Raw genomic sequence first — 54,068 nt, 5'->3', positions numbered from 1 at the left:
CCAGTCGCTGCGGCCGGTGTCGCGTGCGATCTTGTGCTCGGCGTGGCGGCGCCAGGCGGCGATGTCGTCGGTGCTGCGCCAGTAGGACACCGTGATGCCCAGGCCGTCATCGCCACGGGCGCTCTCCACGCCCAGGTAGCCCGGCTGCTCGGCGGCGAGGGCCACCATGCGGTCGGCCGTGTCGCCGTAGCCCTGCTCGATGGCCGTGCGCCGGCTGGTGAAGATGACGGCGTAGTAGGGGGGCTGCGGCAGGGAACTCATGGCAGGGCGGCGGGCTGTTGAGGCGCGCATCCTGCCACGGGCTTCAGCTGGGCACTTTCAGCAGCACGCAGCGCACCCACTGGCCGGACTCCAGCGCCGCATGGTGGCCGGCCAGGAACTGCTCGGCCGTCGAGTTGCGCGCGGTGAAGCACATGCCGTGCAGGATGCCCATGCGCGGCACGGGGCGCGACCATTTGCGCTCGACGACGCCGTTGAACCACGACACCTGCTCGTCGTCACTGTCGACGTCGGCACGGCCCAGCAGCAGCACGACCTCGTACTTGTCCTCGGTCAGCGGCTCGGCGGCGCTGGTCAGCACCTGCAGGCCGCCGTCGCTCATGTTCAGCACCAGGCCGGCCGGCCCCTGGCTGAACTGCACGGGCTTGAAAACCCAGCCTGGCAGGGATTCGGCATCGTGCTGGGCGGCGAGAAAGTCGGTGCGGGCGTACTGCCTGAGGTCGGCGGGGTCGGACATGAAAGGGTTCCTCCGATGGATGGCCCGATCCTAAGCAGACTTTGGGGCGTGCAGAACAAAGGCAATCCCGCGCCCCCCCAACCCTTCTGCGATGCGGATCCGCCCGCCCAGCCGCCGCGCCGCCTGCTGGACGATGGCCAGCCCGAGGCCGCTGCAGTGGGTCATTCTTGGAAGACCAACCTTTGGCCTCCCAAACTCAGATCAGGCCGCGCAGCACCTCGATGGCCTGTTCGACACGCTCGACGGCGTGGATGGTCAGGCCCTCGATGGCCTTCTTCGGCGCATTGGCCTTGGGCACGATGGCGACGCTGAAACCCAGCTTGGCCGCCTCCTTCAGCCGCTCCTGGCCGCGCGGCGCGGGGCGCACCTCGCCGGCCAGGCCCACCTCGCCGAAAGCGATGAAGCCGCGTGGCAGCGCCTTGCCGCGCAGGCTGCTTTGTATGGCCAGCAGCACGGCCAGGTCGGCGGCCGGCTCGCTGATGCGCACGCCACCCACCGCGTTGACGAACACGTCCTGGTCGCCGGTGGCCACGCCGGCGTGGCGGTGCAGCACGGCCAGCAGCATGGCGAGCCGGTCGCGGTCCAGACCCACCGACAGCCGTCGCGGGCTGACGCCGCCGCTGTCCACCAGCGCCTGCAGTTCCACCAGCAGCGGCCGCGTGCCTTCCAGTGTCACCAGCACGCAACTGCCGGGTACCGGCTCGGCGTGCGTGGACAGGAAGATCGCGCTCGGGTTGGTGACGCCCTTGAGCCCCTTCTCCGTCATCGCGAACACCCCGATCTCGTTGACGGCGCCGAAGCGGTTCTTGATCGCGCGCACCAAGCGGAAGCTGCTGTGCGTGTCGCCTTCGAAATACAGCACCGTGTCGACGATGTGCTCCAGCACGCGCGGGCCGGCGAGGGCCCCTTCCTTGGTGACGTGGCCCACCAGCACGATGGCGCAGCCACGCGCCTTGGCCGTGCGCGTCAGCTGCGCCGCGCATTCGCGCACCTGCGCGACCGAGCCCGGTGCGGAGCTGAGCTGTTCGGAGTACAGCGTCTGGATGGAGTCGATGACGCAGAAGTCCGGCGCCTCGGTCTCGATGGTCGCGAGGATGCGCTCCAGACCGATCTCGGCCAGCACGCGCACCTTGGCGCCCGACAGGCCCAGCCGGCGCGAGCGCATGGCCACCTGGGCGCCGCTTTCCTCACCCGTCACATACAAGACCTTGACCGTTTGGGACAGCGACTCGACCGCCTGCAGCAGCAGCGTCGACTTGCCGATGCCCGGGTCGCCGCCGATCAGCACCACGCCACCGGCGACGATGCCGCCACCCAGCACGCGGTCCAGTTCCTCCTGGCCGGTGGGGGTGCGTTCGAAGTCGCTGGCCTCGATCTCGGACAGCGTCGCCACCGGCTGGCTCTTGGCCAGCGACTGGTAACGGTTCTTGGCGCCGCCAGCGGGCTCGGCGGCGCTCTCGGTCAGCGTGTTCCAGGCGCCGCAGTGCGGGCACTTGCCCAGCCACTTGGCGTTGGTGCCGCCGCATTCGGTGCAGGTATAGATGCTTTTGCTGGTTGCCATCAGCGCATTGTGGCGGCCGGTCTCACCCAGGCTGTCAGCAGCAGCGCCGCCAGCACGGCGCAGGCGGCCGAGAAGCCGAAGGCCAGCTGCACCGAGATGGCCTCCCACAGCCAGCCGAACAGCAGCGAGGCCGGCAGCAGCATCGCGCCCATCGTCAGGTTGAGCCAGCCGAAGGCCGTGCCACGCTGCTCGGGCGGTGCCAGGTCGGCCAGCAGCGCGCGCTCCACGCCTTCGGTCGCCGCCATGAAGATGCCGTAGAGCCCGAACAGCGCATACAGCCGCCAGCCCGGCGCGGCGAACTGGGCCATGCCGATGTAGAACACCGCGTAGGCCAGGTAGCCGGCCACGAGCAGGCGCACGCGGCCGACGCGGTCCGACAGCGAAGCCAGCGGCACCGCGAACAGCGCCGCCACGGCCGACACCGCGGCCCACAGCAGCGGCACCTGGGACTGCGCCACGCCGAGTTCCTGCGCGCGCAGGAACAGGAACATGTTGCTGGAGTTGCCGAGCGTGAACAGCGCGACGACCACCAGATAGCGCCGCAGCGGCACCGGCAGGCCGGCCAGCGTCCATTCGAAGCGCTGCGGCGGGTGGGCCGGTGGCGGCGCGTCGCGCAGCGCGCTGGTCAGCAGCAGGCAGGCCAGGCCGGGCACCAGGGCCCACAGGAAGACCTGCTGCAGCGGCATGCCGGCACTCAGCAGCGCCCAGGCCAGCAGCGGGCCGATGACGGCGCCGCTGTTGTCCATCGCCCGGTGCAGGCCGAAGGCCAGGCCGCGCTGCGTCGGCGCGATGCTGGCGGCCAGCAGCGCATCGCGCGGTGCGGCGCGCACGGCCTTGCCGACGCGGTCGGCCACGCGCAGCGCCAGCAGCAGCGGCCAGCCGGTGACGAAGGCGATGGCCGGCCGCGCCAGGCCCGCCAGGCCGTAGCCGGCGACGACCCAGGGCTTGCTGCGCCCGCTGCGGTCGGCCATCACGCCGGCCCACAGCTTGAGCAGGCTGGTCAGCGCCTCCGCCACGCCCTCGATGAGGCCCAGCACCTTGGGGCCGGCCATCAGCACGCTGCTCATGTACAGCGGCACGAGCGGGTAGACCAGCTCGCTGGCGCTGTCGTTGACGAGGCTGATCAGGCCGAGCAGCCAGACGCCGCGCGGCAGCGCGAAAAGGGCCTTCCACATCGGGCCAATGTAGCCGCGTGGGAAACTGGCGCGCTTGGACTGAGGACGGGGTGCATCATGGATTTTTCGGTTTGGCTGGCTTTCTTCGCGGCATCCTGGGCGATCAGCCTGTCACCCGGCGCAGGTGCGGTGGCGGCCATGAGTGCCGGCCTGAGCCACGGCTTCAAGCGCGGTTATTTCATGACCTTCGGCCTCATCCTGGGCATCCTGACCCAGGTGCTGCTGGTCGGCGCAGGCCTGGGCGCGCTGATCGCGGCGTCGTCGCTGGGCTTCGCGCTCGTCAAGTGGGCTGGCGTGGCCTATTTGATCTACCTCGGCGTGCAGCAGTGGCGCGCGCCGGCCAAGCCCATGGTCGCTGCCGATGACGGCGCCATCCAGGCCACGCGCCGCCAGCTGGTGCTGCGCGGCTGGGGCATCAATGCGGTCAATCCCAAGGGCACGGTGTTCCTGCTGGCTGTCGTGCCGCAGTTCCTGGACCTGCACGCGGCGCTGGCGCCGCAATACCTGGTCATCGGGGCCACGCTGGCCTTCACGGACCTGGTGGTCATGGCCGGCTACACGGTGCTGGCGGCGCGCGTGCTGGCGGCGCTGAAGAGCGAGAGCCACATCAAGACGCTGAACCGCATGTTCGGCACGCTGTTCGTCGCGGCCGGCCTGCTGCTGGCGAGCTTCAAGCGCGGCGCGACCTGATGGCGGGCACGACGAACGCGCGCGGCCTGCCCACCTGGTTCCTGTTCCTGGCCCCGGTGCTGATCTGGGCCAGCACCTGGCACGTCATCCTCTACCAGCTGGCCTCGACGGTGCCGGCATTGACGTCGGTGGGCTGGCGCTTCGCGCTGTCGGCGCTGCTGCTGGCCGCGCTCGCGCGCTGGCAGGGTACGTCGCTGAAGCTGCCGGGCTATTCGCACCTCTACATGCTGGGCACCGGCGTCATCCAGTACGCCGGCAACTACTGGGCCATCTACGTGGCCGAGCGCTTCGTGCCCAGCGGCCTGGTGGCAGTGCTGTTCTGCCTGATGGTGTTCATGAACGCCTTCGTCGCCTGGCTGCTGTGGCGCCAGCCGGTCAGCCGGCGCTTCCTCGTCGCATCCAGTGGCGCGGTGCTGGGTGTCGCGCTGATCTTCTGGCCTGAGCTCGCCTCCACCGGCGCGCGACCCAACGCGGCGCTGGGCCTGGGGCTGAGCTTCTTCGCGGTGGTGGTGGCCTGCATCGGCGGCTTCTTCACGATGGTGCTGACGCGCCGCGGCTTGGCCCTGGTGCCGGTGCTGGCCTGGAGCATGGGCTATGGCGCCGCCTTCCTGCTGCTGATGTCTGTGGCGATGGGCCACGGCCTGCCCTTCGATGGCGCCTGGACCTATGTCGGCAGCCTGGTCTACCTGGCCGCCTTCGGCTCGGTGATCGCCTTCACGCTGTACTACAAGCTGGCCGAGCGCCGCGGACCGGCGCAGGCGGCGCTGGTGGGCGTGCTGGTGCCGGTCATCGCGCTGATCGTGTCGGCGGCCCTGGAGGGCTGGCAGGCGACACCGCTGGCCATGGGCGGCATGGCGCTGTGCCTGGCCAGCCTGTTCGTCGCAACGCGGCCGCAGGCCTAGAGCGCCGCCGCGGCGGCCTGCGCCTGTTCGCGCGCGGCCTGCTTCAACGCAGCCAGTGCGACCGGGTCTGTCAGCGTCGGCGCGACGACGATCTCGCGCGCAACGGCAACGCCCAGGAAGCCCAGCCAGGCCCGCATCGCCGCTTTCTGCGAGTCCAGATGGCCTTGCGCCGAGCGCCCGTCGGCGCCGTAGTCGCCGGCGCTGCTGTAGACCAGCACGGCGCGCTTGCCCGCCAGCAGCGGCCGGTAGCCGGTGTCGCGTGCCCAGGCCCAGTTCTGGCCCGGCAACGTGACGACGTCGATGTAGTGCTTGAGCTTGTAGGGCAGGCCCAGGTTCCACATCGGCAGGTTGATGACGTAGTGGTCAGCCGCATTGAAGGCCTCGGCATGGGCCACCGCGCGCGCCCACTGCTGGCGCTGGGCGTCGCTGGCCTGCTGGCTGCGCAGCACGGCGAACTTGGCCGCAATCATCTCGGCGTCGAACTCGGGCAGGTCCAGCTGCCAGACGTCGGCCAGCGCGACGCCGGCGTCGGGGTGCAGCGCGCGGTAGCGGGCAACGAAGGCATCGGCGACCTCGCGCGAGTGCGAGACGGGGTTGGGCGAGGCCTGGATGTGCAGCAGCTTCGTCATGCTCAAGCCTCCAGCCAGCGCAGCCCGGCGATGCCAGCCACGATGAGGCCCATGCAGGCCAGGCGTGCCGGCGACGCGCTATCGCCATGCACCAGCACGCCCAGCAGCGCCACGCCCACGGCGCCGATGCCGGTCCAGACCGCGTAGGCCGTGCCGGTGGGCAGGGTCTTGATGGCCTGCGTCAGCAGCACGATGGACAGCAGCGCGGCACCCACGCCCAGCAGCCCCGGCAGCGGCCGGCTCCAGCCGTCCGAGGCCTTCAACGCGGCGGCCATGGCGATCTCGACCAATCCCGCGCTCACCAAAAGTAACCAGGCCATGTGGGCTCTCCAAGTTGCGATGCCATCACTGTGGAGGCGCAGGTACAGAATAAAAAGTACGCACCTTTTGGTAACCACGGAAATCGAGGCCATGACCGACACCGCATCCGGCAATGTGCTCAGCGCCAGCTGCCCCTCGCGCGCGGCGCTGGAGGTGGTGGGCAGCAAATGGGCGCTGCTGATCGTGCCGCTGCTGGCGCGCCAGCCGTTGCGCAACAACGAGCTGCTGCGCCAGGTGGGCGGCGTCTCGCAGAAGATGCTGACGCAGACGCTGCGCGAGCTGGAGCGCCACGGCTTGGTGCGGCGCATCGACCACCAGACCGTGCCGCCCCATGTCGAGTACCAGCTGACCGAGCTGGGCCAGTCGCTCAGCGAGGCCCTGGTCGTCGTGGACCGCTGGGCCGAGCACAACTTCGCGGCCGTCGCGTCGGCGCGCATGGCCTTCGACCGCAGGCGCTGAGCCTAGGGTTTCAGCTGGGCCTGCGCGCCGTCGATGAGCAGGCGCAGCGCGCCGTCGAACAAGGTCTCGGCATCGCTGCCCAGCGTCGCCACCCAGCCCGCCGCCAGCAGCGGGTGGTGCGCCGCGTCCGGCCCCCGCGCCGCGGCGGAGGGTGGTGGGTCGGCCTGCTGTGCTGACTGTTCCTCCAGCACCCAGCCGATGACGAAGCGCCCGACCGACATCATCAGCCGCGTGGCCTGGGCCGGCGTGAAGCCGGCGTCGCACAGCAGGCGCAGGCGGCCTTCGATCGAGTCGAAGTGCAAAGGGCTTGGCCGCGTGCCGGCATGCAGGCGAGCGCCGTCCCGGTAGGCCAGCAGGGCGCGGCGGAAGCTGTGGCCGTTGGCCATCAGCCAGTCCTGCCAGCGCGCGCCCGGCGCCGGCTCCACCTGCGCGTGGTTCTCCACGACGATGGCCTCGGACATCGCGTCCAGCAGCGCCGACTTGCTCTTGAAATGCCAGTACAGCGTCGGCGACTGCACGCCCAGCCGCTCGGCCAGCTTGCGCGTGCTCAGCGCGTCGATGCCGACTTCGTTGAGCAGCGCCAGCGCGGCGCGCAGCACGTCGTCGCGGTTGAGTCGGCCAGAGCGTTCGTTGGGATTCATATCTCTAGCAATGATAGAGAAGTTCGGGCAGAATGATCTCTATCGACGATAGAGAGACGACCGTGAATCGAGCTTTGACCGTCATCCTGATGACGCTGCTGCTGGACGCCGTGGGCATGAGCCTGGTGTTCCCCATCCTGCCGGGCCTGCTGCGCGAGCTGGCCGGCGCCGACGCCACCACCCACCACTACGGCGCGCTGCTGGCCGTGTACGCGGCGATGCAGTTCCTGTTCTCGCCGGTGCTGGGCGCCCTGAGCGACCGTTTCGGCCGCCGCCCGGTGCTGCTGGCCTCGCTGGCGGGTGCCGCGGCCGACTACGTGCTGATGGCGCTGGCACCCAACCTGGCCTGGCTGTACATCGGCCGGGTGCTGTCCGGCATCACCGGTGCCAGCATGGCCGTGGGCACGGCCTACATCACCGACGTGACGCCCGAGGCCGACCGCGCCAAGCGCTACGGCCAGATGGGCGCGGCCATGGGCCTGGGCTTCGTCGTCGGCCCGTTGATCGGCGGCGCGCTGGGCGAGTGGTCGCTGCGCGCGCCCTTCGTCGCCGCGGCGGTGATGAATGCGCTGAACCTGGCGCTGGCGTGGTTCGCCCTGCCGGAGTCCAACCTGAACCGCACGACGCGGCTGGAACGGGCCAAGTTCAACGCGTTCTCGTCGCTGCACCGCCTGCAGGGCCGCCCGCCGCTGCTGCCGCTGGTGGGCGTGTTCGCCGTCGTCGCGCTGGTGTCGCAAGTGCCGGCGGCGCTGTGGATCCTGTACGGCCAGGACCGCTACGGCTGGACGGCATGGGTGGCGGGGCTGTCGCTGGCCTGCTACGGCGGCCTGCATGCGATCTCGCAGGCCTTCGTCACCGGGCCCATGGTGGCCCGCCTCGGCGAGAAGCGTGCGCTGCTGGCCGGCATGGCCGCCGACGGCATGGGCTTTGTCGGCATGGGCGTGGCCGTGGCGGGCTGGATGCCGTTCGCGCTGCTGCCGCTGTTCGCCATCGGCGGCCTGGCGCTGCCGGCGCTGCAGGCGATGCTCGCGCGGCAGGTGGACGAGCAACACCAGGGCGAGCTGCAAGGGACGCTGGCCAGCCTCACCAGCCTGATCGGCATCGGCGGGCCGCTGGTCGTCACGGCTGCTTTCTCGGCCACGCAGTTCACGTGGCCGGGCAGCGTCTGGATCGCCGCCGCGGTGCTCTACCTGCTGGCGCTGCCGCTGCTGTTCAGCCGGCGGGCGCGCGAGGTCTAGCGCGCACCCGGCCCATTTCGCCCCGGCCAGGCGGAGTCCGTCGCATGGCCCTCGTGTCCGTGGTGCCGCCTGACTAGCATGCCGCCATGACGAGGATGACGATGCGTTTTGCGGCGCTGATCCTGACCGCGTGGCTGGCCCGCCTGCCGCTGGCGGGCGCGGCGGAGTTGGCGGTGGAGCAGGTGGGCCAGGCTCCGCAGCCCTTGCCGGCCCCCAGCAATGACAGCGCGCGCCGTGGCTTCACGTTCAGCCCGGACGGCCGCTACGCGCTGTGGTGGAGCGACCGCGGCGGCCCTGAGGGCGGCACCGCCGACCTCTATGTCGCCGAGCGCCTGGGCGACGCCCTCGGCCCGGCCATTCGCCTGCCGCCCCCGGTCAACGGGCCCGGGCGCGAGTCCGCGCCGTCCGTCAGTGCCGACGGCCAGTGGCTGTACTTCGCGTCCACGCGCGACGACGCCCAAGGGCTGGCGCAGGTCTATCGCGTCGCCTGGCCGCAGCTGCTGGCGCAACTGGGCGCCGCGGCCACCGTGCACAGCCAGGCCGCACTGGACCGCGCGGTGAGCGAGTTGTGGCGTGCCATCGGCCATGCGCCCGGCCAGGCCTCGGATGTCGAGGCGCTGGCGCGCCTGCTGCACCCCGAGGCGCGGGTGTTCGGCCAGCTGCTGCGGGCCAGCAGCGTGCAGGTGAGGGCTTCGTCCACGCCGCAGTTCCTGGCCGATCTGGCGCAGCCGGCCGAGCGCGGTCTGCACGAGTGCGAGGTCGAGCGGCAACAGCGGCGCTTCGGCGGCCATGCCCAGGTCTACAGCGTGGTGCAGACCCGGCATGACCCGGCCGACAGGCAGGCGGCCTACACGGGCGTGAACAGCATGCAGTGGCAGCTGGGGACGCAGGGCTGGCAGCTGCTCAGCCTGCACTACGCGCTGGAGACACCCGGCCTGCGCCTGCCAACGACTGAGGCTGCCTGTCTCGGTTGAGACCTCAGTCCAGCACGCGACCTCGGCCCGCCTTGACGCCGCTGCGCTTGGCCTTGCCTTCCAGCCGGCGCTGCTTGGAGCCGTAGGTCGGCTTGGTCGCGCGGCGCGCCTTGGGCACGTGGGCGGCGGCCTGCACGAGCTCGATCAGCCGCGCGACGGCATCCGCCCGGTTGCGCTCCAGGCTGCGCGAGTCCTGCGCCTTGATGACGACCACGCCGTCCGCCGTGATGCGCTGGTCCGCCCAGGCCAGCAGCCGCGCCTTGACCGCCTCGGGCAGGCTGGACGCGCGGATGTCGAAGCGCAGGTGAACCGCGTTGCTGACCTTGTTGACGTTCTGGCCGCCGGGGCCGCTGGCGCGGATCGCGTCGAAGTCGAGCTCGCCCGGCTGCGGCGACCAGCTGAAGTCAGGCATGGCGGATGGGCACGCGCGGCGCCACGGCGCACATCAGCTCGTAGCCTATGGTGCCGGCCGACTGGGCCACCTCGTCGATGGGCAGGCGCGCACCGTGCGGGCCTTCGCCCCACAGCGTCACCTCGCTGCCAAAGCCGCTGCCCGGCAGCGCGGTCAGGTCCACCGCCAGCATGTCCATGGACACGCGGCCCAGCGTGCGGCTCCTCGTGCCGTCCACCAGCACCGGCGTGCCGGTGGGCGCGTGGCGCGGGTAGCCGTCGGCATAGCCGCAGGCGACGATGCCCACGCGCGTGGCGGCTTCGGCCGTGTACGCGCTGCCGTAGCCGACGGTGTCGCCGGGGTTGAGCTGCTGCACGCCAATGATCTTGGAGCGCAGCGTCATCGCGGGGCGCAGATCCCAATGCGCGGCGTCGTGCTCGGGGAAGTCCGGCACGCCGCCGTAGACCATGATGCCGGCGCGCACCCAGTCGGCCGCCGTGCGGGCCGGGTGGCGCAGCGTCGCGGCGCTGTTGGCGATCGTGCGCTCGCCCGCCAGGCCATCGGCGGCGGCCTCGAAGGCGGCCAGTTGGTGGGCGATGCCGTCCACCCCCTGGCGCTGCGCGTCGGCGTCGGAGAAATGCGTCATCAACCCGATCTCATCCACCTGCGGCAGCGCCTCCAGCCGCGCATAGGCGGCGCGGAAGGCGGCGGCCGGGAAGCCCAGCCGGTTCATGCCCGAGTTCAGCTTCAGGAACACGCGGTGCGGCTCGTGCGTCTTGTGCATGGCCAGCCAGTCGATCTGCTGCTCGCAGTGCACGGCATGCCACAGCTTCAGGCGCGAGCACAGCTCCAGGTCGCGCGGCTCGAACACGCCTTCCAGCAGCAGGATGGGGCCGCGCCAGTCCAGCGCGCGCAGCCGTTCGGCCTCGGCCAGGTCCAGCAGCGCGAAGCCGTCGGCCGCGCGCAAACCCTCGAACGCCCGCTCGATGCCGTGGCCGTAGGCGTTCGCCTTGACGACCGCCCAGACGCGGGCGTTGGGCGCCTGCGCGCGGGCGCGGGCCAGGTTGTGCGCGAGCGCGTCGGGGTGGATGAGAGCTTCGATGGGACGGGGCATAACCCGCCATTTTGCGCGCGGCCGGGCCGCCTCGGCAGCCCGCAGATGGCGTGCTATAAACCCGCTCCGCCCGTCCTTTGTCGACCTCTCTTGCCCATGGCTTCCCTGTCAGGATCGCGCTCCGGTCGATGAAACGCGGCTTCTACACCATCATGTCGGCGCAGTTCTTCAGCTCGCTGGCTGATAACGCGCTGTTCGTCGCCGCGGTCGAGTTGCTGCGGTCGTCCGGCGCCGCCGAGTGGCAGCGCGCCGCGCTCGTGCCCATGTTCGCGCTGTTCTACGTCGTGCTCGCGCCCTTCGTCGGTGCCTTCGCCGATGCGGTGCCCAAGGGCAAGGTGATGTTCTTCTCGAACAGCATCAAGGTGGTGGGCTGCCTGATGATGCTGTTCGGCACGCATCCGCTGGCCGCCTATGCCATCGTGGGCCTGGGCGCCGCCGCGTACTCGCCGGCCAAGTACGGCATCCTGACCGAGCTGCTGCCACCGTCCCAGCTCGTCAAGGCGAACGGCTGGATCGAGGGCCTGACGATCTCGTCCATCATCCTCGGCGTGCTGCTGGGTGGCCAGCTCATCGGCGATCGCGTCTCCCACGCGCTGCTGCAGGTGGACATGCCCATGCTGGACACCGGCATCGACACCGGGCCCGAGGCGGCCATCGCCAGCCTCGTGGGCCTGTACGTCATCGCCGCGCTGTTCAACCTGCGCATCCCGCGCACCGAGGCGCCGCTGCAGCCGTTCGCGCACAGCTTCGTGGGCCTGGTGCGCGACTTCTCGTCCTGCAACAGCCGCCTGTGGCAGGACAAGCTGGGCCAGATCTCGCTGGCGACGACAACCCTTTTCTGGGGCGTCAGCGGCAACCTGCGCTACATCGTGCTGGCCTGGGCCGCCGCCGCGCTGGGCTATGGCACGCAGCAGGCGTCGTCGCTGGTGGGCGTGGTCGCCATCGGCACGGCGGTCGGCGCCGTGCTGGCGTCGCTGTACTGCCGCCTGGACCGCGCCACGTCGGTCATCCCGCTGGGCATTGCGATGGGGCTGCTGGTCATCTTCATGAACGTGATCGGCAACGTCTGGGTGGCCGCGCCCTTCCTGATCCTGCTGGGCGGCATCGGCGGCTACATGGTCGTGCCGATGAATGCGCTGCTGCAGCACCGCGGCCACAACCTGATGGGGGCCGGGCGCAGCATCGCCGTGCAGAACTTCAACGAGCAGGCCTGCATCCTGGGCCTGGGCGCCTTCTACACGGCCATGACGCGCTTCGGGCTGTCGGCCTTCGGTGCGATCACCATCTTCGGGGTCGTGGTGGCCGGCACGATGTGGTGGATACGGCGCTGGCACCAGCGCAACCTGGTCCAGCATAAGGAAGAGGTCGAACACCTGCTCGACCTGGCGCGCAGCGACGACCTGAAGCCGGTGGACCGCTAGCCCGCAGGCTATCTGCTACGCGCACCGCTCCAGCGTGCGCCGCGGGATGAGAGGCCAGCCAGCGGCCGGCCTCGACGTCACGAATTGCTGCTGCTTGAGCCGCGGCCCCTGCGGGTGGGCGCCGGCTGGATCAGGTGCTTGCCGTCCAGCACCATCTCGATGTGCTCGCTCCAGGCGCGCGCGATCTTGAAGCAGCCGCTGTGGTTGAGGTGGATCTCGTTGTGCCAGTCACCGCTGATGCCGGTCGAGCCGGGCGCGGCCAGTGCCAGCGGCACGGCGGTCGAGTCGAAGATGAACAGCGCGGGGAAGTTTTCCTTGTCGGCCGCGATGCTCTTCAGCAGCTGGGCCAGGTGGAACACCATCAGCCGGCTCACCGCCGCCCAGTCGGCGCTGGGCACGCCATAGGCCTTCAGCGCCGGGAACAGCCAGGGGCCGCTGGCGCCCAGCTCGTCGTTGCCCTCGGCGCCGGCCGGGCGCGGCATGGGCACGGCATAGCAGTGCATGAACACCGGCTTGGCCGCCGACGGGCCCTGGTCGCGCAGGCTCAGTAGGTGCTTGACGTTGGCGCGCAGGTAGGCGGCATACGTGGCCCAGCCGGGCTCGGAGAAGTAGCGCGCGACACCGGCCGACGGCGGGCCCCATTCGGTCTGGCGGCGCAGCAGGCGCAGGTCCAGCGGGATGGGTTCGCCATTGCCGTCGTGGGCCGGTGTGCGGGCCGCGGCGATCAGGTCATTGCCGCCCACGGACAGCAGGATGCCGTCCCAGGTCGGCGCTTCGGGGCCGGTCAGCAGGCGCACGAAATCGGGGCTGGACTGCAGGTCCACCATGTGCGACAGCGCGTTGCCGGTGCCAGCGCAGTTCACCGCCGCGACGGTGGCCTTGAACACCAGCTCCTGCAGCAGGTTGGCGTGGGCGTTGAGCTTGGCACGCGCGTTCGAGAACCATGAGTCGCCCTGGGCCAGCAGCTTCCAACGGAAAGTGCCCAGATCGGGCGGGGTGCGGCCGGACAGATCGGCCGGGGTAAAGCAAGCCAGGTGATCCATGAAAGTGGGAGTTCGCTACAGGTTGCTGACCGGTTGCCGCCCCTTGGAAGGGAAGCCCGGAAGTTCGCGCGATTGGAAGGCCAGCCGCGCGGCCGGCGCCATGCTACAAACCCTCGGCACGCCTGGCGGTAGCATGGGGATCGTCTTTCTAGGGAGGACTCATGAGCGAGAGCGTCTTCGACTTCCAGGCCGTCTCCATCCGCGGCGAGCCGGCGGCGCTGGCTTCCCAGCGTGGCAAGGTGATGCTGATCGTCAACACGGCCAGCGAATGCGGTTTCACGCCGCAATTCAAGGGCCTGGAGCAGCTCTGGCAGGACTACGGTCCGAAAGGCCTGGTCATCATCGGCTTCCCGAGCAACGAGTTCGGCGGGCAGGACCCGGGCAGCAACGACCAGATCGCCAGCTTCTGTGAGCTGAACTACGGCGTCAGCTTCCCGATGATGGAGAAGATCAAGGTCAACGGCAGCGACGCCCACCCGCTGTGGAAGTTCCTGAAGAGCGAAAAGCCGGGCTTCCTGGGCACCGAGGCGATCAAGTGGAACTTCACGAAGTTCCTGATCGGCCGCGACGGCCAGGTCATCAAGCGCTATGCGCCAAATGACCCGCCGGAGAAGCTGCGCAGCGACATCGAGGCGGCGCTGGCGGGTTGAGGCCCCTCGGGCCGGCTTGGGCGGCCTTCAGTGCGCCGCCTGGCTGGCGGCCGTGCCGCGCAGGCTGCCCAGGCTGCGCAGGTAGTCGCGCATCGTTGGTGATTGCTGCGACGCCTTCTGGCGGATGTCGCGCACATGCGCCATCGCCTTCAGGCTGATCTCGGGCGAGATGTGGGCCGACAGGCCGATGCCCTGGCTGGGCAGCCGCTGCAGGCCGGCCAGCAGATAGGCCCAGTTCGGCGCGCCGAACAGCGACAGCCGCCGGTCGAAGTCGGTCGGCGTCGGCACCTTGCTGTCCCACAGCGCGAGCAGCTCGGCCAGGCGCGGCGGCAGCGCCGCGCCCTCGGTGCAGGCGCGCCAGAACGGCGTGTCGCGGCGCTGTGACAGCGCGTAGTGGGCGACGATGAAGTCGCGCAGCTCCTCGTGGTGGTCGCCGAAGACGCGGTTCACGCGGTTGCGGCAGGCATCGCCGTTGCCGGCCGGCGCGACATGGTCGACGAAGAGCTTGAGCAGCCACTCGACGAGGTAGATGCCGGTGGATTCCAGCGGCTCGATGTAACCGCCGGCCGACCCGAGGGCCAGGCAGTTCTGCTCCCAGACCCGCGCCGCGTGGCCCACGCGCAGGCTTTGCACGCGCGGCTCGGCCAGCGGCCGGTGGCCGGCGTTGAGCTGCTGCAGCGTGTGCACGGCCTCGTCATCGCTGCAAAAACGCGACGCATAGACATGGCCTGTGCCGCGGCGGTTGCGCAAGTCCATCTCCCAGGTCCAGCCGGCGCGCTGGGCGGTGGCCGTCGTGTAGCTGCGCAGCGCCTCGTGTTCGCGCGCGTGCGCGACCGGCAGGCTGACGGTGCGGTCGCAGGGCAGCCATTCGGCGTGGGACACCCAGGGCACGGCCAGCGCCTGCTGCAGCAGCAGCGACTGCGGGCCCGTGCAGTCGATGAAGAAGCTCGCCGCGAGGCGGCGGCCATCGGCCAGCTCGACCGATTCGATGCCGCCGGCACCGCGATGCACGTGCACGACCTCGCCCTGCACATGCTGCACGCCGCGCTCGATGGCCGTCTGCTGCAGCAGCATGGCCAGCTTGCCGGCGTCCAGCTGGTAGCCGTAGCTGACCGGCGCCTGGTAGTCGGGCGAGTCCATCAGCTTGGGGCACAGGTGGCCGTCGAACAGCGTCGTCTGCACCGTGCAGGCCTGGGCCATCGGCGGCTGCGTCAGGCCGCGCTGCTGCAGGTTCAGCCAGTGCGCCGTCGTCGCGAAGCCGTGGAAGGGCAGCGGCACGTCGAAAGGGTGGTCGAAGGAGTCCTGCGCGGCGGTACCGCCGTGGCGCCAGCCATTGAAGCGGATGCCGTTGGTCAGCGTCGCATCGGCGGCGGCGAACAGCGCGCTCTCGGGCACGCCCAGCGCCTGCATGGTGCCGCGCAGCGTCGGCACGGTGGCTTCGTCGGCGCCGACGCTGCCGATCTGCGGCCGCTCGACCAGCGTGATGGGCAACGGCGTCTGGCGCGCGGCGCCCAGCGTGCGTTGCAGATAGCAGGCCGCGAGCCAGCCGGCGGTGCCGCCGCCCACGATGACGATGGATTGGATGTCGGACAAGGAGGACTCCGGAAATTCGTACAGCAATGAATTGCCGGGTGTGACCTTAAGGTCGGCGGGCCCGCGCCGGAACTTGTAACGGGCGCCGGACCGTGCCGTCTGCCACGCCGGTGTCCACCGTTACCGGGCTGGCCGCCACAGCCAGCGGCCACGGCCGCGCCGCACATGCCCGGCGGTCTCGGCGGCGGCGAGCAGCTCGTTGGCCGTCTGCCTGGACAGATGGGCCAGCCGCGCCAGTTCCGCTTGCGTGGCCGCCACCTCGACCCAGCCGTCGCCCGCCGTGCGGCCGCGTTCCCGCGCCAGCTGCGCCAGCGCCAGCGCGAAGCGCTCCGCGGCGGTTTGATGGCGTGCCGCCTGCAGCAGCCGCAGCGTGCCGTCGTAGCGGCGCGCGAACTCGGCCAGCAGCGCGCGGGCGAACCCCGGCGCCTCGTCCATCAGCAGCGTGTAGGCCTCGCGGCCGATGACCAGCACCTCGCTGGCGCCGCGCGCGATCGCCTCGTACTCCGCCGGCTGCCCGGCCGCGAAGGCCGCCAGGCCGAACAGGCGCGGCGGGCCGACATGCTCGATGACCGACACCGTGCCGTCCACACCGGTGAAGCGCGTCTCGATCTCGCCGGCGGCGACGGCGAAGAAGGCGGTCGGCTTGTGACCCTGCACGAACAGGCTTCGCCCGTTGGCCAGCCGGCGGTGCGGCACCAGGGCGGGCAGGCGCCGGCTGACATGGGCGGGCAGCGTCAGGCCGGGAAAGTTGGCGGCGAACACCCGCCACAGCACATCGTCGTCGGGCATGCGGCATTGTCGGCTGGCCGACACAAGGCGCCGGGCGGGCTGCCTATGCTGGCGGCATGGAACGAGACGACACGCTGGCGGCGCTGCTGCGCCGCTTCGGCCGCGAGGAATGCAGCCAGGAGCCCATCTATGCCGCGCTGTGCGAGGTCGCGGCCGAGGACGAGCGCGCGCTCGCGCTGCTGGCCGAGGCACCGGCCGAGCAGCGCAAGGCCAACCTGCTGCTGGCGGCGCTGCATGAGCGCGTGCTGGCGGGTGCAGCGCCGGATCTGGCGGCCTATTACCCCAGCGCGGGCGGGTTGCGCCCAGCCGATGGCGCGCTCGCTGCGGCGCTGGCCGTCTGCATCGAGCGCGAATGGCCGACACTGGTGCAGCAACTGCGCTGTGGCGCGACGCAGACCAACGAGATCGCCCGCGGTGCGGTGCTGTGGCCGGCGCTGGGCGCCACGGCCCGCGCGACCGGTGCGCGCCATCTGGCACTGCTGGACTGGGGCTGCAGCGCCGGCCTCAACCTCGGCGTGGACCAGTACGCGCTGCGCTACCAGACCGACGACGACGCCTGGCATGCGCGCGCTGCGCCGCGCGACGGCGTGCGCGCCGAGATCGAGTCGCGCTGGCTGGGCGCCACGCCGCCGCCGGCCGACGCCGACTGGCGCCTGACGCTGCGGCACGGCCTGGACCCGGCGCCGGTCGACGTCAACGACCCCGCGCGCCTGCGCTGGCTGCAGGCCTGCCTGTGGCCGCACGACGCGCGCCGCCGCGAGCGCCTGGCCCGCGCGGCCGCGCAGCTGCAACAGCTGCCGGTCACGCTGACCCGGGCCGACGACTGCATCGCCGCCATCGAGCCCTGGCTGGCCGGCCTGCCCACGGGTGTGCAGCCGGTGCTGCTGACCAGCTGGGTGCTGTACTACCTGAGCGCCGCCGACCTCGCGCGGCTGCGCGCGACGGTGGACCGGCTGGCGTTGAGCCATGGGCTGGCCTGGATCTGCGGCGAACTGCCGGGCCTGAGCGCGCGTGACCGCGCACCGCCGCCGCTGCCCGCGCTGCCACCGAGCGAGGTCGCGTCTTCCGCCACGCTGTGGACGCTGCGGCATGCCGAGGCCGGCCGCATCGGCGAACGAACGCTGGCCTGGAGCCACCCGCACGGCCGCTGGATGGCGTGGCTCTGATAATCCGGGTTCCCCCAACGGAGCCTGACCCATGTTCGAGCATGTCGACGCCTACGCCGGCGACCCCATCCTGAGCCTCAACGAGGCTTTCCAGAAGGACCCGCGCGCCGGCAAGATCAACCTGTCCATCGGCATCTATTTCGACAACGACGGCCGCATCCCCATGCTGCCGTCGGTGCGCGCCGCTGAACTGGCCGTCGTGGAGGCCGCCGGCCCGCGGCCCTACCTGCCCATGGAAGGCGCCGCCAACTTCCGCAGCGCCGTGCAGGCCCTGCTGTTCGGCGCGGACCACCCGGCCATCCAGGCCGGCCGCATCGCCACCATCCAGGGCGTGGGCTCCAGCGGCGGCCTGAAGGTCGGCGCGGACCTGCTGAAGCGCTATTTCCCCGACAGCAAGATCTACCTGTCCGACCCGACCTGGGACAACCACCGCGCCGTGTTCGAAGGCTCGGGCCATGTCTGCGAGACCTACCCCTACTACGACCCGGCCACCGGCGGCCTGAAGTTCGACGAGCTGGTGGCCTGCTTCAAGGCCTTGCCCGCGCGCAGCGTGGTCGTCATGCACGCCTGCTGCCACAACCCCACCGGCGTGGACCTGACGCAGGACCAGTGGCGCGCGCTGGTGCCCGTCATCCGCGAACGCCAGCTGCTGCCCTTCCTGGACCTGGCCTACCAGGGCTATGGCGACGGCATCGACGAAGACGCCTTCGCGCCGCGCCTGCTGGCTGACGAGGGGCTGAGCTTCCTGATCGCCAACAGCTTCTCCAAGAGCATGAGCCTGTACGGCGAGCGCTGCGGGGCCTTGAGCGTCGTCTGCCCCGATGCCGACCAAGCCGCGCGCGTGCTGGGCCAGATGAAGTTCATGATCCGCCGCAACTACTCCAACCCGCCCATGCATGGCGGCCAGGTCGTTGCCAAGGTGCTGACCACGCCGGTGCTGCGCGCGATGTGGGAGGCCGAGGTGGCCGACATGCGCGAGCGCATCCAGTCCATGCGCCGCCAGCTGCACGACGTGCTCGCGGCCAAGCTGCCGGGGCGCGACTTCAGCTACTTCCTGACCCAGCGCGGCATGTTCAGCTACACCGGCCTGACCGCCGAACAGGCCGAGCGGCTGAAGACCGAGTTCGGTGTCTACATCCTGCGTTCTGGCCGCATGTGCGTGGCCGGCTTGAACACGCGCAACGTCGAGGCCACGGCCGAGGCCATGGCCGCCGTGCTGGCCGGCTGAGGTTGCGCCGCGTGAGCCGCTGGGCGGCCGGCCTCGCGCTGGCCTGCGTGGCCGGCGCGAGCCGGGCTGCCGAGGCGCCGCCGCCGGTGGTCGATGCCATCACCTGGGTGGTCAGCAACACCCTGGCGGTGCCGGACGGCGAACGCCTGCGGCGCCCGGCCGATGAGCTGACGCAGTGGCTGCAGGCGCGGCTGCCCGCGGTGGCCTTCAAGCCCGTGGTGGCCAACGCCGAACGCAGCTGGGCGCTGATCCGCGAGCAGCAGCACGCCTGCCATGCCGGCGCAGCCCGCACGGCCGAGCGCGAGCGCCTGGCCTATTTCACCAACACCTGGCTGGTGCCGCCACCGCAGCTCATCGTGCGCCATGAGCACCGCGCCGCGCTGCCGCTGGACGCGAGCGGCGCGGTCGACCTCGAGGCCTTGCTCGGCGACGCGTCGCTGCGCGGCGTCGTGACCCAGGGCCGCAGCTATGGCCCGGCGCTGGACGCCATGCTCGGCGCCTCACCCGTGAATGCGCAGCTGCGCAAGGTGTTCGGTGGTGACTACGGCAGCAACCTGCTGCCCATGCTCATCCAGGGCCGGGCCGACTACACGCTGGACTACCCCAACACGTTGGTCGCCTTCGCCAGCCGCCCGGCGGGCGACACGCCGCTGGCCGCGCTGCCCGTCAAGGGCGCCAGCGAACCCGTCATCAGCGGCATTGCCTGCCCGCGCACGCCCTGGGGCCAGGCGGCCATCCGGCTCATTGACGCTGCCCTGGGCACGCCCGAGGGGGCGGCCATGTTGCGTGACACGCTGCGCGTTTCGCTGCCGCCGGACACGCAGCGCGCCTACCGCGACGCCTGGGACAGCTTCTTCAAGCTCCGCGCCCGGCCGACACCAGGGCTGTGAGTGGGCGTTGAGCGGGCGGCGCGCCTATGTCGCACGGTTATGGCCGTGACCGCCGCTTTCATTGGCTGCTGACGGCCCGCCTCTTTACGCTGCCAGCCAGTGAATTGGCCCAGGGGCAGGATGAAGCATTGCGTGGTGATCGGCGGCGGCGTGGTGGGCCTGACCACGGCCTGGGCGCTGCTGGAGCGGGGGCACGGCGTGACGCTGATCGAGCGCGAGGGCGAAGTGGCCCAGGGCGCCAGCCGCGCCAATGGCGGCCAGCTGAGCTACCGCTACGTGTCGCCGCTGGCCGATGCCGGCGTGCCGCTGAAGGCGTTGCGCTGGTTGCTGGACCCCGACGGCCCGCTGCGCTTCAAGCCCGAGGCGAGCTGGGCGCAATGGTCCTGGCTGGTCGCTTTCCTGCGCGCCTGCCGCGGCCCGGTGAACCGCCGCACCACCGAGCGGTTGCTGGCGCTGGGCGCCTACAGCCAGGCCTCTTTCGCGCGGCTGCATGCTGAAGCCCAACTGGGCGACGCGATCGCGCTGCGCACGCCCGGCAAGCTGGTCGTCTACCGCAAGCCGGTGGAGTTCGCCCGCGTCGCGGCGCGCGTGAACGGCAGCGGCGCCGAAGCCGCGCTGTCGCATGACGACTGCGTGGCGCTGGAGCCGGCGCTGGCCGACACCGAGGCCACGCTGGCCGGCGGCATCTTCACGCCCGGCGAGGCCGTGGCCGACTGCCATGCCTTCTGCAGCGAACTGCACGCACGGCTGCGTCAGCACGAGCGCTTCCGCGGCCGCCTGGGAGCGCGGGTTGACGGCTTCCTGACCGACCTGCGGGGCACCGTGTTCGGCGTGCAGACGGATGCCGGCGACGTGACGGCCGACGCCGTCATCCTCGCCGCCGGCCTGCACAGCCGCGCGTTGGCCGCCACGGTGGGCGTCGAGCTGCCGCTGTACCCGCTGAAGGGCTACAGCCTGACCGCGCCGATCGCGCCAGGCCACCGTCCGCCCGAGGTCAGCGTGACCGACTTCGAGCGCAAGATCCTGTACGCCCGCATCGGCCAGCAGCTGCGCGTGGCCGCCATGGCCGACCTGGTAGGCGACGACCTGAGCCTGGACGCCGGGCGGCTGGCGTCGCTGCAGCGCTCGGTGCGCGCCACCTTCCCCAATGCCGCCGACTACGACCAGGCCACGCCCTGGGCCGGCCTGCGCCCGGCCACGCCCACCGGCGCGCCCATCCTGGGCGACTGCGGCGTGCCCGGCCTGTGGCTGAATGTGGGCCATGGTGCGCTGGGCTTCACGTTCTCGTTCGCGACGGCCAACATCGTGGCCGAGCTGGTGTCCGGCCGCGCCAGCCCGTTGCCACTGGAGGGGCTGAGCCTTGACCGCTGACGACCTCGCCCAGGCGCTGCGCGCCGCCGTGCTGGCGCAGCGCTTCGAGACCACGCCCGACAAGCTGCAGGACGGCGCGCCGCTGGGCTGGCACCCCAGCATCGACCTCGCGGTGGCGCTGTTCCCGCGCGGCGGCGGCGTACCGGTCTGCGCCAACGTGCTGTTCTCGCGCGAGCATCCGCAAGGCCTGGTCGCGCGCTTCGGCAGCGGCTTCGGCGCGGTCAACAACATCGCCTTCCAGGCCGACGTGCGCGACGCGGCGGGTGACTCCTACGCCTGGCTGCCCGCCTCGGACTGGTCGCGCATCGCCTTCCCGGGCTGGTTCGGCCAGGGGCCGCGCTTTGTCGCGCCGTACCCGGCGTCGCTGTTGAAGACGATGGTTGCGGTGGGCGTGGGGCTGCTGGTCGACAGCGGCCGCAGCGACTGGGCGTTGCCGTTGGCCTACGGTGCCCAGACGCGGCCCGTGGGCGACTGGCTGTTCGACATGATCACCGTCAGCAGCAACGAGGCGACCTCGGCCCTCGTCGCCCATCTGCATGACCGCGGCGCCATCCGCCGCGAGGGCGGACGGGAGGTGCACAACGAGATGCACGCGCTGTTCGCGGCGGCACGCCTGCCGGGTCTGATGATCGCCAACACCCAGCCCGATGGCGGCTGGGGCAACGCGGCCGGCTCCGGCGTTGGCCAGATCCAGATGACGGCCTGGGATGCGCTGCGGCTGATGTGGCGGCTGGACGCCGATGCGCCGCCGCAGCCCGCGCTCGTCAGCGCGGCCAGCCGCGACGTCATCCGCCGCGCGCTGGAGGCGCAGAAGCTGCACCACAACCTCAGCAGCGAGTCGCTGCGCGCGCTGCCCGGCTGGGTGCCTGGCATCCCGTCGCGCTTTGCGCACAAGACCGGCAACACGCAGAACTACGGCAGCGACGCCGGCATCGTGCATGACGGCGATCTGCACTACCTGATCGCGGTGACGACGAGCCTGGGCATGCGTTACGCGCCGCACCCGGAGGCATCGACGACCTGGAAGCTGCCCGCCTTGGGCGGCGCGGTGCATGCATGGCTGAAAACGAATTCCTGATCCCGCCGCTGCGGCCCGGCGCCACGCTGGCCGTCATCGCACCGGCCGGCCCGCCCAAGCCCGGCCGGCTGGCACCCGTTGAAGGCTGGTTGCGCGAGCGTGGCTATGTGCCGCGGTTGCTGCCCAGCTGCTTCGGCACGCCGCCGCTGGACTTTCTCGCGGCGCCGGACGCCGTGCGCCTGGCCGACCTGCACGCCGCCTTTGCCGATCCGACGGTCGACGCCGTGCTCGCGCTGCGTGGTGGCTCGGGCTGCATCCGGCTGCTCGACGGCATCGCCCTGGGCCAGCTTGCGGCCAGCCGCAAGCTGCTGATCGGCTACAGCGACCTGACCGTGCTGCACGCGCTGCGCATGAACGCCGGCATCCCGTCGCTGCACGCACCCATGCCGGCCAGCGACTGGGGCCTGCCCGGGGCCGAGGCCGACACCGACGCGCTGTTCGAACGCCTGGCCAGCGGCTGGCGCGCGGGCGATGTGGTCGGCCAGGCCGAGCCGCATCCGCTCAGCCAGGGCGGTATCGCGCGGGGCAGCCTGATCGGCGGCAACCTGGCGATGTTCTGCGCGCTGCTGGGCACGCCCTTCATGCCCGTCGTCGACGGTGCGCTGCTGTTTGTCGAGGACATCAGCGAGGAGCCCTACCGCGTCGACCGCATGCTGAGCCAGCTGCGCCTGGCCGGCGTGCTGGACCGCATCGCCGGGCTGCTGGTCGGCAGCTTCAGTGGCGCCGAAAGCCCCGACGCCGTGCTGGCCGATCATCTGCCCAGGCTGCGCTGCCCCGTGCTGGCCGGCTGGCCGTCCGGCCACGGCCAGCCGAACCGGCCGCTGCCGCTGGGCGTGCGGGCCGAGATGGATGTGGCGACGGGCCGCCTCGCGCTGATCTGAACCCATAAAAAAACGGCCCCGCCAAGGCAGGGCCGCTGAATGCCGGCCTTGGCCGGCAGGGAGTCTCCTGCGGAACAGGATTCAGAACAGGCGGTACTCGACACGCAGCGTGAACGAGCGGCCGCGCGGGTCGGCCACTCGCGGCTCCCAGCTGGAGCCGGCGCCGGTGTTGGTGTCGTAGGTGACGCTGAACGGCGGGTCTTCGTTGAGCAGGTTCTTGATGCCGGCCGTGATCGTCAGGTTCTTGATGCCGCTGTAGGCCAGGCTGGCATTGATGACTGAGTAGGGGGAGACGCGCGGGTTCCAGTTGCTGGGCTTCACGGTGCCGTTGGCAACGCCCGGCAGCACGAAGTCCTGGTAGCCAGTGCGGTAGACATGCTGCACGGTCGCGGCCCAGTCGCCCTCGGTGCGGGTCAGCGAGGCGGTGTGCTTCCAGCGCACGCCCAGGTCGCCGGCACGCGTGAAGCGGCCCACTTCGCTGCTGCCCATGGGCGCGCTGGGCACCAGGCGTGACTTCTTGTCGAGCAGGTAGGACAGGTCGAAACCGCCCGTCCAGGCCGCGCCCAGCGCGTTCACGCTGCCGCGCACGCTGAATTCCAGGCCCTTGGTGATGGTCTCGCCGGCGTTGACCCAGCGGGTGTCCACGGCCAGCAGCTTGCCAGCGCCGTCGCGGATGAAGTTGTCCTGGAAGTACTGATAGTTCTCGGCCAGCGTCGTCAGTCCAAAGGACTGGATGGTGCCCGTGCGCTCGACGGACCACCAGTCCAGGCTGGCGACCAGGTCCTTGTTGGGCTGGAACACGACGCCAGCGCTGTACATCTTGGCCTCTTCGGGGCCGAGCTCGGCCTTGCCGCCGAACAGCGTGTTGAAGTCGCGCACGCTCTGGCAGCCGGGCGTGTTGGACACGACACGCGACGGGCAGGTGGCGGGGTCAGTGAAGTCGGCGCCGACGAACACGCTCTGCGTGATCGGGTCGAACATCTGCTTGAAGGTCGGCACGCGGAAGCCCGTGCTGTAGGCGCCGCGGAACAGCAACTGCTCCGTCGGGTTGTAGCGCAGCGAGATCTTGGGGTTGGTCGTGGAGCCGAAGCCGGTGTACTCGTCGCGGCGGATGGCGCCGGTGATCTCCAGGTCCTTCATGATGGGCACGGCCACCTCGGCAAAAACGGCCTTGATGGTGCGCTTGAGCGTGCCGGCCGTGGCCAGCGCGTTGTCGAAAGGCACGTTGAAGATCAGCGCGTCGACGGTATTGGCGTCGGGGCGCTGGTCGCCGTCGAACTTGTACTTCTCGGTGCGCGAGTCCAGACCCAGCGCCGCCATCACGGTGCCGCCGGGCAGCTTGAACAGTGGACCCGATACGGTCGCGTCGGCCTGCTGCATCGTGAACTTGCCGCCGTACAGCGTCACGCCATCGGCCGAGATGGCGTCCAGCGCCTTGAGGGCCTCGGGCGTCTGCGTCAGCGAGAAGGGGTTGAGGACGCCGGTGTTAATCAGGTTGGCGAACGGCTGCCAGTAGTGGTAACCGGTGCCGACCGTGGAACTGCCCTTGCTCTCGGCGCGCGAGAAGCCAACGCGGTAGTCCCAGTCGGTGAGGAAGGGCAGGACGCCGTCCGCGCCGACGAGGAAGCGAGCCGTGTCAGCCGTCGTGTCGATCTCGCGGTTGCCGCAGGGCATGCAGCGCCAGCGGAAGGCCATCGGCAGGCCGCGGTTCGATTCCAGCTGCGGGAAGGACTTGACCAGCGCGTTGAAGATGTCGTTGTAGCCGGCGCCGGTGCTCGGGTAGCGCAGGTTGCGGAAGGGGCTGGGGACGACGGTGGTGTTGGGTAGGGACGTGGTGGCGGTGTCGGTGCCACTGGTGATCTGGTTGGGCGAGAAGCTCTTGGTCGACTCCGCGCGGCCCAGCACGGCCTCGCCGAAGATCTGGTGGTCACCCAGCTTGAAGGTGGCGCGCGTGACGAGGTTGGTGTTGCGGATGGGCTGCTGGATGACCGCAGCGCGGCCCGTGTCCCAGGCGCAGCCGTACTTGGACGCGGCCGTGGCCCACAGCGCCTCCTGGTAGGGGCTCATGCCGTCCACCGACGAGCAGCCGGCCTGGCCTGGCAGGTCCAGGATGTTGATGCCGTTGACGCGCAGTGCCGGGTTGGCGAAGTCCACTGGGCCGGTGCTGCGGCCGGTGTTGTTGATGTTGTCGCGGCTCAGCACGTTGGCCTGTGTGCCGTTGATGGCGAACAGCGTCGCGATGGGCGTGCCGCGCGTGTCGGGCGCGAGGCCGCGGTCGGGCTGGTAGGTGTTGACAAAGCTGCGCTGGTCGCCGCGCAGCACTTTGTTGTCGCGCACCGACAGCGAGGCCAGCACGTTGAAGCCGTCGTTGCCCAGGTTACCGAAGCCGGCCGTGACGGCTGCGCCGTAGATCTCGCCACCCTTGTCCTGCGGCACGTCGGCCAGCGCATTGATGGTCACGCCGCTGTAGTTCTGGCGCAGGATGAAGTTGATGACGCCGCCGATGGCGTCGGTGCCGTAGATGGCCGAGGCACCGTCCTTCAGGATCTCGACACGGTCGATGGCCGCGAAGGGGATCTGGTTCAGGTCGACCGTGCCACCGTTGAGGCCGTGGGCCGCCACGCGGCGGCCGTTCAGCAGCACCAGCGTCGCGTTGCTGCCCTGGCCGCGCAGGTTGGCGCTCGTCGCGCCGTTGTTGCCGCGCGCGGCACCGTCAACGACGTCGGCATTGCCGGCCAGGTTGTCCAGGCCGTTGCCGTTGATGTTGAGCTGCATGATCATCTGCTCGGCCGATGCGATGCCGGCCCGCTCCATGTCGCGGCGGCTGATGACCTGGATGGGCAGCGCACCCTCGTCCTTCAGGCGCTTGATGCTGGAGCCGGTCACCTCGACGCGCTCGAGTCGTGCGCCTTCGTTCTGCGCCAGCGCGGCGCCCAGATGCGCCCCCAGACCCAGCGCTGCAAACTGCGCCACCAGACGATTCAGCTTCATCTCAACGACTCCTGCATGTGATTCGATTGCCGGCCATGTTCGCCGCCGCGCGCGAGGCCGCCCAGGGGGCCGCACCCCAGGTGTTGCGTGCCGTTCAATGAATGCTTGTGCGCGGCACATAACCTGTGGGAATGTGTGCTTGCATGAAAGCACGCGCACGGTGCGCGGCGGCCCCTCTACAGTGCCGCCAACCCGTTTTTCGGAACCCTCAGATGCGCTTGATCACCGAGGCCGATGTCGCGGCCCAGCTCGACCCCGCCAGCGCCGTTGATGCGCTGCGCGCCGCCTTCGCCCAGCATGGCCGCGGCCAGGCGCAGGTGCTGGCCCGCCACCGCGCCACCAGCAGCCGCGACGGCGCGTCGCTGGCCATCAGCGCGATGGGTGCGATCCTGGATGCCGACGGCGCGCTGCCGGCCGTGCTGGGCACCAAGGTCTATTCGGCACGCAACGGCAAGTACAACTTCCTCGTCAGCCTGTTCTCGGCCGACACCGGCGCGGCGTTGGCGACGCTGGAGGCCAACGAGTTCACGCGGCTGCGCACGGCCGCGGCCACGGCCGTGGCGGCCGACCTGCTGGCGCTGCCGGATGCGAAGACGCTGGCCATCTTCGGTGCCGGCATCCAGGGCCGCGCGCATGCCCAGGCGCTGTGCCGCGTGCGGCGCTTCGAGCGCGTGCTGGTCTGCGCGCGCTCGGGGGCCGAGGCTTTCGCGGCCGAGCTGACGGCGGCCTTGGGGTTGCCGGTGGCTGCCGTCGATGCGGCCACCGCAGCCGCCGAAGCCGACGTCATCGCCACCGCGACGCGCTCGGCCACGCCCTTGTTCAACGGCGACCTGGTGAAGCCCGGCGCCTTCGTCGCGGCGGTGGGCTCGAGCACGAAGGCAGCACGCGAGCTGGACGACGCGCTGCTGGCCCGCGCGGCGCTGGTCGTCGTCGAATGGCACGAGGCCGCGCGGCAGGAGGCCGGCGACATCGTGCAAGCCGCGCCGGGCGTCATCACACCGGATCGCCTGGTGGAGCTGGGCGAGCTGATCGTGCGGCCCCGCCCGCGCGGTCCGCGGGACATCGTCGTCTACAAGAGCGTGGGCATCGGCCTGGAGGACGTGGCGCTGGCCCGCCTCGTCGCGCACCGGCTGGGGGTCTGCTGATGCGTGCCTGGTGGTTTGCAGCGGCGCTGCTGCTGACGGGCTGCGCGACGACGTCCGTGCCCGACCCCGTGCAGGCCGCGCTGGCGAAGGCCGGCTTGCCGGCCGACAGCCTGGGCTTCGTGCTGCAGCCGCTGGACGGCTCGCGCGCGGCGCTGCGCCAGCGTGCCGACGACGCCATGTCGCCGGCGTCGACGATGAAGCTGCTCACGGCCACCGTCGCGCTGGACAGGCTCGGCATCAACCACCGCGGCCGCACCGAGCTGCTGGCGGCCGCGCCGGCGCAGGACGGCGTCATCGCCGGCGCGCTGATCCTGCGCGGCGGTGCCGACCCGGACCTCGACTGGCCGGCGCTGTGGTGGCTGCTGCGCCAGTTGCGCGAGAGCGGCGTGCGCGAGATCCGCGGCGGCCTCGTCGTCGACCGCACGCTGTTCAACCCGACGCGCTTTGACGTCGGCCTGCCGCCTTTCGACGACGCACCCGAGTTCGCCTACAACGTGATCCCCGACGCGCTGCACCTCAACGGCAGCCTGCTCGACTTCGAGCTGCAGGCCACGCCCGGCGGCGTCGCCGCGCGCGCGCTACCGGCGCTGCCGGGCCTGAGCGTGGATGCCAGCGCGATGACGCTGTCGTCGCGCCTGTGCAAGGACTGGGACGAGGACTGGAAGCCAGCCGCCGTGCAGCCCGCCGGCGACGGCTGGGCGCTGAAGCTGCAGGGGGCCTTCCCGGCCGGCTGCCGCCAGCGCGCGCCGCTGCAGATCGTCGACCGGCAATGGCTGGTGACGCACATGGTGCGCCAGCTGTGGGCCGAGCTTGGCGGCGTCATGGCGCCAGGGGATGGGGAAGCCGCCGCGCCGGCCGGTGCCGTCGTGCTGGCGACCCACCGCGGCCGGCCGCTGGCGGAGGTGCTGCGCGGCGTCATGAAGAGCAGCGACAACGCGCTGACCCGGCTCATCTACCTGCAGCTGGGCGCGCAGGCGGCGCAGGGCGGCGAGCCGACGCTGGCGGCCGCCGCGCGCGTCGTGCGCGACTGGCTCAAGGCGCATGGCGTGGACGACCGTGGCCTGGTGCTCGACAACGGCTCGGGTCTGTCGCGCAGCGAGCGCATCAGCCCGGCCCAACTGGCCGGCCTGCTGCGCGCGGGGCAGGCCGGCGCGCAGGCGCCCGAACTGCTGGCCACGCTGCCGGTGGCGGGCCTGGACGGCACGCTGTCGCGCCGGCTGAAAGAGAGCCCGGCGGCGGGCAAGGCGCGGCTCAAGACCGGCACGCTGCGTGACGCCGTGGGCCTCGCCGGCTTCGTGCCGGACGCGTCGGGCAAGCCCTGGGTCTTCGTCGCGTTGCTCAACCACCCCGAGGCCGCGGCCAAGGGCCGGCCGGTGTTGGACGCGCTCGTGAACTGGGTGGCGACGCAGCGCTGACAAGCCCTATCCTTGCCCTCCGAGAGGAGGGGTGAGCATGAGCAAGAGCGGCGTGGCGCTGGGCCTGCTGCTGGCGGCCGGGTCGGCCCAGGCGCAACCGCGCGAGATGCGCTTCGTCACCGAGGCGCTGCCGCCCTACAGCTATGTCGTGGACGGCAAGCCCGCCGGGCCCATGGTGGACGTGCTGCAGGTCGCCTGCACGCGCCTGGGCTGGCGCTGCCCGGTCGAAATCCTGCCCTGGCGGCGTGCGCTGCGCATGGCCCAGGCGGGCGAGGTGCCGGGCCTGTTTGCCATCGTCACGCCGCCCACCACGCGGCCGCGCTTTCATGTCTCGCCATCGGTCATCGACGCGCGCTATGTGCTGTTCGCCCGCGCCGCGCATGCGCTGCAGTTCAGCGGCGACGCCCGGCAGCTGGCGCGCCGCACCCTGGGGGTCTACGGACCGTCGGCCGCCGAGGATGCGCTGAAGGCGTTGATCGCCGACGTGCCGGACGCGCGCGCCGAGATCGAGACCGACAACACCACCGTGCTGCGCAAGCTGGTCGCCGGCCGCTATGGCGACGACGGCCTGGCGCTCGCCAACGATGCCGTGGCCGAGCAGCTGATGCGCGACGAGGGCATTGCCGGCCTGCGCGTGGCCGGCGTCGTGAAGCGCTTCGGCTACGCCTTCGGCCTGAACCGCGAGCGCGTCGACGCCGCGGACGCGCTCGCTTTCACGAAGGCGCTGAACGACCTCTGCCGCAGCGGCCGCACGGCCGAGCTGCTCAAGCCCTACGGCCTGCCCGCGTCGGAGTGCACCAAGCCCTAGGATGCAAGCCGGACTCGACGGGAGACCCGCATGGCTGGGTGGGGTGTGAGACTTGCCGGCGCGGCGGGCCTGCTGGCACTGCTGCAAGGCGCCGGCGCGCAGACGCCGATGCGCTTCGTCACCGAGCCCTTCCCGCCCTACACCTTCGCGACCGACGGCCGCGCGGCGGGGCCCATGGTGGACGTGCTGCAGGCCGCCTGCGCACGGCTGGCCTGGCGCTGTGACGTCGAGGTGCTGCCCTGGCGGCGCGCACTGGGCATGGCCCAGCGTGGCGAGGTCGAGGGCATCTTCACCGTCGTCGACTCGCCCGAGCGGCGCCAGTACTTCCATGTGTCGCCGCCAGTCATCGAGGCGCGCTATGTGCTGTTTGCACGTGTGGGCAGCGGCCTCCAGTACGGCGGCGACCCGCAGACGCTGGCCGGCCGCGTCATCGGCGCCTACGGCCCGTCGGCGACGGCGCTGACGCTGGAGCAGCTCATCGATGGCGTGCCGCGCACGCACAGCGAGATCGAGCCCGACAACCGCACCGTGCTGCGCAAGCTGGCGGCGGGCCGCTATGGCGAAGACGGCCTGGCCCTCGCCAACGAGGCCGTGGCGCTGCATCTCATGCGCGAGGACGGCCTGCGCAACCTGCAGCCGGCCGGCCTGGTGAAGGCCTTTGGCTACTCCTTCGGCCTGGCGCGCCAGAACATCGAGCTGAGCCAGGCCCAGGCCCTGGCGAAGACGCTCCACGAGCTGTGCCGCAGCGGCCGCACCGCCGAGCTGCTCAAGGGATACGGGCTGCCGGCGGCGGCCTGCGTGAAGCCCTAAAGCACGGCCGGCTGCAGCAGCCGCAGCGTGCCGGCGTCGGCGTCCATCTCGGCCACCGCGCCCACCGGCACCGTCAGCTTGCGCTTGATGTGGCCGATGGCGGCACCGCGGTACACGGGCACGTTCAGCGGCAGGAAGTAGTCGTCGAACACCTCGTCCAGCGTCAGGCTGCCGTAGCCGTCGCCGGGCTCGCACTTGGTGAAGCGGCCCAGCACGACACCGGCCAGCTGACTCAAGGCGCCCGCCAGCCGCAGTGTCGACAGGCAGCGGTCGATGCGGTAGATGTACTCGTTGATGTCTTCCAGGAACAGGATGGCGCCGCGGCAGTCCGGGAAGTAGGGCGTGCCGGCCAGCGAGGCCAGCACCGTCAGGTTGCCGCCCACCAGCCGCCCTTGCGCCTTGCCGGTGCGGATCGTCGTGATGCGCTCCTCGCGCGCAACGAGGTCGTCCACGGGCTTGAGGACCGGGTTGCGCAGCACGGCCGCCTCGGCGTTCATCGCGATGGCCTTGAAGCTCTGCACCGAGTAGTCGTTCCACTCCGACACGGCCACCGGGCTGTGAAAGGCGACCAGGCCGGTCTGGCGGTGGATGGCGTTGACCAGGCAGGTCAGGTCGCTGAAGCCGCCGAAGAACTTCGGCTTGCGCTTGATCAGCCCGTAGTCCAGCTGGTCGACGATGCGGTTGCAGCCTGAGCCGCCGGTCATCGCCAGGATGCCAGCCACCGAGTCGTCGGCAAACATCGCGTTGACGTCGGCGGCGCGCTGCGTGTCGCTGCCGGCGAACGGCCCGCGCCGCGCGGCGACGTGCTGGCCGGGCTTGACCTTGAAGCCCAGCGCCTGCAGCGACTCGATGGCGATCTTCAGCGGTTCCCGCTCGAAGGTGGCATTGGCTGGGCTGACCAGGCCCAGCGTGTCGCCGGGGCGCAGCCGCGGTGCGAGCAGGGCGCCGGAGGCGGCCCGGGCGGGTGGGGCGGCGGCCAGCAGGCTCGCGGCGGTGGCGCTGAAGTGCAGTAGTTGACGGCGGGACGGGTTCATGTCGCTTGTCCAGAGTCAGAAATGACGGGCTAACCGCATACTTGTTTGCGTGGGCCTTTCGACCTCGCGTGGCATTGTGTCCGTCCTGATGACGGCAGCGCTGCTGGCTGCCGGCGCCGCCCGCGCCCAGGCCTGCCCGGAGCGGCTGCGCATCGCCTTCCCCGACGCACCGGCCGAGCCCTTCCTGCAAGGCCAGGGTGACGACTTCGCGCGGCCGCCCGGCCTGCTGGTCGACTGGGTGCGCGCGTCGCTGCGCCAACTGGGTTGTCTGGAGAAGGCCGAGCTGCTGCGCCTGCCCGCGCGCCGCGTGCGCGCCATGGTGGAGACCGGCCAGCTGGACCTCGTCGCCGGCGTGGGCGAGGGTGGTCCCATCGCGGCGCTGCTGACGCTGCCCCCGCCGGTCGGACCGAAGCGCGAGTTCGACCTCAGCCTGGGCCATGTCGACTACGCCTTCTACGCGCGCCGCGGTTTGGCGGGCGGCCGCGTGGACGGTGACGGCCTGCCGCTGTTGCCGGCCAAGGCCCGTGTCGGCGTGAGTGCCGGCACCCGCGCCGAGATGCTGGCCCAGGAGCGCGGCTGGCCGACCGAGCCCGCGCCCAGCCACGAGAGCGCGCTGCAGAAGCTGCTGGCCGGGCGCACGCCGCTGCTGCTGGTTCACACCTATCACCTGGACGAGCGGCTGCGCCAGGACCCGGCGCTGGCGCGCGAGGTGGTCAGGTTCGGCCCCGTCGTGGAGCGCCGCCGGCTGCACGTCGGCGCGCTGCCGGCCTTCGCGCGCAGCGAGAACGGCTTCGCCATGAAGCTGTGGCGCGAGCTGTGCCGGCAGTCCCAGGCCACCAAGGCCGATGGTGCCTGCCGGGTGCCGCCGGGCTAGCCGGCGCGGTTTCATCCGTCTTCCGCAGGATTGACGCTGCGGTGGCGTCCTCGCTATGTTGCGCGATCCGCGAAGAACAACATGAGGAGACGCGCATGAAGCTCTGCCTGACCGGGTTGCTGACGGTGATGTCGCTGCTGCTGACCGGCTGCATCAGCACGACGCCCAAATCCACGCTGGACGACACGGCGAACTGCTCGGCCATGGTGCTGGGCGGCTTTCGCAAGGTGGCCGACGAGCGCGGCGAGCGCTTCAACGGCAAGGTCGGCGAGCAGGTCGCGCGCTGCCGCGGCGGCGACAAGGCCGCGGCCTTTCGGCCCACGCCGTTTGTCGACTGGTCCAACTACTGGGCCACGGGCGACAGCGCGTCGCTGCTGCCGGGCACAAGCGGCGTCGGGAGTCATCTCGGCCCCAACGGCCGCGGCGTCGACGGCGCGCTGCTGGACCTGGAATACCAGCGCATGGAACTGATCAAGTTCAACCTGTTCGACAACTCGGGCTCCTTCGCCGACTACGCGCTGGGCCGCGACGGCGTGCCCGGCACCGCCATCAAGACCTGGCCCTCGATGCGGTTGCCGGCGGGGTCGCCCTTCTACGCGGCCGTGGGCGGAGAAGGGCCGCAGCTGTGCCAGGGCGAGCTGATCCGCTGGCGCCAGCTGAGCGGTGTCTGCAACGACATCCGCAACCCGAAGATGGGTTCCAGCGGCGCGCTGTTCGCGCGCAACGTGCAGTTCGAGGCGACCTATCCCGACATCAGCGACGACACGCTGGCCCGCAACCGCCACGGCGACCGCCTGTCGCTGCTGCAGCCCGACCCGCAGCTGATCAGCCGCAAGCTGTTCACGCGCGCGCAGAGCGACCCCGCCAAATGCCGCGACGGCCAGGGCCTGCCCGGCGCCGCCGCGGACGCCCACTGCGACTACCAGAAGGCGCCCTTCTTCAATGTGCTGGCGGCGTTCTGGATCCAGTTCATGACGCACGACTGGTTCTCGCACATGGAGGAGGGCCGCAACGAACCCAAGTGGATGCCGGTCGGCTGCACGGGCGATGCGGCCCGGCTGGGCTGCCGGCCCGACGACCGCATCGACCGCAGCTTCGTCGCCGAAGGCAATGCACCGCCACGCTACACGGCGGCGGACGGCAGCAAGCCGCTGGCGCGCGCCTTCCGCACGCATGCCAACAACACCACGGCCTGGTGGGATGCGTCGCAGATCTACGGCCACGACGGCACGTCGCGCCAGCGCGTGAAGCGCGACCCGGCCGACCCGGCCCGGCTGCTGCTGCTGCCCGGCGCGCGCGGTGGCGCGGGCGAGGCACTGGGCCAGCTGCCCGTGTTCGGCCCCGGCGACCCCATCAACCCGCAGTGGGCGGGGCAGGGCACGGCGGCTTTCCCGGACAACTGGAGCATTGGCGTCGGCTTCTATCACACGATCTTCTCGCGCGAGCACAACGCCTTTGTCGCCGAATTCCGCCGCCGCGCGGCCGCCGCGCTTGATGACGATTCGGGGCTGCGCGACCCGGCCCGGCCGGCCGATGTGATCCGCTACCGCGACGTGACGCCCGACGTGCTGTTCGAGGTGGCCCGCCTCGTCGTCGCGGCCGAGATCGCCAAGATCCACACCATCGAGTGGACGCCGCAGCTGCTCTACGACGAGCCGTTGAACCTGGCGATGAACGCCAACTGGGGCGGCCTGTTCGACGGCCATCAATGGGTGGAGAACGCGCTGGAGGCGGTCGTCGTGCAGAACTTCGGCAAGAGCACCGACGCCAAGAAGGCCGGCCAGTGGTACTCGGCGCTGGCGTCGGGGCCGGGCATCTTCGGCCTGGGCGCGCGGGTCTACACCAGCGACCGCCTGTTCGCACGCCACGACGCGACCAAGGACGACATCTGGAACCTGGCCAACCCCGAGCATGTGAACGGTGGCGTCAACCACTTCGGCTCGCCGTTCAACTTCCCGGAGGAGTTCGTCAGCGTCTACCGCCTGCACGCGCTGGTGCCCGACCTCATCGAGCTGCGCCACTGGGACGCCGACCCCAATCGCATTGCCGCCAAGGTGCCGGTCATCGAGACTTTCCGCAGCAAGGCCACCGGCGCGCTGGCCAGCCAAGGCGCCGCCGACTGGGCGCTGTCCATGGGCCGCCAGCGCCTGGGGCTGCTGACGCTGGGCAACAGCCCGGCCTTCCTGCAGAACCTGCCGCTGCCGCGGCTGCAGAGCAGCACCGGCAAGATCGACGTGAACGCGCTGGACCTGATCCGCGACCGCGAGCACGGCGTGCCGCGCTTCAACGAGTTCCGGCGCCAGTACGGCCTGCGCCAGCTGACGAGCTTTGACGACTTCATCGACGCGCGCCTGCCGGCTGACTCGCCCGAGCGTGTTCGCCAGACCAAGGTGATTGCCGACCTGCGCAGCATCTACGGCCAGCACAAATGCGACGCCAGCAAGGTCATCACGGCCGCGCAGAAGAACCTGGACGGCAGCGCCATCAACGACTGTCTGGGCAAACCCGATGGCAGCCTGGTCGACAACATCGAAGACGTGGACACGGTGGTGGGCTGGCTAGCCGAGTTCACGCGGCCGCATGGCTATGCGATCTCGGAGACGCAGTTCCAGGTCTTCATCCTGAACGCGTCGCGGCGGCTGTTCAGCGACCGCTTCTTCACCAGCAGCTTCCGGCCCGAGTTCTACGGCAAGCTGGGCGTGGAATGGGTCATGAACAACGGCGCCACCGGCAAGCAGTTCGAGCCGAAGCAGAGCAACGGCCACCGCGTCGAGGTGTCGCCGTTCAAGCGCGTGCTGCTGCGCACGGTGCCAGAGCTGGCGCCGGAGTTGGCCGGCGTCGTCAACGCCTTCGACCCCTGGGCGCGCGACCGCGGCGAGTACTACGGCCTGGGCTGGCAGCCACGCCGCGGCGCGGAGAGCGACACGGCCTTCAAGCTGCCCTGAGCTGATCTGCTGATCCAATGCGGGCATGAGCGAATCCGACCTGCCCGCACTGCCCACCCTCACGCCCGGCCGCTACCGCCACTACAAAGGCGGCGAATACGAAGTGATGGCCGTCGCCCGCCACAGCGAGACGCTGGAGGCGGTGGTCGTCTACCGGCCGCTGTACAACGACAGCGGCTGGTGGGTGCGGCCTCACGAGATGTTCACCGGCACACTGGCGGTCGACGGCGTCGTGCGGCAGCGCTTTGAGCGCATTGGCTAGTCGCATCGCCGGGATGCCTTGCAGGGAGGGCCTGGCGGATGGATGACGGACAGCGGGCGCCCGACACTGCGGGAGCGGCTGCGGCCGCTGCTGCGCCTGGCCGCGGCTGGTTGCATCAGGGCGCACGCGTGCTGTTGTTCGGCGCGCCGCGCTGGCATGGGCTGGAGGCTCGCCCGTCGACGGTGGCCGGGTTCGTGCTTGCCAGCTATGCGGTCGCGTTCCTCGTGCAGCGGATGCTGGCGGAGGGCGCGGCAAGGCCGGTCTGGACTGGCTTTCTTCAGGGTTGGGCGGGCATCGCCATCAATGCGTGGCTGTGCTGGCTGGTGGTGAGGTCGGCTCGGCCCGCCGATGTTCGAGCGCCGACCGCTGCCACGCTGTTCACCCTGCTGTGCGCTGCCCACCTGCTGCTGAGCGTAGGCGTGACGGCCGGCGTGGTGCCCCTCACCGATGCGTTCGGTCCTGTGGACGAATGGCCTTCGACGCTGCAGTGGTCGCTGTGGCTGCTGCCGATGAGCTGGCCGGCGCTGGCGCAGATTCGCCTGCTGTGGCGTGTCGCGGCGTCCCGGTTGGCGCGCACGGCCATCCTGCTGCTCACGCCGATGCCGTTCATGCTGAACGGCTGGCTGGCGCCGCCGGTGTTCTGGTGGAGCGAGCCACCCGCGGAGACCCAAGCCTACGCGGGCCTGCCGATGACCGACGAGGTCGTCGACAACCAGCCGCGGTTGCTGGCGCAGGCTTTGGGCGCCCTGCAGCCGCCGCGCGCCCATCGCGTCAATGTCTATGCCCTGACCTACGCGCCGTACGCCGCCGAGGACGTCTTCATGCGCGAGAGCGCTGTCGTGAGCAAGACGATGCGTGAGCGGTTCGGCGCGGACGGCCGGCTGGTGGAACTGGTGGTGAACCCGGCCACCGCCACGACGCTGCCCTGGGCCACGCCGCTGAACCTGCGCAAGACCATCACCCGCATGGCTGCGGTGATGGACCGGGAACATGACGTGCTGTTTCTGCACCTGACCTCGCACGGCGGCGCGGATGGCAAGCTGGCCAGCAACACCTGGCCGCTGCAGACGGACCCCGTGACGCCGCTGTTGCTGAAAGCGTGGCTGGACGAGGCCGGCGTCCGCTGGCGCGTGATCTCGGTGTCGGCCTGCTACTCGGGCAGCTGGATCGCCCCGCTGGCCGGCGACGGCACGCTGGTGATGACGGCGGCCGACGCCGACCACACCTCCTACGGCTGCGGCAAGCGCTCCGAGCTGACCTTCTTCGGCCGGGCCATGTACGAGGACGCGCTGCGCGAGACGTGGTCCTTCAGGGAAGCGCACGCGCAGGCGCGCCAGCTCATCGAGGTGCGCGAGAAAGAGGCGGGCAAGAGCGACGGTTATTCCAACCCGCAGATCAGTGTGGGTGAGGGCATCCAACCCGTGCTGGAACGACTGGCTCGCCAGCAGGCGGGCGCCGCGCCCGCACGTTGAACTGCCGCGCCAGGGAGCGCACACATGCACGACGCCAATCTCCCCCTGACCCCAGCTGGCGGTCCTGCGTGCCGGACGACAAGCTGCGGCAAGTCACGGCGCTTCATGCGGTGCAGCGGCTCGCCGTCGGCCCGCTGAAGTCGCACGCGGCTCTGCACGTGGTGGTGGAAGATCTGATCTCGCAGGGCGACGGACCGGTGGTTCGCGCGATGGCGCGGCTGCAGCAGCAGGGCAGCACGCGGCACGAGGCCTTGCACGCGGTGGGCGAGGTGCTGGCCAGCCATCGCCACCGGCAGGCGCAAGGAGGCGGCGACGTTGGCGGGGCTTCGCAGCGCCAGCTGAACGACGTGCTGAACGCGTTGGCCGCCGTGCCACCGCCGCAGCGCTGAGCGCTCAACCCACGCGCGTCCAGTCCATCGACCAATCCAGCATCCAGCTCTTGCCGCCGTCCCGCGACGCGGCCTGCTGCCAGCGGCAGGCCGTGGGCGTGATCAGGTCCCAGACGCTGCGATAGAGCACGGGCTTGCCATCCTCCTCGGAGGCTTCTTCAAAGATGCCGGCGCCCCCCTCGAAGCTGCCCTTCAGCCCCTGGGCGCCCATTTCGCCCGACGCCGCGCTGACCCAGAAGTCGGACCACTGCGCCTTCTTCACGTCCAGCAGTCGCAGGCCCATGCCGCTGAACTGGCGGGCAGGGATGCGCAGTTCCTCGACGCTGCAGATACCGGCCAGGATGGCGTGCACCGTGGCCTCTCCCTCGAACGCATCCCACGCGCCGTTGCGGCGCCGGTGGTTGACGATCTTCCAGCGGCCGGTCAGGAAGTCGAAGTCACCCGGCTTGCCGGGCGTGCGGGTGGTGGGCAGGTTGCCGGTCATCGCCGGGCCGGGTTGAGGCTCGGCAGGCGCGACGGGGGCGGCGCCAGCGTTCGGGGTCAGCGCCAGCGCGGCGGCGGCTTGCAGCAGGCGGCGGCGTTCGTTGGAGTCGGTCATGCGCGTCTCGGTGAAAGTCGAGGTGGCGCATGCTGCGCGGCATGACATGACAATCGGCGTCATGTTTTATGGCGTCTCATCGAGAACATGCGCGCAAGCCGGCTGCTCTCCATCCTGATCCTGCTGCAGCTGCGGCCGCAGATCACGGCGCCCGCGTTGGCGCGCGAGTTCGAGGTGTCGGTGCGCACCATCCTGCGCGACATCGACGAGCTGTCGGCCGCCGGCGTGCCCGTCTACGCCGAGCGCGGCCGCGGCGGCGGCTTCAAGCTGCGCGAGGGCTTCGCCACGCGGCTCAACGGCCTGCTGGGCGACGAGGCGCAGGCGCTGCCGCTGCTGGGCCTGCCCGGCGCGGCCAGCGAGCTGGGCCTGGGTGGCGCGTCGCAGCGGCTGCGGCTCAAACTGCAGTCCGCGCTGCCCGGCGACACGGCCGCGCTGGCCGGGCGGCTGCAGGCGCGGCTGCACGTGGACCCGCTGGACTGGTACCAGGGCGGTGAGCCGGCCACTCATCTGCCGGCGCTGGCCCAGGCGGTGCTGGAGTGCCGGCGCGTCGAGCTGCGCTACCTGAGCTGGAAGGGCGAGCGCGACTGGAAGGCCGAGCCGCTGGGCCTGGTGCTCAAGGGCGGCAGCTGGTATGCCGTGGCGCGCGCCGGTGCGCGCACGTTGACGTTGAAGGTGGCCAACATCCAGTCGCTGAGCGTGGGCGAAGCCAGCTTCGAGCGCCCGGCCGACTTCGATCTTTCAACCTGGTGGCAGGCCTCGCTGCAGCGCTTCGAGCGCGAGCTGCGGCCCGAGGTTGCCGTTCTCCGCATCACCGCTGAGGGCCGCCGAAGGCTGGCCGAGAAGGGCAGCTACGCCGCGCAGGCCGTGGCGGCGGCCGTGGCCGAGAAGCCGGCCGGCGCGCAGCGCTGGGCGCGGGTCAACCTGCCCATAGAAAGCGTGGACCAGGCGGCGCGGCTGGTGATGTCGCTGGCGCCTGATGCCGAGGCCATTGGGCCGGTGGCGCTGCGGGAGAGGGTGGCGGCATGGGCGAGGGAGCTGGCACGGCGGAATGTGCGTGCATAGCTTCGGCACGCTGGCAATGAGATTTGTTTGCTGCACCCGTCCAACGGATGGATATGTCGTGACTTCACGCCGTTAGTGCGGATGTTTCATTGGCATAGTGGTTGGTCATCAAACACTTGCAGCAGCCGCGTCGATGTTGTGCAGCGGCGGCTGCCTGGCAGCCACTTCAAACATTGAGGCCTTGCGAAGCACACGCAGCGGAGCGTATGGGCATCCTCTCAAAGATCACAGTCGCCGCCATCGCAGCTGGCGCTATCGGTTTCGTCGGCGGAGCCGTCACTTCAGCCACACGCGGCTGGGGCTCTCCCCTTGTTTCTGTAGTCGTCGACAACCGAACCGCTTCGCCTGTCAGTCTGGTGAATTTGCATCTTTCCGCCTGTGGCTGCACCAGTACGCTTCCCGTCCGGGACCTCCAGCCTGGGCGCACCCATGAATTCCGCTTTCTCGTTTGCGGAGAAGGTGGCTACAAGCTCGATGCCATGCTGGAGAGCAAGATGGTTTTGAGCTCCGAGGCGTATGTGGAGAGTGGCTACCGGGTGGTCGAGGCCATTGAGCCCTTGCGCATCCGGTCTGAGGCTCGGGCCCATCCGTTCTAGGCTGAGAATGACCTTCGCCGGGCAAGCCGGGTCATGCAAAACGTCGCTGGAATACCGTGCCCCATTCCGTTCCCGAATTCATGCGATTCAGCGCGCCCGATCCGGTTGCGCTGGCAAGCAGCATCACCGACATGCGCGCCAAGTTGGCCGCCGCAGTCCAAACTGGCGACGCCCTCGCCGTTGTCGACGCCGCGGCTGACCTGGGCGGCCTGCTCACGACCGCGCGTCTGGAAGCGGAAGCGGCGCAGCTGCTCGAACAGCACCTGCATCTCGCCGAAGCCCATGCGCAGCATGAGCCCTCCGGCTGGTTCTGGAACGCTTATGCCACCGCGCTTCAGTACTGCGGCAAGCGGACCGAAGCCGAGCCGTACTTTGTCAAGGCCATCGACGCTGCCAGGGCCCACGGCTGGCGCCGGCTCGAAGCGCTTGCGTTGCACCACTGGGGCCGCAGCCTGGTGGAGCAGCAGCGGTTCACCGAGGCCGAGGCTCGAATCTCGGAAGCCCTCGCCATTCGAATCGAACTCAATGCGCCAAATCAGGAATCCTCACGCCGCGCGCTGGCCGAGCTTTCGGCCCTGCAAAGCAGCATGGCGCCGAAGCCTGACGCCGTGCGCAATCACCATGGAGCCCTGGGCTTGACGAGCATCACCTTCGAATCCGCCAACCAACCCGACGTCATCGCCCTCATCGCCGAGCTGGATGCCTACCAGGACAGCCTCTACCCGCCCGAAGCCCGATATGCCTTGGATCTGGGCTCGTTGACCCAGCCGAACGTGGTGTTCGCTGTGGCCCGGGACGCAGCGGGGCGGGCGGTGGGCTGCGGCGCCATCGTGCTGAACCCCGAGTTCGGCGAACTCAAGCGCCTGTTCGTCAGCCCGGTGGCGCGTGGACAGGGCCTGGCCCAGCGGCTGCTGGCCACTCTGGAAGCCGAGGCGGTGGCGCGCGGCTGCGCGCTGCTGACGCTGGAGTCGGGTCCCTTCCAGCCGGAGGCGCTGCGCCTGTACGAGCGCTGCGGCTTCGAGCGCTGCGGCCCGTTCGGCGACTACGCCGACGACCCCTTGAGCGTCTTCATGGCCAAGCGCGTTGCCGTGGCGCAGGCCGGCGTCACAGCACCCGCGGCAGATCCCGCCTGACCGCCACGCGGTCGCCGAAGTCGAAGTGCCACCATTCGGTGGTGATGCCGTGAAAGCCCGCCTCGCGCATCGCCGCGCGCAGCCAGCCGCGCTCGACCAGGTGCTGCGGCGTCAACGTGCCCAGCGCCAGGTGCTCGGCCTCGTGGTCGGGGTGGGAAGCCAGCGTCATCTCGTCGAAGCCGCTGCCCATGTCGACCTCGCGGCCTTGCGGGTCCAGCAGCGTCAGGTCCACCGCCATGCCAAAGCTGTGGATGGAGCCGCGCTCGGGGTTGGCCAGGTACATCGTCAGCGGCGTGCCCTGCAGCTCGTCCCAGAGGCGCTGCTGCACGCGCTGCGGGCGCAGTGCGTCCAGCACCAGCAGGCGGTAGCCGGGGCGGCGCTCGGCCAGCCAGGCGGCCGCGCCTTCCAGCGCGTCGGCGGCCTCGCGGCGCAGCCAAGCGCAGTCAATGCCGGCGTAGACGTCATGACCCACGAAGTTGTCGGCCGTGGCGTAGCGCAGGTCCGCGGCGATGCCGTGCTTCAGGCTGCTCAGCGGCCGGAAGTCCGCGTGCCCGGCAATGTCCTCGATGCGGATCATGGCAGTCGGGCGAGGTGGGTCTGCGCGGCCGCCGTGATGAACTTGACGAGGCGGCGCGAGGCCTGGCCCAGCGGCGCGCTGGCGGCGCTGAGCAGGTAGAGGTTGACGGTGACGGTCGGGTTCAGCGGCCGGATGCGCAGCTTGGCCAGGTCGGCGCTGGCGGCGGTGAAGGGGTCCACCAGCGTCATGCCCACGCCGGCTTCCACCAGCGCGCGCGCCAGCTGGTAGGTCTGCACGGTGATGCGGCTGGCCAGCGGCTGGCCCAGCGCCTCGCCGGCATGGTGCAGCATGCCGGCCAGCGGGTCGTCGCTCTGCAGGCCCACGATCTCGGAGCGGATGTCGGCCAGGCTCAGCGGCCCGTCGATCTGGGCCTCGGGGCTGCCCAGCGGGCACAGCGCCACCATCGCGCCGCTGGCGATGGTCTCGGCCTTGATGCCGGGGTGGCGCGGGTCCTGCAGCGACAAGGCCAGGTCGGCCTCGCCCAGCAGCAGCGCCGACACGATCTCGCGCGTGTGGTGCGTGGCCAGCGAGCAGCTGGCGTTGGGGAAGGCCTTGCACCAGGGCGTCATCGCCGCGGGCACGATGGCCATGGCCAGCGCGGGCGTGGCGACCAGGCGCACCTGCTCGCTCTCGCCGCTCTTCAGGTTGGCGGCCAGCCGGCGTATGCCGACCAGGTCGCGGTTGAGCTTGTCGATCTCGACGAACAGGCGCTGCGCCTCCGGCGTCGGGTAGAGCTTGCCGCGCACGCGGTCGAACAGCGCCATGCCCAGCTGCAGTTCGCAGTGCTGCAGCACCTTGGTCACGGCAGGCTGCGAGATGTGCAGCAGCTGGGCCGCACCACTGATGGTGCCGGCCTGCATGATGGCGTGGAAGACCTCGATGTGCCTCAAACGCATGGTGCCCCCGGCCCAGCGTGAACGCTGGTCCGCCCCCCGAGGGGGCCGATCAACAGCAGGGCCAGGAGCCCGGCCGCTGATCGTGAGGGCCGGCTTGGGGCGGCCCGGCGCTCGGCCCGGCAATGCACGACGGCCGCGACGGTCATTTGCGGTACACCCCTTCGAAGTCCACGGAACCGTTGGGCGCCATCTTGAAGCCGACGACGTCCTTGCGCACCGGGATGTAGACGGTGGAATGCGCCATCGTGATCCACGGCCGCTCGTGCTTGAAGATCTCCTGCGCGCGTTCGTACAGCGCGATGCGCTTCTTCGGGTCGGGCGTCGCGCGGGCCTCGTCGATGAGCTTCTCGAACTCGGCATTGCAGAACTTGACGCCGCTCTTGTTGGCCGCGCAGCTCAGGTTGGGCGTCAGGAAGTCGTCCGCGTCACCGGTCTCGCCGCTCCAGCCGCTCATGTAGACGTTGTGCTCGCCGTTGTTGGCGCGCTTGAGGTACTCGCCCCACTCGAAGGTCTTGATGCTGGCCTTGACGCCGATCTTGGCCCAGTCCTGCTGGATGAGCTGGGCCATCAGCTGGCCGTTGGGATTGGTGGGGCGCTGCACGGGCAAGGCCCACAGGTCGATCTCGAAGCCGTTCGGAAAGCCGGCCTTGGCCAGCAGCGCCTTGGCCTTGGCGGGGTCGAACTCGTTCTTCAGCTTCTTGTTGTAGCCGGGGATGGCGGGCGGGAAGGCGCTGACGGCCTGCATCGCGTCGCCGCGCGGGAACAGCGCCTTGAAGATGGCGTCGCGGTCGATGGCGATGTCCAGCGCCTCGCGCACCTCGCGCTTGTCGGTGGGCGGCTTCTTCAGGTTGAAGCTGAGGTACGAGATGTTCAGCGCCTGGATCTTCTCGATGCTGACGTTGGCGTTGCCGGCCAGCGAGCCCACGTCCACGTCGCGCAGCGCCGCGGTGACATGGCATTCGCCCGCGGCAATCTTCTGCACGCGCACATTGGGCTCGCGGCTGATGCTGAAGACGAGGTTCTGCGTCGGCTGCTTGCCGCCCCAGTAGTCGGGGTTGGCCGTCATGCGCAGCACGTCGTCCTTGGCGTAGCTCTTGAACATGAACGGCCCGGCGCCGACCGGCTGCACATTGATCTGGCTGGCCTTGCCCTCCTTGAGCAGCTGCGCGCCGTACTCGGCCGACTGGATGCCGGCCCAGGCGAAGGCGAAGTTGGCGACGAAGGTCACGTTCGGTTGCTTCAGCCGGAAGCGCACCGTGTGCTCGTCGACCTTGTCGATGCCGTCGATGAGCTTGGCCAGGCCCAGGTTCTGCGGGTAGACGAAGACGGCCGGGAAGGCCTTGTTGAAGGGATGGTTGGGGTCGATGAAACGGCTGAAGGTGAACACCACGTCGTCCGCGTTGAAGTCCCGCGTGGGCTTGAACCAGGGCGTGCTGTGGAACTTCACGCCGGTGCGCAGCTTGAAGGTGAAGGCCTTGGCGTCCGGCGAGATCTCCCAGCTCGTGGCCAGCTTGGGTTGCAGCTCCGTCGTCGGCCGCTTGAAGCCCAGCAGCCCGTCGAACATCTGCGCACTGACGATGTTGGTGCTGGCGCTGTCCCACAGGCCGGGGTCGAAGCCCTCGGGGCTGGCGTCGGCGCAGTAGACCAGCGGCTTGCCTTGGGCCAGGGCGGCGGTGGCGCTGCCCAGCAGCAGGCAGGACAGCAGGAGGCGGGGGAGGATGTTCATGGCTGTCGATTGTTTGAAGCGCTTGGCGATGCGGCAAGCTCGGCGGCACGCATCTTCCATAACCGAATGTTATACAGCCGGCCTGCCCCGCGACTTCACAATGGCGCGATGTGGACCGGCTTTGAATCCTGCAGTGTTCAACGTGACGGCGTCACGCTGTTTGCCCGCCAGGGCGGCCCCCGGGACGGCGAGGGGCCGCCGCTGCTGCTGCTGCATGGCCACCCGCAGACGATGGCCATGTGGCACCGCGTGGCGCCCGTGCTGGCGCGCACGCGCCGCGTCGTGCTGATGGACTTGCGCGGTTATGGCGACAGCGGCCGCCCGCCGGCCGGCGAGGGCAGCGTGGCCTATGCCAAGCGTGAGATGGCGCTGGACGCCGTCGCGCTGATGCGCTCGCTGGGCCACGAGCGTTTCGCCGTGCTGGCCCACGACCGCGGCGCGCGCGTGGCGCACCGGCTGGCGCTGGACCACCCGCAGGCGGTCACGCGGCTGCTGCTGCTGGACATCGCGCCGACGCTGGCCATGTACGAGGGCACGACCGAGGCGTTTGCCCGCGCCTACTGGCACTGGTTCTTCCTGATCCAGCCTGCGCCGCTGCCGGAGCGGCTCATCGAGGCCGACCCGATTGCCTATCTGCGCGACGGCATGGGCCGGCGTGGCGGCGCCTTCTTCGCGCCCGAGGCCTGGGCCGAGTACGAGCGCTGCATGGCCCGGCCGGGCTCGGCCGCGGGCGTCTGCGGCGACTATCGCGCCGGCGCCGGCATCGACCTGGACCACGACCGCGCCGACCGCGCCGCCGGCCGGCGCGTCACGCAGCCGCTGCGCGTGCTGTGGGGCGCGAACGGCGTCGTCGGCCGCTGCTTCGAGCCATTGACGCTCTGGCAGGCCGCGGCCGACCACGCCAGCGGCCGTGCGGTGGACAGCGGCCACTACATCGCCGAGGAGGCACCGGACGTGGTGCTGACCGAGGCGGCCGAGTTCTTCGGCAGCGACGCCTGATGCGCCCGGTCTGGCGCGGCTTTTCACGGGCTGCGAAAATGGCGCCATGAAGTCCATCGCCTATACCCGCGCCCAGGGCCTGCCGGCCCTGCTGCAGAACCGCATTGCCATCCTCGACGGCGCGATGGGCACCATGATCCAGCGCTACAAGCTCTCCGAGGCCGACTACCGCGGCGAGCGCTTCAAGGACCATCACAAGGACTTGAAGGGCAACAACGAGATGCTGATGTTCACGCGGCCCGACGTGCTCAGCGAGATCCACGAGCAATACCTGGCCGCCGGCGCCGACCTCATCGAGACCAACACCTTCGGTGCCACGTCGGTCGCGCAGGAAGACTACGACCTCGCCGGCCTGGCCTACGAGATGAACGTCGAGGCTGCCAAGCTGGCCCGCGCCGCCTGCGACAAGTACTCGACGCCGGACAAGCCGCGCTACGTGGCCGGCGCGCTGGGCCCCACGCCGCGCACCGCGTCCATCAGCCCCGACGTCAACGACCCCGGCGCGCGCAACGTCGACTTCGACACGCTGCGCGCCGCCTACTACGAGCAGGCAAAGGGTTTGCTGGAAGGCGGCTGCGACCTCTTCCTCGTCGAGACCATCTTCGACACGCTGAACGCCAAGGCCGCCATCTTCGCGCTGGACGAGCTGATGGAAGACACCGGCGAACGCCTGCCGGTCATCATCTCCGGCACCGTGACCGACGCCTCCGGCCGCATCCTGTCGGGCCAGACCGTCACCGCCTTCTGGCACTCGGTGCGCCACGCCCGCCCCATCGCCATCGGCCTGAACTGCGCGCTGGGTGCCACGCTGATGCGGCCCTACATCGAGGAGCTGGCCAAGGTGGCGGGCGACGTGGCGGTCAGCTGCTACCCCAACGCCGGCCTGCCCAACCCGATGAGCGACACCGGCTTCGACGAGACACCCGACGTGACGGCGCGGCTGGTGGGCGAATTCGCCAAGGCCGGCTTCCTGAACATCGCCGGCGGCTGCTGCGGCACGACGCCGGACCACATTGCGGCGATTGCCAAGGCCGTGTCGGCCTACAAGCCGCGGGTCAGCGGGGAGAAGTTCTTCAGCCAGATGCTGGACGCGGCCTAGCCGGCGCCCGGTCTGCGCCCGCGAAGACGGGTTGTTGACAAATGAATTCAAACGAATACATTCGTGTTCGTTGGAACTCATTTGAAGGCGGTGCCGCATGGCGACGCAGACGATCACGATGGAGCCGCTGTCGGCTCGCATCCCGAGCGACCTGTACCTGTGGCTGGCGCAGCTGCAGGTGGACGGCGCCACGACGAACAGCGACAAGCTGCGCGTGCTGCTGGGCCAGCTCAAGCGCCAGCACGATGGCGCCTTCGACTACGTGGCCGCCCATGGCTGGGCGCGGGAGCTGACGCACCGGCTGCGCGATGCGCTGGTGCGCATCGAAGGCAGCGAAGGTCGCCATTCAGAGGTGCTCAATCTGCTGGTCGAGCAGGTCACCACGCTGATGGCACTGGTCATCAGCAGCGCGCCCACGACCGCCCACGAAGCCGTCAAGCTGGAAGACGCGCTGGTGCGTCGCGCCGCGCTGCTGAGTGAATCCCTGTTGCGCCAGGCCACCACGAGTGCCGCGCATGCGTTCGACCCCGAGGTGGTGCGTCGCCACCTGACCGCCACCGTCGAGCTCGCCTCGACCCTCAACATCACCCAAGGAGCGTGAGATGGCCGATTCCCTGAAGACCCGTGTGGGCCGCGTGATCGCCGGCGGCGTGCATGCGCTGCTGGACAAGATCGAGGACCTCAGCCCGCAGGCCGCCATGGAGCAGGCCATCCGCGAGGCGGAGGGTGTCGTCGACGAGGTGCGGCACGAGTTGGGCATCGTCAGTGCCAACCGTCATCTGGCCCAGCAGCAGCACGCCAAGCTCAACCGCAGCCACGAGGAGCTGCGTGACCAGATCTCCCAGGCGCTGACGCAGCAGCGCGAGGACTTGGCACGTGCGGCCGTGTCGCGACAGATCGACATCGAGGCGCAGATCCCGGTGCTGGAGACGACGCTGGCCGACCTGGCCCGCCAGGAGCAGGAGCTGCAGGGCTTCACGGCCGCGCTGCTGGCCAAGCAGCGTGAGATGCAGGAGGCGCTGGCCGAGTTCCGCAAGAGCCGCGCGGCCACCGAGTCCGCCGCGCAGCCGGTGGGGCAGTCCAACGTGGAGCAGCGCCTGGGCAAGGTGACGGACGCCTTCGACAAGATCTACCAGCGTCAGACGGGCCTGGACGGCACGCAGCGCGCCGGCAGCCTGGACCAGGCTGCACGCCTGAGCGAACTGGAGCAGCTGGTGCGCGACCACAAGATCGCGGAACGCATGGCGCAGATCAAGGCCGGCCAGGCCTGACACTCACGCCCGGTCGCAACCCAGGAACGTGTCGATGAACCTGTTCACCTCGCCCGAGACCCTGCCCTTCGGCGTCGCCGTGGCGCTGATCGTGGCCATTGCCTTGCTGGAAGGCCTGGGCATGCTGGTCGCGCTCAGCCCCAGCAACGTCATCGACGACCTGCTGCCGCACGCGGTGCCGGAGTCCGGCATGGACCGCGTGCTGGGCTGGCTGCACCTGGGCCGTGTGCCGGCGCTGGTGCTGCTGCTGCTGTTCCTGCTGGGCTACGCGCTGTTCGGCTACGCGCTGCAGAAAGTCGCGTTCAACCTGCTGGGCGGCTTCATCCCCGCGTGGATCGCCGGCCTGCTGGCCGTGCCGCCGGGGCTGGCCACGGTGCGCGGCCTGGGGTCGCTGGTGGCGCACATCATCCCGCGTGACGAGACCAGCGCGGTCAGCGAGCAGTCGCTCGTCGGCCGGGCCGGCGTCGTCAGCGGCGGCCAGGCGCGCCGCGGCCTGGCGGCGCAGGCGCGGGTGCGCGATGCCTACGGGCGCACGCACTACCTGATGGTCGAACCCGACCTGGACGACGAAGTCTTCGAGGAAGGCGCGCAGATCCTGATCGTGCGCAAAGCGGGGCCGTTCTACCGCTGCATTGCCAATCCGCATCCCAACCTGATCTGAAACCGAGAGGGAGATTCAAAGAATGGACAACATCATCGACATCGCCGTCATTGCCGGCATCGCGCTGGTCGGACTGCTGACCATCGGCTTCGTCTTCGCGCGGCTGTACAAGCGCAGCACCAAGGAGTTGGCCTTCGTGCGCACCGGCCTGGGCGGTCAGAAGGTCATCATGGACGGCGGCGCCATCGTGCTGCCGGTGTTCCACGAGCGCGTGCTGGTCAACATGAACACGCTCAAGCTCGAGGTGCTGCGCCGCGAGCGCGAAAGCCTGATCACCAAGGACCGCATGCGTGTGGACGTGACGGCCGCCTTCTTCGTGCGCGTGAAGCAGACCGAGGAAGCCGTCAGCACGGCGGCGCAGACGCTGGGCGCGCGCACGATGAGCCCCAACGAGCTGAAGGCGCTGGTGGAAGACAAGTTCGTCGACAGCCTGCGCGCCACGGCCGCGACCATGACCATCCAGGAACTGCAGGACAAGCGCCGCGACTTCGTGCAGGCGGTGCAGAACGCGGTGGCCGAAGACCTGGAGAAGAACGGCCTGGAGCTGGAGTCCGTGTCGCTGACCAGCCTGGACCAGACCGACAAGCAGTTCTTCAACCCCAACAACGCCTTCGATGCCGAGGGCCTGACGCGGCTGACCGAGCAGACCGAGGCGCGCCGCAAGCAGCGCAACGACGTCGAGCAGGACACCGAGGTGCAGGTGCGTACCAAGAACCTGGAAGCCTCGCGCCTGAAGCTGACCATCGAGAAGGACCAGGAGTTCGCGTCGCTGTCGCAGAAGCGTGAGATCGAGATGGCGCGCGCCGAGCAGGCCGCGCAGATCGCGTCGCAGCAGGCCGAGCGCACCCGCGAGGCCGAGACGGTGAAGATCGAAGCCGAGCGCCAGGTGGGCCAGCGCCGCATCGAGGCCGAGCGCGAGATCAAGGCCGCCGAGATCGAGAAGACGCTGGTCATCCAGACCCGCGAGATCGAGCAGGAGCGCCAGACCGAGATGAAGCGCGCCGAGCAGCGCAAGCAGGTCGAGATCGCACGCCAGGACACGCAGATCGCCATCGCCACCAAGTCGCGCGAGCAGTCCGAGGCCGATGCGGCCGCCAACCTGGCCCGCGCCGAAGCCGTGAAGGCCGAGGAAACCGTCAACACCGCGCGCCAGGTGGCCGTGGCCGAGCGCGACAAGGCGATCCAGCTGATCGAGGCGAGCAAGGACGCCGAGCAGAACGCCATCGCGGTGAAGGTGTCGGCGTCCGCCGAGAAGGAAGCCGCCATCGACCGCGCCGAGGCGTTGACCATCGAGGCCAAGGCCAAGCAGGCGGCAGCCATCGCCGAGGCCGAGGGCCGCCGTGCGATCAACGAGGCGCTCAACACGCTGTCGGCCGCGCAGGTGGACCTGCAGGTGCGTACGCAGCTGCTGCAGCAACTGCCCACCATCCTGGCCGAGGCGGTCAAGCCGATGGAGAACATCGACTCCATCCGCATCGTGCAGGTCAACGGCATGCCCGGCCAGGGCGGCTCGGACGGCGGCGGCACCGCGAACGGCGCCACCTTCCCCGAGCAGGTCATGAACTCGGCGCTGCAGTACCAGATCGCCAAGCCCATCGTCGACGCGGTCATGCACGATGCCGGTCTGTCCAATCAGGGCATCACGGGCATCGCCAACAACCTGGCGTCGATGCTGAAGCCGATGGTGCCTGCCGCGCCCGCCAACGCGGCGGAGTAGCCCGGCTCAGGAGGCGCGCGCAGGTGCGCTCGCGGCCGGCCGGGCGCTGCGCCGCGGCGTCTCGCTGAACTCGGCCGGCGGCTTCATCAGCGCCGGGTCGGGCTCGCCGCGCCTGATCTTCTCCAGCCGGTAGTTCTGCTCGCCGCTGCGCGGGTCGGCGTCGCGGCTCTGCACGGTCAGCATCAGCTCCGGGCTGCGCCAGACCTCGCGGGTGCTGATGATGGCCTTCTCGTTGCCGATCTTGCCGGCCTCCACCGTCCAGGTCGTGCGCTCGCCGTTGACCTTGACGCCGTCGATCTCCTTGGCCGGCAGCGCCGTCGTCACGCCGCCGCTGCGTGGCTGCATGGGCAGCTGCAGCATCAGCGGGACGGGTGGCACGGGGGGCACCGGCGGCACGGGCGGCGCCATCAACGCCGGCGGCATGGGCATCTCGCTGGCGTGGATGACGCGCAGCTCGCGGCGGCGCTCGACGGGCGCGCTGGCGCCGCTGGCGGCCGTGGCGGGCAGCGCGAGCTCGCGTTCGATGACGATGCCCGGCTCGCCGTTCGCGGCGCGGCTGCGGATGCGCTCCACGTCCGCCGCCTTGGCGCGCTCGGCCACGCGGCCGGCCCATTCCTTCCAGCGGCCGGCCTGGTCGCGCATGCGCTCGCCCCAGTCCTGCATGGAGGCCTGCCAGGCCGACAGCGCCTCGTCATGGCCGCCCTGCATCCACACCGCGTTGCCGCGCAGCCGCTGCACGCGCTTCTGGTCGGGGTAGATGACCCAGCTCTCCTTGGCCACAGGGTCGTTCAGGTAGACGACCTTGGGCCCGCCCTCGCGCTGCACCTCGCGGCGCGTGCGGCCTTCGCCGTCGCGGCAGAGCTGGCTCTGCTGCTTGCGCACGATGCGGTTGCCGTCGCCCAGCGGCTGGATGCTCTCGTGCACGGCCGTGGCGCAATACGGCGCGCCGCGCACGACGCGTTCGGCCTCCAGCTCGCGGCCGGCAAACGTCAGCGCCTGGTCCCCGAGCGCCAGCTGCCGTGGCAGCTCCGCCAGCGCGACATTGACCTCGCGCTCGATGTCGCGCTGCAAGGTGTCGGGCTCCAGCGCGCCGGCCGAGGCCGCCAGCGCCGTCAGCGTCAGGCTCGTCAAGGTGTTCTTCATCAGGGTCTCCGTCGACAACATCAAGGCAGGAAGCGCACCGCCAGCACCTGGCCGCTGGGGTGCAGCATCAGTTCCGCGCGCACCGTCTCGTCGGCGCGCGCGGCATCAAAGGGCAGGCCCAGCAGCGCCAGCCGTTCGCGCGGCAGCTCGGCGGGTTGCAGCCAGACGGCGGCATTGCGGCCCCCGTCGCCAGCGGCGCCCAGCGCCGCGCGGAACTCACGCTCGGGCACCAGCGGGATGAAGCCGCTGCCGGCGCTGGCCGCCGTCTCGACGTGGCCGTCGGGTGGGTCCAGCAGCAGCATCGCGCTCAGCAGCAGCGCCGCCGTGGCGCCCAGCACGCCGCTGCCCCAGGCCAGGCGACGCAGCCAGCGCGGCTCGTGCTCGTCGGCGGCGGATGCATGGCGTGCCTGCAGTTGGCGCGTCAGGCGGGCCAGCAGCTCGGCGTCCTGTTCGGCATCGGGCCGCAGCCGGCTGAAATCGGCGCGGGCGGATGCGAGCCAGGCGGGTGTGGTTTCGGTGTTCATGGGCGTTCTCCCACGGCCAGCAGCTCGGCCAGGCGCTGGCGTGCGCGGTGCAGGCGGGTGCGCAGCACGTCCACGCTGACGCCGGCCACCGCCGCGGCGGCGTCGTAGCTGTGCTCCTGCAGGTCCACCAGCACCAGCGCCTCGCGCTGCGGCCAGCTCAAGGACCGGATGGCGGCCCACAGGCTGTCGTGCTGCTGGTGGTGTGTCAGGCGGGCATCGCTGGCCGGCATGGGCTCGGCGTTGTCGTCCGCGTCCAGCGAATCGTCCAGCGGCACATGGCGTCGCGCGTCGCGCCACTGGCTCAGCAGCTGGTGGCGGGCCATGCCGGCCAGGTAGGCGCCCAGAGAGCCGCGGCCGGGCTGGTAGGTCTGCGGGCCGCGCAGGAGCTGGGCGAAGGCCTCCTGCACGGCGTCCAGCGCAGCCGCCTCGTCGCCGGCCAGGGCCAGCGCGTAGCGGTAGACCGAGCCACTCTCGCGCCGGTACAGCAGCGCCAGCGCCTCGGCGTCGCCCGCGGCCAGGCGCGCCAGCAGCGTGGCCTCGTCGGCGCGTGCGGACGAGCTGGGGGCGACGAAGCCGAGGCGGGTCAGCCAACTCATGTCGGACAGCATGTGGAAGAGGCCTGCAGGAGGTGCATGCCTCTATTGAGCGCGGCGACCCCGGCTCGTTACTCAGGACAAACCCGTCGTCACTTTCGGCATGGGGCAGGGGCCTGCTGACACTACGTCAACGGGTCGCGTTGTGGCCCTTTCGGCCACAACCCTTCGGGAAGGCCCCCCGCAAGCAGCCACTCTGCGTTGCAGCGCTTGCCCGCACATGAGTGCGGGCGGCGCACTGCGCCTTGATTGGCCACTTGCGAAGGGCCTTCGCGCCCCATCGCCGCAGCGGCAGCAGGCCCCGCGGCATGATGCTGCACACCCCAAAGGAGACCGCCGGATGCTGAAGCTGCAAGGCCTGGACCACCTCGTGCTGCGCGTCATCGACCTGGACGCGATGGAGCGCTTCTATGTCGACACGCTGGGTTGCACCGTGGAGCTGCGCCAGGATGCCGTCGGCCTCGTGCAGCTGCGCGCGGGCCGCTCGCTGATCGACCTCGTGCCGGTGGACGGCAAGCTGGGCCGCATGGGAGGCGCGGCCCCCGGCGTCGAGGGCCGCAACATGGATCACTTCTGCCTGCGCGTGGAGCCGTTCGACGCGGATGAGATCCGTGCCCACCTGGCGGCGCATGGCGTGCAGGCCGGCAAGCCCGAGAGCCGCTACGGCGCCGAAGGCGAGGGACCGTCCATCTACCTGAGCGACCCCGAGGGCAATGTCGTCGAGCTCAAGGGACCACCGGGGGCTGTGCAATGAAGCCGCTGACCCGCGCCATCCTCTGGGGCGGCCTGCTGGCCGGCACCGGCGACCTCGTGTTCGCGCTGAGCTACTACGGCATGAAGCTCAAGGTCTTCCAGACCGTTGCCGCAGGGCTCATCGGCAAGGAGGCTGCGTTCAGCGGTGGGCCGCAGACCTTCGCGCTGGGCGTGGGGCTGCACTACGGCATCGCGCTGATCTGGGCCGCCATCTTCTGCGTCGTGGCGCTGCGGCTGCCGGCCCTGCTGCGCAATGCGACAGCCGCCGGGCTGGCCTATGGCTTCGTCGTCTACTTCGGCATGAACAACGTCGTGCTGCCGCTGTCGGCGCTGCACACGCCGGCCTGGCCGCCCAGGCTGGATGCGGCCGCGATCGCGGCGCATTGCTTCGTGTTCGGGCTGCCAATCGCGCTGGCGGCGCGAAGGGGCCTGCTCGGGCCGCCCGTGCGCTGACGGCAAACGCATGGGCTCATGCGCCTGGCGCGCAAGGGCATGCGCGCCTCGCGCAGAATCCCGGCCATGCCTGTCCTGCCCACCAAGCTGCCCAACACCGGCACCACCATCTTCACCGTCATGTCGGCGCTGGCCGCCGAGCATGGCGCCGTCAACCTCGGCCAGGGCTTCCCGGACTTCGGCGCCGACCCGGCGCTGCTGCAAGCCGTCACCGACGCGATGGCCGCCGGCCACAACCAGTACCCGCCGATGACCGGCGTGCCGGCGCTGCGCCAGGCCGTGGCCGCCAAGCTGAACGCGCTGTATGGCTCGGCCTACGACGCGGACCGCGACATCACCATCACCGCCGGCGGCACGCAAGGCCTCATCACCGCGCTGCACAGCTGTGTCGCCGCGGGCGACGAGGTCATCATCATCGAGCCGGCCTACGACAGCTACGACCCCGCGATCCGCCTGGCGGGCGCGGTGCCCGTGGGCGTGCCGATGACGGTGGACTACCGGCTGGACTGGGCCGCGGTGCGCGCCGCCATCACGCCGCGCACGCGGGCGCTGGTGATCAACACGCCGCACAACCCCAGCGGCCGCATCGCGACCGCCGACGATCTGCGCGAACTGGCGCGCATCGCCGAGCAGCACGACCTCTTTGTCATCAGCGACGAGGTCTACGAGCACATGGTGTTCGACGGTGCTGCGCACGAGAGCGTGGCCGCCTACCCTGGCCTGCGCGAACGCAGCTTCCTCGTCAGCAGCTTCGGCAAGACCTTTCATGTCACCGGCTGGAAGGTCGGCTACGTCGCCGCGCCGCCGGCGCTCAGCGCGGCCTTCCGCCGCCTGCACCAGTACACGGTGTTCACCGTGCACACGCCGACGCAGCATGCGATAGCGGCCTACCTCGCCAACCCGGCGCCATGGCAGGCCCTGAGCGACTTCTACCAGGCCAAGCGCGACGGCTTCCGCGCCGCGCTGGCAGGAACCCAGCTGAAGCTGCTGCCTTGCGAAGGCACCTACTTCCAGACGGTGGATTACCGCGCGGTGTCGGACCTGCCCGAGCTGGACTTTGCCCGATGGCTGACGACGGAGATCGGCGTCGCCGCCATCCCGCTGTCGGTGTTCTACCAGCAGCCGCAGGAGCGCGGGCACGTGCGGTTCTGCTTTGCGAAGCGGGACGAGACGCTGGCACT

Annotated in this window: 55 protein-coding genes (2 of these 55 only partly in view); 34 read left to right on the top strand and 21 right to left on the bottom strand. The window is 70.4% G+C overall.

The window, feature by feature from the left end:
- From AC1D29_RS13975 to AC1D29_RS13960, 4 genes are all read right to left on the bottom strand, one after another.
- Positions 1 to 261: the 5' portion of an antibiotic biosynthesis monooxygenase family protein gene (locus AC1D29_RS13975; RefSeq protein WP_477898280.1), read on the bottom strand. 87 nt of this gene lie to the left of the window's left edge; the window shows 261 of its 348 coding nt (coding positions 1–261); it begins with the start codon at positions 259 to 261; the stop codon falls past the left edge of the window.
- Between the two features lie 43 nt (positions 262 to 304).
- Positions 305 to 736 (bottom strand): hypothetical protein, encoded by a 432-nt coding sequence (locus AC1D29_RS13970; RefSeq protein ID WP_477898278.1) that lies wholly within the window; start codon positions 734 to 736, stop codon positions 305 to 307.
- A gap of 196 nt (positions 737 to 932) precedes the next feature.
- Positions 933 to 2,297: a DNA repair protein RadA gene (gene radA, locus AC1D29_RS13965; protein WP_477898276.1), complete on the bottom strand. Its 1,365-nt coding sequence runs from the start codon at positions 2,295 to 2,297 to the stop codon at positions 933 to 935.
- Positions 2,297 to 3,472 (bottom strand): MFS transporter, encoded by a 1,176-nt coding sequence (locus AC1D29_RS13960; protein WP_477898274.1) that lies wholly within the window; start codon positions 3,470 to 3,472, stop codon positions 2,297 to 2,299. Before AC1D29_RS13960 ends, radA begins: the two co-directional genes overlap by 1 nt.
- Positions 3,473 to 3,529: 57 nt before the next feature.
- On the opposite strand from AC1D29_RS13960, the gene AC1D29_RS13955 reads away from it, so the two are divergent.
- Positions 3,530 to 4,162, top strand: coding sequence for a LysE family transporter (locus AC1D29_RS13955; RefSeq protein ID WP_477898272.1), 633 nt, complete (start codon positions 3,530 to 3,532; stop codon positions 4,160 to 4,162).
- On the top strand, positions 4,162 to 5,064 hold the full coding sequence (locus tag AC1D29_RS13950) for a DMT family transporter (protein ID WP_477898270.1): 903 nt from the start codon (positions 4,162 to 4,164) through the stop codon (positions 5,062 to 5,064). The genes AC1D29_RS13955 and AC1D29_RS13950 overlap by 1 nt, the downstream gene beginning before the upstream one ends.
- Here AC1D29_RS13950 and AC1D29_RS13945 read toward each other — a convergent pair.
- Both AC1D29_RS13945 and AC1D29_RS13940 read right to left on the bottom strand, forming a co-directional pair.
- Positions 5,061 to 5,693 (bottom strand): FMN-dependent NADH-azoreductase, encoded by a 633-nt coding sequence (locus tag AC1D29_RS13945; protein WP_477898268.1) that lies wholly within the window; start codon positions 5,691 to 5,693, stop codon positions 5,061 to 5,063. The genes AC1D29_RS13950 and AC1D29_RS13945 overlap by 4 nt on opposite strands.
- Positions 5,694 to 5,695: 2 nt before the next feature.
- Positions 5,696 to 6,013, bottom strand: coding sequence for a DMT family transporter (locus AC1D29_RS13940; RefSeq protein WP_477898266.1), 318 nt, complete (start codon positions 6,011 to 6,013; stop codon positions 5,696 to 5,698).
- Between the two features lie 91 nt (positions 6,014 to 6,104).
- On the opposite strand from AC1D29_RS13940, the gene AC1D29_RS13935 reads away from it, so the two are divergent.
- The gene (locus tag AC1D29_RS13935; protein WP_477898264.1) at positions 6,105 to 6,473 is read left to right on the top strand and encodes a winged helix-turn-helix transcriptional regulator; all 369 of its coding nucleotides are present in this window, start codon (positions 6,105 to 6,107) and stop codon (positions 6,471 to 6,473) included.
- A gap of 2 nt (positions 6,474 to 6,475) precedes the next feature.
- Here the strand turns inward: AC1D29_RS13935 and tetR are convergent, their stop codons facing one another.
- Entirely contained in the window at positions 6,476 to 7,114 is a 639-nt protein-coding gene (gene tetR, locus AC1D29_RS13930; protein ID WP_477898262.1) for a tetracycline resistance transcriptional repressor TetR, read from the bottom strand.
- Positions 7,115 to 7,176: 62 nt separating this feature from the next.
- On the opposite strand from tetR, the gene tet reads away from it, so the two are divergent.
- Positions 7,177 to 8,352: a Tet(A)/Tet(B)/Tet(C) family tetracycline efflux MFS transporter gene (gene tet, locus AC1D29_RS13925; protein WP_477898260.1), complete on the top strand. Its 1,176-nt coding sequence runs from the start codon at positions 7,177 to 7,179 to the stop codon at positions 8,350 to 8,352.
- Positions 8,353 to 8,438: 86 nt separating this feature from the next.
- Positions 8,439 to 9,326, top strand: coding sequence for a hypothetical protein (locus AC1D29_RS13920; RefSeq protein ID WP_477898258.1), 888 nt, complete (start codon positions 8,439 to 8,441; stop codon positions 9,324 to 9,326).
- A 4-nt stretch (positions 9,327 to 9,330) separates the two neighbouring features.
- On the opposite strand, the gene arfB is transcribed toward AC1D29_RS13920, so the two are convergent.
- On the bottom strand, positions 9,331 to 9,738 hold the full coding sequence (arfB, locus tag AC1D29_RS13915; RefSeq protein ID WP_477898256.1) for an alternative ribosome rescue aminoacyl-tRNA hydrolase ArfB: 408 nt from the start codon (positions 9,736 to 9,738) through the stop codon (positions 9,331 to 9,333).
- Positions 9,731 to 10,831: an alanine racemase gene (alr, locus tag AC1D29_RS13910; protein ID WP_477898252.1), complete on the bottom strand. Its 1,101-nt coding sequence runs from the start codon at positions 10,829 to 10,831 to the stop codon at positions 9,731 to 9,733. The genes arfB and alr overlap by 8 nt, the downstream gene beginning before the upstream one ends.
- A gap of 128 nt (positions 10,832 to 10,959) precedes the next feature.
- On the opposite strand from alr, the gene lplT reads away from it, so the two are divergent.
- On the top strand, positions 10,960 to 12,252 hold the full coding sequence (lplT, locus tag AC1D29_RS13905) for a lysophospholipid transporter LplT (RefSeq protein WP_477898250.1): 1,293 nt from the start codon (positions 10,960 to 10,962) through the stop codon (positions 12,250 to 12,252).
- Positions 12,253 to 12,329: 77 nt separating this feature from the next.
- On the opposite strand, the gene AC1D29_RS13900 is transcribed toward lplT, so the two are convergent.
- Positions 12,330 to 13,295, bottom strand: a complete 966-nt coding sequence (locus AC1D29_RS13900) for a hypothetical protein (RefSeq protein WP_477898248.1) — start codon at positions 13,293 to 13,295, stop codon at positions 12,330 to 12,332.
- Positions 13,296 to 13,456: 161 nt separating this feature from the next.
- Here AC1D29_RS13900 and AC1D29_RS13895 point away from each other — a divergent pair, with 161 nt between their 5' ends.
- Positions 13,457 to 13,945: a glutathione peroxidase gene (locus tag AC1D29_RS13895; RefSeq protein ID WP_477898246.1), complete on the top strand. Its 489-nt coding sequence runs from the start codon at positions 13,457 to 13,459 to the stop codon at positions 13,943 to 13,945.
- 27 nt (positions 13,946 to 13,972) lie between these two features.
- Here AC1D29_RS13895 and AC1D29_RS13890 read toward each other — a convergent pair whose 3' ends face one another.
- Entirely contained in the window at positions 13,973 to 15,538 is a 1,566-nt protein-coding gene (locus tag AC1D29_RS13890) for a tryptophan halogenase family protein (RefSeq protein WP_477898244.1), read from the bottom strand.
- 120 nt (positions 15,539 to 15,658) lie between these two features.
- A complete protein-coding gene (locus tag AC1D29_RS13885; RefSeq protein ID WP_477898242.1) occupies positions 15,659 to 16,327 on the bottom strand; it encodes a Crp/Fnr family transcriptional regulator in 669 nt (222 codons plus the stop codon).
- 56 nt (positions 16,328 to 16,383) lie between these two features.
- On the opposite strand from AC1D29_RS13885, the gene AC1D29_RS13880 reads away from it, so the two are divergent.
- From AC1D29_RS13880 to AC1D29_RS13855, 6 genes are all read left to right on the top strand, one after another.
- The gene (locus AC1D29_RS13880) at positions 16,384 to 17,493 is read left to right on the top strand and encodes a DUF2332 family protein (protein WP_477898240.1); all 1,110 of its coding nucleotides are present in this window, start codon (positions 16,384 to 16,386) and stop codon (positions 17,491 to 17,493) included.
- A 31-nt stretch (positions 17,494 to 17,524) separates the two neighbouring features.
- Complete coding sequence (locus AC1D29_RS13875) at positions 17,525 to 18,721, top strand: amino acid aminotransferase (RefSeq protein ID WP_477898238.1); 1,197 nt, start codon at positions 17,525 to 17,527, stop codon at positions 18,719 to 18,721.
- 11 nt (positions 18,722 to 18,732) lie between these two features.
- Positions 18,733 to 19,611, top strand: a complete 879-nt coding sequence (locus tag AC1D29_RS13870) for a hypothetical protein (RefSeq protein WP_477898236.1) — start codon at positions 18,733 to 18,735, stop codon at positions 19,609 to 19,611.
- A gap of 120 nt (positions 19,612 to 19,731) precedes the next feature.
- The gene (locus AC1D29_RS13865) at positions 19,732 to 20,982 is read left to right on the top strand and encodes a D-amino acid dehydrogenase (protein WP_477898234.1); all 1,251 of its coding nucleotides are present in this window, start codon (positions 19,732 to 19,734) and stop codon (positions 20,980 to 20,982) included.
- A complete protein-coding gene (locus AC1D29_RS13860; RefSeq protein WP_477898232.1) occupies positions 20,972 to 22,060 on the top strand; it encodes a serine hydrolase in 1,089 nt (362 codons plus the stop codon). The genes AC1D29_RS13865 and AC1D29_RS13860 overlap by 11 nt, the downstream gene beginning before the upstream one ends.
- On the top strand, positions 22,039 to 22,941 hold the full coding sequence (locus tag AC1D29_RS13855; protein WP_477898230.1) for a S66 peptidase family protein: 903 nt from the start codon (positions 22,039 to 22,041) through the stop codon (positions 22,939 to 22,941). Before AC1D29_RS13860 ends, AC1D29_RS13855 begins: the two co-directional genes overlap by 22 nt.
- Before the next feature lie 81 nt (positions 22,942 to 23,022).
- On the opposite strand, the gene AC1D29_RS13850 is transcribed toward AC1D29_RS13855, so the two are convergent.
- Positions 23,023 to 25,932: a TonB-dependent receptor domain-containing protein gene (locus tag AC1D29_RS13850; protein WP_477898228.1), complete on the bottom strand. Its 2,910-nt coding sequence runs from the start codon at positions 25,930 to 25,932 to the stop codon at positions 23,023 to 23,025.
- A 212-nt stretch (positions 25,933 to 26,144) separates the two neighbouring features.
- Between AC1D29_RS13850 and AC1D29_RS13845 the strand changes: the two genes are divergently transcribed.
- Genes AC1D29_RS13845 through AC1D29_RS13830 form a run of 4 tightly spaced genes read left to right on the top strand, consistent with a single transcriptional unit; the run spans position 26,145 to position 30,110 of the window.
- On the top strand, positions 26,145 to 27,077 hold the full coding sequence (locus AC1D29_RS13845; protein ID WP_477898227.1) for an ornithine cyclodeaminase family protein: 933 nt from the start codon (positions 26,145 to 26,147) through the stop codon (positions 27,075 to 27,077).
- Positions 27,077 to 28,492: a D-alanyl-D-alanine carboxypeptidase/D-alanyl-D-alanine endopeptidase gene (gene dacB, locus AC1D29_RS13840; RefSeq protein WP_477898226.1), complete on the top strand. Its 1,416-nt coding sequence runs from the start codon at positions 27,077 to 27,079 to the stop codon at positions 28,490 to 28,492. The genes AC1D29_RS13845 and dacB overlap by 1 nt, the downstream gene beginning before the upstream one ends.
- Positions 28,493 to 28,529: 37 nt before the next feature.
- On the top strand, positions 28,530 to 29,300 hold the full coding sequence (locus AC1D29_RS13835) for a substrate-binding periplasmic protein (protein WP_477898224.1): 771 nt from the start codon (positions 28,530 to 28,532) through the stop codon (positions 29,298 to 29,300).
- 30 nt (positions 29,301 to 29,330) lie between these two features.
- Positions 29,331 to 30,110, top strand: coding sequence for a substrate-binding periplasmic protein (locus AC1D29_RS13830; protein ID WP_477898222.1), 780 nt, complete (start codon positions 29,331 to 29,333; stop codon positions 30,108 to 30,110).
- Here the strand turns inward: AC1D29_RS13830 and AC1D29_RS13825 are convergent.
- Positions 30,107 to 31,144 carry a S66 peptidase family protein gene (locus AC1D29_RS13825; protein WP_477898220.1) on the bottom strand — a complete coding sequence of 346 codons (1,038 nt, stop codon included), beginning with the start codon at positions 31,142 to 31,144 and terminating at the stop codon, positions 30,107 to 30,109. The genes AC1D29_RS13830 and AC1D29_RS13825 overlap by 4 nt on opposite strands.
- A gap of 76 nt (positions 31,145 to 31,220) precedes the next feature.
- On the opposite strand from AC1D29_RS13825, the gene AC1D29_RS13820 reads away from it, so the two are divergent.
- The 5 genes from AC1D29_RS13820 to AC1D29_RS13800 all read left to right on the top strand — a co-directional run bounded on the left by AC1D29_RS13820 (position 31,221) and on the right by AC1D29_RS13800 (position 37,086).
- Positions 31,221 to 32,018, top strand: a complete 798-nt coding sequence (locus AC1D29_RS13820; RefSeq protein ID WP_477898218.1) for a hypothetical protein — start codon at positions 31,221 to 31,223, stop codon at positions 32,016 to 32,018.
- A gap of 95 nt (positions 32,019 to 32,113) precedes the next feature.
- Positions 32,114 to 34,963 (top strand): peroxidase family protein, encoded by a 2,850-nt coding sequence (locus AC1D29_RS13815; RefSeq protein ID WP_477898216.1) that lies wholly within the window; start codon positions 32,114 to 32,116, stop codon positions 34,961 to 34,963.
- Between the two features lie 25 nt (positions 34,964 to 34,988).
- Positions 34,989 to 35,225: a DUF1653 domain-containing protein gene (locus tag AC1D29_RS13810; protein WP_477898214.1), complete on the top strand. Its 237-nt coding sequence runs from the start codon at positions 34,989 to 34,991 to the stop codon at positions 35,223 to 35,225.
- Positions 35,226 to 35,359: 134 nt separating this feature from the next.
- Positions 35,360 to 36,697, top strand: coding sequence for a C13 family peptidase (locus AC1D29_RS13805; protein WP_477898212.1), 1,338 nt, complete (start codon positions 35,360 to 35,362; stop codon positions 36,695 to 36,697).
- Positions 36,698 to 36,765: 68 nt separating this feature from the next.
- Positions 36,766 to 37,086: a hypothetical protein gene (locus AC1D29_RS13800; protein ID WP_477898210.1), complete on the top strand. Its 321-nt coding sequence runs from the start codon at positions 36,766 to 36,768 to the stop codon at positions 37,084 to 37,086.
- 4 nt (positions 37,087 to 37,090) lie between these two features.
- On the opposite strand, the gene AC1D29_RS13795 is transcribed toward AC1D29_RS13800, so the two are convergent.
- Positions 37,091 to 37,684, bottom strand: a complete 594-nt coding sequence (locus tag AC1D29_RS13795) for a hypothetical protein (RefSeq protein WP_477898208.1) — start codon at positions 37,682 to 37,684, stop codon at positions 37,091 to 37,093.
- 87 nt (positions 37,685 to 37,771) lie between these two features.
- On the opposite strand from AC1D29_RS13795, the gene AC1D29_RS13790 reads away from it, so the two are divergent.
- From AC1D29_RS13790 to AC1D29_RS13780, 3 genes are all read left to right on the top strand, one after another.
- The gene (locus AC1D29_RS13790) at positions 37,772 to 38,746 is read left to right on the top strand and encodes a helix-turn-helix transcriptional regulator (protein WP_477898206.1); all 975 of its coding nucleotides are present in this window, start codon (positions 37,772 to 37,774) and stop codon (positions 38,744 to 38,746) included.
- Between the two features lie 206 nt (positions 38,747 to 38,952).
- Entirely contained in the window at positions 38,953 to 39,342 is a 390-nt protein-coding gene (locus tag AC1D29_RS13785) for a hypothetical protein (protein WP_477898204.1), read from the top strand.
- Positions 39,343 to 39,398: 56 nt separating this feature from the next.
- Complete coding sequence (locus AC1D29_RS13780; RefSeq protein WP_477898202.1) at positions 39,399 to 40,475, top strand: GNAT family N-acetyltransferase; 1,077 nt, start codon at positions 39,399 to 39,401, stop codon at positions 40,473 to 40,475.
- Here AC1D29_RS13780 and AC1D29_RS13775 read toward each other — a convergent pair.
- From AC1D29_RS13775 to AC1D29_RS13765, 3 genes are all read right to left on the bottom strand, one after another.
- Positions 40,447 to 41,052 carry a M15 family metallopeptidase gene (locus AC1D29_RS13775; RefSeq protein ID WP_477898200.1) on the bottom strand — a complete coding sequence of 202 codons (606 nt, stop codon included), beginning with the start codon at positions 41,050 to 41,052 and terminating at the stop codon, positions 40,447 to 40,449. The two genes, AC1D29_RS13780 and AC1D29_RS13775, sit on opposite strands and share 29 nt — an antisense overlap.
- Positions 41,049 to 41,948, bottom strand: coding sequence for a LysR family transcriptional regulator (locus tag AC1D29_RS13770; RefSeq protein WP_477898198.1), 900 nt, complete (start codon positions 41,946 to 41,948; stop codon positions 41,049 to 41,051). Before AC1D29_RS13770 ends, AC1D29_RS13775 begins: the two co-directional genes overlap by 4 nt.
- Positions 41,949 to 42,090: 142 nt before the next feature.
- The gene (locus tag AC1D29_RS13765) at positions 42,091 to 43,674 is read right to left on the bottom strand and encodes an ABC transporter substrate-binding protein (RefSeq protein WP_477898196.1); all 1,584 of its coding nucleotides are present in this window, start codon (positions 43,672 to 43,674) and stop codon (positions 42,091 to 42,093) included.
- Between the two features lie 108 nt (positions 43,675 to 43,782).
- Here AC1D29_RS13765 and AC1D29_RS13760 point away from each other — a divergent pair, with 108 nt between their 5' ends.
- The 6 genes from AC1D29_RS13760 to AC1D29_RS13735 all read left to right on the top strand — a co-directional run bounded on the left by AC1D29_RS13760 (position 43,783) and on the right by AC1D29_RS13735 (position 49,421).
- A complete protein-coding gene (locus tag AC1D29_RS13760) occupies positions 43,783 to 44,673 on the top strand; it encodes an alpha/beta fold hydrolase (RefSeq protein ID WP_477898194.1) in 891 nt (296 codons plus the stop codon).
- 46 nt (positions 44,674 to 44,719) lie between these two features.
- Entirely contained in the window at positions 44,720 to 45,772 is a 1,053-nt protein-coding gene (locus AC1D29_RS13755; protein ID WP_477898192.1) for a homocysteine S-methyltransferase family protein, read from the top strand.
- Between the two features lie 97 nt (positions 45,773 to 45,869).
- Complete coding sequence (locus AC1D29_RS13750; protein ID WP_477898190.1) at positions 45,870 to 46,373, top strand: hypothetical protein; 504 nt, start codon at positions 45,870 to 45,872, stop codon at positions 46,371 to 46,373.
- A gap of 1 nt (position 46,374) precedes the next feature.
- Entirely contained in the window at positions 46,375 to 47,043 is a 669-nt protein-coding gene (locus AC1D29_RS13745) for a PspA/IM30 family protein (protein WP_477898188.1), read from the top strand.
- Between the two features lie 34 nt (positions 47,044 to 47,077).
- Entirely contained in the window at positions 47,078 to 47,704 is a 627-nt protein-coding gene (locus AC1D29_RS13740; protein WP_477898186.1) for a YqiJ family protein, read from the top strand.
- A gap of 22 nt (positions 47,705 to 47,726) precedes the next feature.
- Positions 47,727 to 49,421, top strand: coding sequence for a flotillin family protein (locus AC1D29_RS13735; RefSeq protein WP_477898184.1), 1,695 nt, complete (start codon positions 47,727 to 47,729; stop codon positions 49,419 to 49,421).
- A gap of 6 nt (positions 49,422 to 49,427) precedes the next feature.
- Here AC1D29_RS13735 and AC1D29_RS13730 read toward each other — a convergent pair whose 3' ends face one another.
- The 3 genes from AC1D29_RS13730 to AC1D29_RS13720 are packed head-to-tail and all read right to left on the bottom strand — an operon-like array spanning position 49,428 to position 51,684.
- On the bottom strand, positions 49,428 to 50,564 hold the full coding sequence (locus AC1D29_RS13730) for a hypothetical protein (RefSeq protein ID WP_477898182.1): 1,137 nt from the start codon (positions 50,562 to 50,564) through the stop codon (positions 49,428 to 49,430).
- A 20-nt stretch (positions 50,565 to 50,584) separates the two neighbouring features.
- Complete coding sequence (locus AC1D29_RS13725; protein ID WP_477898180.1) at positions 50,585 to 51,088, bottom strand: hypothetical protein; 504 nt, start codon at positions 51,086 to 51,088, stop codon at positions 50,585 to 50,587.
- Entirely contained in the window at positions 51,085 to 51,684 is a 600-nt protein-coding gene (locus AC1D29_RS13720) for an RNA polymerase sigma factor (protein WP_477898178.1), read from the bottom strand. Before AC1D29_RS13720 ends, AC1D29_RS13725 begins: the two co-directional genes overlap by 4 nt.
- Positions 51,685 to 52,021: 337 nt before the next feature.
- Between AC1D29_RS13720 and AC1D29_RS13715 the strand changes: the two genes are divergently transcribed.
- The 3 genes in view from AC1D29_RS13715 to AC1D29_RS13705 are tightly spaced (at most 39 nt apart) and all read left to right on the top strand, a layout consistent with a single transcriptional unit that may run on beyond the window.
- Positions 52,022 to 52,435, top strand: a complete 414-nt coding sequence (locus AC1D29_RS13715) for a VOC family protein (protein ID WP_477898176.1) — start codon at positions 52,022 to 52,024, stop codon at positions 52,433 to 52,435.
- The gene (locus AC1D29_RS13710; RefSeq protein WP_477898174.1) at positions 52,432 to 52,887 is read left to right on the top strand and encodes a hypothetical protein; all 456 of its coding nucleotides are present in this window, start codon (positions 52,432 to 52,434) and stop codon (positions 52,885 to 52,887) included. The genes AC1D29_RS13715 and AC1D29_RS13710 overlap by 4 nt, the downstream gene beginning before the upstream one ends.
- Before the next feature lie 39 nt (positions 52,888 to 52,926).
- On the top strand, positions 52,927 to 54,068 hold the 5' portion of the coding sequence (locus AC1D29_RS13705) for a methionine aminotransferase (RefSeq protein ID WP_477898306.1). 37 nt of this gene lie beyond the right edge of the window; the window shows 1,142 of its 1,179 coding nt (coding positions 1–1,142); it begins with the start codon at positions 52,927 to 52,929; its stop codon lies beyond the right edge, outside the window.

The organism is Roseateles sp. P1_C6, assembly GCF_056406315.1.
This window is presented reverse-complemented; position numbering and strand designations above follow the sequence as displayed.

Coding starts and splice junctions, on each gene's coding strand:
- radA (WP_477898276.1), bottom strand. CDS start 2,297: ATGGCAACCAGCAAAAGCATCTATACCTGCACCGAATGCGGCGGCACC.
- AC1D29_RS13830 (WP_477898222.1), top strand. CDS start 29,331: ATGGCTGGGTGGGGTGTGAGACTTGCCGGCGCGGCGGGCCTGCTGGCA.
- tetR (WP_477898262.1), bottom strand. CDS start 7,114: ATGAATCCCAACGAACGCTCTGGCCGACTCAACCGCGACGACGTGCTG.
- AC1D29_RS13900 (WP_477898248.1), bottom strand. CDS start 13,295: ATGGATCACCTGGCTTGCTTTACCCCGGCCGATCTGTCCGGCCGCACC.
- AC1D29_RS13770 (WP_477898198.1), bottom strand. CDS start 41,948: ATGCGTTTGAGGCACATCGAGGTCTTCCACGCCATCATGCAGGCCGGC.
- AC1D29_RS13795 (WP_477898208.1), bottom strand. CDS start 37,684: ATGACCGACTCCAACGAACGCCGCCGCCTGCTGCAAGCCGCCGCCGCG.
- AC1D29_RS13835 (WP_477898224.1), top strand. CDS start 28,530: ATGAGCAAGAGCGGCGTGGCGCTGGGCCTGCTGCTGGCGGCCGGGTCG.
- AC1D29_RS13970 (WP_477898278.1), bottom strand. CDS start 736: ATGTCCGACCCCGCCGACCTCAGGCAGTACGCCCGCACCGACTTTCTC.
- AC1D29_RS13960 (WP_477898274.1), bottom strand. CDS start 3,472: ATGTGGAAGGCCCTTTTCGCGCTGCCGCGCGGCGTCTGGCTGCTCGGC.
- AC1D29_RS13810 (WP_477898214.1), top strand. CDS start 34,989: ATGAGCGAATCCGACCTGCCCGCACTGCCCACCCTCACGCCCGGCCGC.
- alr (WP_477898252.1), bottom strand. CDS start 10,831: ATGCCCCGTCCCATCGAAGCTCTCATCCACCCCGACGCGCTCGCGCAC.
- AC1D29_RS13865 (WP_477898234.1), top strand. CDS start 19,732: ATGAAGCATTGCGTGGTGATCGGCGGCGGCGTGGTGGGCCTGACCACG.
- AC1D29_RS13825 (WP_477898220.1), bottom strand. CDS start 31,144: ATGAACCCGTCCCGCCGTCAACTACTGCACTTCAGCGCCACCGCCGCG.
- AC1D29_RS13755 (WP_477898192.1), top strand. CDS start 44,720: ATGAAGTCCATCGCCTATACCCGCGCCCAGGGCCTGCCGGCCCTGCTG.
- AC1D29_RS13720 (WP_477898178.1), bottom strand. CDS start 51,684: ATGAGTTGGCTGACCCGCCTCGGCTTCGTCGCCCCCAGCTCGTCCGCA.
- AC1D29_RS13920 (WP_477898258.1), top strand. CDS start 8,439: ATGACGAGGATGACGATGCGTTTTGCGGCGCTGATCCTGACCGCGTGG.
- AC1D29_RS13775 (WP_477898200.1), bottom strand. CDS start 41,052: ATGATCCGCATCGAGGACATTGCCGGGCACGCGGACTTCCGGCCGCTG.
- AC1D29_RS13760 (WP_477898194.1), top strand. CDS start 43,783: ATGTGGACCGGCTTTGAATCCTGCAGTGTTCAACGTGACGGCGTCACG.
- AC1D29_RS13955 (WP_477898272.1), top strand. CDS start 3,530: ATGGATTTTTCGGTTTGGCTGGCTTTCTTCGCGGCATCCTGGGCGATC.
- AC1D29_RS13875 (WP_477898238.1), top strand. CDS start 17,525: ATGTTCGAGCATGTCGACGCCTACGCCGGCGACCCCATCCTGAGCCTC.
- AC1D29_RS13845 (WP_477898227.1), top strand. CDS start 26,145: ATGCGCTTGATCACCGAGGCCGATGTCGCGGCCCAGCTCGACCCCGCC.
- AC1D29_RS13940 (WP_477898266.1), bottom strand. CDS start 6,013: ATGGCCTGGTTACTTTTGGTGAGCGCGGGATTGGTCGAGATCGCCATG.
- AC1D29_RS13785 (WP_477898204.1), top strand. CDS start 38,953: ATGGGCATCCTCTCAAAGATCACAGTCGCCGCCATCGCAGCTGGCGCT.
- AC1D29_RS13765 (WP_477898196.1), bottom strand. CDS start 43,674: ATGAACATCCTCCCCCGCCTCCTGCTGTCCTGCCTGCTGCTGGGCAGC.
- AC1D29_RS13790 (WP_477898206.1), top strand. CDS start 37,772: ATGCGCGCAAGCCGGCTGCTCTCCATCCTGATCCTGCTGCAGCTGCGG.
- AC1D29_RS13855 (WP_477898230.1), top strand. CDS start 22,039: ATGGCTGAAAACGAATTCCTGATCCCGCCGCTGCGGCCCGGCGCCACG.
- AC1D29_RS13895 (WP_477898246.1), top strand. CDS start 13,457: ATGAGCGAGAGCGTCTTCGACTTCCAGGCCGTCTCCATCCGCGGCGAG.
- AC1D29_RS13710 (WP_477898174.1), top strand. CDS start 52,432: ATGAAGCCGCTGACCCGCGCCATCCTCTGGGGCGGCCTGCTGGCCGGC.
- AC1D29_RS13735 (WP_477898184.1), top strand. CDS start 47,727: ATGGACAACATCATCGACATCGCCGTCATTGCCGGCATCGCGCTGGTC.
- AC1D29_RS13950 (WP_477898270.1), top strand. CDS start 4,162: ATGGCGGGCACGACGAACGCGCGCGGCCTGCCCACCTGGTTCCTGTTC.
- arfB (WP_477898256.1), bottom strand. CDS start 9,738: ATGCCTGACTTCAGCTGGTCGCCGCAGCCGGGCGAGCTCGACTTCGAC.
- AC1D29_RS13850 (WP_477898228.1), bottom strand. CDS start 25,932: ATGAAGCTGAATCGTCTGGTGGCGCAGTTTGCAGCGCTGGGTCTGGGG.
- AC1D29_RS13725 (WP_477898180.1), bottom strand. CDS start 51,088: ATGAACACCGAAACCACACCCGCCTGGCTCGCATCCGCCCGCGCCGAT.
- AC1D29_RS13750 (WP_477898190.1), top strand. CDS start 45,870: ATGGCGACGCAGACGATCACGATGGAGCCGCTGTCGGCTCGCATCCCG.
- AC1D29_RS13815 (WP_477898216.1), top strand. CDS start 32,114: ATGAAGCTCTGCCTGACCGGGTTGCTGACGGTGATGTCGCTGCTGCTG.
- AC1D29_RS13745 (WP_477898188.1), top strand. CDS start 46,375: ATGGCCGATTCCCTGAAGACCCGTGTGGGCCGCGTGATCGCCGGCGGC.
- AC1D29_RS13885 (WP_477898242.1), bottom strand. CDS start 16,327: ATGCCCGACGACGATGTGCTGTGGCGGGTGTTCGCCGCCAACTTTCCC.
- AC1D29_RS13935 (WP_477898264.1), top strand. CDS start 6,105: ATGACCGACACCGCATCCGGCAATGTGCTCAGCGCCAGCTGCCCCTCG.
- AC1D29_RS13880 (WP_477898240.1), top strand. CDS start 16,384: ATGGAACGAGACGACACGCTGGCGGCGCTGCTGCGCCGCTTCGGCCGC.
- AC1D29_RS13730 (WP_477898182.1), bottom strand. CDS start 50,564: ATGAAGAACACCTTGACGAGCCTGACGCTGACGGCGCTGGCGGCCTCG.
- lplT (WP_477898250.1), top strand. CDS start 10,960: ATGAAACGCGGCTTCTACACCATCATGTCGGCGCAGTTCTTCAGCTCG.
- dacB (WP_477898226.1), top strand. CDS start 27,077: ATGCGTGCCTGGTGGTTTGCAGCGGCGCTGCTGCTGACGGGCTGCGCG.
- AC1D29_RS13715 (WP_477898176.1), top strand. CDS start 52,022: ATGCTGAAGCTGCAAGGCCTGGACCACCTCGTGCTGCGCGTCATCGAC.
- AC1D29_RS13945 (WP_477898268.1), bottom strand. CDS start 5,693: ATGACGAAGCTGCTGCACATCCAGGCCTCGCCCAACCCCGTCTCGCAC.
- AC1D29_RS13740 (WP_477898186.1), top strand. CDS start 47,078: ATGAACCTGTTCACCTCGCCCGAGACCCTGCCCTTCGGCGTCGCCGTG.